This window comes from Pseudomonas sp. Irchel 3A7 (assembly GCF_900187565.1).
In the GTDB taxonomy this organism is placed as follows: domain Bacteria; phylum Pseudomonadota; class Gammaproteobacteria; order Pseudomonadales; family Pseudomonadaceae; genus Aquipseudomonas.
The window spans coordinates 341920-396936 of the sequence record NZ_FYED01000004.1 but is presented as its reverse complement, the minus strand read 5'-3'; the positions used below and the strand labels follow the sequence as shown (position 1 = coordinate 396936).

At 60.0% G+C, this 55017-nt stretch carries 61 protein-coding genes (2 of these 61 cut by a window edge); 33 read left to right on the top strand and 28 right to left on the bottom strand.

Annotation, left to right across the window (positions count from 1 at the left end):
- The 9 genes from CKW21_RS09125 to CKW21_RS09085 all read left to right on the top strand — a co-directional run.
- Positions 1-751, top strand: the 3' portion of a protein-coding gene (locus CKW21_RS09125) for an amidohydrolase (protein WP_095193639.1). Its footprint begins 209 nt before the window's first position; 751 of the gene's 960 nt are visible here — the last part of the coding sequence; the start codon falls outside the window, past its left edge; the stop codon is at positions 749-751.
- A 20-nt stretch (positions 752-771) separates the two neighbouring features.
- On the top strand, positions 772-2349 hold the full coding sequence (locus tag CKW21_RS09120; protein WP_095193638.1) for an aldehyde dehydrogenase (NADP(+)): 1578 nt from the start codon (positions 772-774) through the stop codon (positions 2347-2349).
- 132 nt (positions 2350-2481) lie between these two features.
- A complete protein-coding gene (locus tag CKW21_RS09115; protein ID WP_095193637.1) occupies positions 2482-3054 on the top strand; it encodes a PPC domain-containing DNA-binding protein in 573 nt (190 codons plus the stop codon).
- Positions 3055-3127: 73 nt separating this feature from the next.
- Positions 3128-4435 (top strand): OprD family porin, encoded by a 1308-nt coding sequence (locus CKW21_RS09110; protein WP_095193636.1) that lies wholly within the window; start codon positions 3128-3130, stop codon positions 4433-4435.
- A gap of 172 nt (positions 4436-4607) precedes the next feature.
- Positions 4608-4736 carry a hypothetical protein gene (locus CKW21_RS31735; protein ID WP_256590161.1) on the top strand — a complete coding sequence of 43 codons (129 nt, stop codon included), beginning with the start codon at positions 4608-4610 and terminating at the stop codon, positions 4734-4736.
- Between the two features lie 207 nt (positions 4737-4943).
- Entirely contained in the window at positions 4944-6257 is a 1314-nt protein-coding gene (locus tag CKW21_RS09100; protein WP_095193634.1) for a C4-dicarboxylate transporter DctA, read from the top strand.
- 54 nt (positions 6258-6311) lie between these two features.
- Entirely contained in the window at positions 6312-7016 is a 705-nt protein-coding gene (locus CKW21_RS09095; RefSeq protein ID WP_095193633.1) for a FadR/GntR family transcriptional regulator, read from the top strand.
- Positions 7017-7051: 35 nt separating this feature from the next.
- The gene (locus tag CKW21_RS09090; protein WP_095193632.1) at positions 7052-7741 is read left to right on the top strand and encodes a GntR family transcriptional regulator; all 690 of its coding nucleotides are present in this window, start codon (positions 7052-7054) and stop codon (positions 7739-7741) included.
- 383 nt (positions 7742-8124) lie between these two features.
- A complete protein-coding gene (locus CKW21_RS09085) occupies positions 8125-9750 on the top strand; it encodes a methyl-accepting chemotaxis protein (protein ID WP_095193631.1) in 1626 nt (541 codons plus the stop codon).
- A gap of 78 nt (positions 9751-9828) precedes the next feature.
- Here the strand turns inward: CKW21_RS09085 and CKW21_RS09080 are convergent, their stop codons facing one another.
- Both CKW21_RS09080 and CKW21_RS09075 read right to left on the bottom strand, forming a co-directional pair.
- On the bottom strand, positions 9829-10026 hold the full coding sequence (locus CKW21_RS09080; RefSeq protein WP_008051268.1) for a YbdD/YjiX family protein: 198 nt from the start codon (positions 10024-10026) through the stop codon (positions 9829-9831).
- A gap of 15 nt (positions 10027-10041) precedes the next feature.
- Positions 10042-12099, bottom strand: a complete 2058-nt coding sequence (locus CKW21_RS09075) for a carbon starvation CstA family protein (RefSeq protein WP_095193630.1) — start codon at positions 12097-12099, stop codon at positions 10042-10044.
- 368 nt (positions 12100-12467) lie between these two features.
- Here CKW21_RS09075 and CKW21_RS09065 point away from each other — a divergent pair, with 368 nt between their 5' ends.
- The 3 genes from CKW21_RS09065 to CKW21_RS09055 all read left to right on the top strand — a co-directional run bounded on the left by CKW21_RS09065 (position 12468) and on the right by CKW21_RS09055 (position 15084).
- Positions 12468-13811: a cache domain-containing protein gene (locus CKW21_RS09065; RefSeq protein WP_095193628.1), complete on the top strand. Its 1344-nt coding sequence runs from the start codon at positions 12468-12470 to the stop codon at positions 13809-13811.
- A 51-nt stretch (positions 13812-13862) separates the two neighbouring features.
- The gene (locus tag CKW21_RS09060) at positions 13863-14495 is read left to right on the top strand and encodes a response regulator transcription factor (RefSeq protein WP_095193627.1); all 633 of its coding nucleotides are present in this window, start codon (positions 13863-13865) and stop codon (positions 14493-14495) included.
- A 223-nt stretch (positions 14496-14718) separates the two neighbouring features.
- Positions 14719-15084, top strand: coding sequence for a hypothetical protein (locus CKW21_RS09055; protein WP_095193626.1), 366 nt, complete (start codon positions 14719-14721; stop codon positions 15082-15084).
- Between the two features lie 85 nt (positions 15085-15169).
- Here the strand turns inward: CKW21_RS09055 and CKW21_RS09050 are convergent, their stop codons facing one another.
- The 6 genes from CKW21_RS09050 to CKW21_RS09025 form a co-directional block, all read right to left on the bottom strand.
- On the bottom strand, positions 15170-16189 hold the full coding sequence (locus CKW21_RS09050) for an ABC transporter substrate-binding protein (protein ID WP_095193625.1): 1020 nt from the start codon (positions 16187-16189) through the stop codon (positions 15170-15172).
- A 105-nt stretch (positions 16190-16294) separates the two neighbouring features.
- Complete coding sequence (locus CKW21_RS09045; protein ID WP_007904463.1) at positions 16295-16510, bottom strand: molybdopterin-binding protein; 216 nt, start codon at positions 16508-16510, stop codon at positions 16295-16297.
- Between the two features lie 352 nt (positions 16511-16862).
- Positions 16863-18209 (bottom strand): glutamine synthetase family protein, encoded by a 1347-nt coding sequence (locus CKW21_RS09040; RefSeq protein ID WP_095193624.1) that lies wholly within the window; start codon positions 18207-18209, stop codon positions 16863-16865.
- Positions 18210-18232: 23 nt separating this feature from the next.
- Entirely contained in the window at positions 18233-18787 is a 555-nt protein-coding gene (locus CKW21_RS09035; protein ID WP_095193623.1) for a helix-turn-helix domain-containing protein, read from the bottom strand.
- Between the two features lie 25 nt (positions 18788-18812).
- Complete coding sequence (locus CKW21_RS09030) at positions 18813-20102, bottom strand: FAD-binding oxidoreductase (RefSeq protein ID WP_095193622.1); 1290 nt, start codon at positions 20100-20102, stop codon at positions 18813-18815.
- Positions 20103-20491: 389 nt separating this feature from the next.
- Positions 20492-21694, bottom strand: a complete 1203-nt coding sequence (locus CKW21_RS09025) for an NAD(P)/FAD-dependent oxidoreductase (protein WP_095193621.1) — start codon at positions 21692-21694, stop codon at positions 20492-20494.
- A gap of 298 nt (positions 21695-21992) precedes the next feature.
- Here CKW21_RS09025 and CKW21_RS09015 point away from each other — a divergent pair, with 298 nt between their 5' ends.
- Positions 21993-22562 (top strand): Rrf2 family transcriptional regulator, encoded by a 570-nt coding sequence (locus CKW21_RS09015; RefSeq protein WP_095193619.1) that lies wholly within the window; start codon positions 21993-21995, stop codon positions 22560-22562.
- A gap of 3 nt (positions 22563-22565) precedes the next feature.
- Here CKW21_RS09015 and CKW21_RS09010 read toward each other — a convergent pair whose 3' ends face one another.
- Positions 22566-22907: a hypothetical protein gene (locus CKW21_RS09010; RefSeq protein ID WP_095193618.1), complete on the bottom strand. Its 342-nt coding sequence runs from the start codon at positions 22905-22907 to the stop codon at positions 22566-22568.
- Positions 22908-22977: 70 nt separating this feature from the next.
- Positions 22978-23196 (bottom strand): hypothetical protein, encoded by a 219-nt coding sequence (locus CKW21_RS09005; RefSeq protein ID WP_095193617.1) that lies wholly within the window; start codon positions 23194-23196, stop codon positions 22978-22980.
- A 170-nt stretch (positions 23197-23366) separates the two neighbouring features.
- On the opposite strand from CKW21_RS09005, the gene CKW21_RS09000 reads away from it, so the two are divergent.
- On the top strand, positions 23367-23606 hold the full coding sequence (locus CKW21_RS09000) for a hypothetical protein (protein ID WP_095193616.1): 240 nt from the start codon (positions 23367-23369) through the stop codon (positions 23604-23606).
- 13 nt (positions 23607-23619) lie between these two features.
- A complete protein-coding gene (gene osmE / locus CKW21_RS08995) occupies positions 23620-23973 on the top strand; it encodes an osmotically-inducible lipoprotein OsmE (RefSeq protein ID WP_095193615.1) in 354 nt (117 codons plus the stop codon).
- A gap of 181 nt (positions 23974-24154) precedes the next feature.
- On the opposite strand, the gene CKW21_RS08990 is transcribed toward osmE, so the two are convergent.
- The gene (locus tag CKW21_RS08990; protein ID WP_095193614.1) at positions 24155-24346 is read right to left on the bottom strand and encodes an SPOR domain-containing protein; all 192 of its coding nucleotides are present in this window, start codon (positions 24344-24346) and stop codon (positions 24155-24157) included.
- A gap of 218 nt (positions 24347-24564) precedes the next feature.
- On the opposite strand from CKW21_RS08990, the gene CKW21_RS08985 reads away from it, so the two are divergent.
- Positions 24565-24927, top strand: coding sequence for an NUDIX hydrolase (locus CKW21_RS08985; RefSeq protein ID WP_095193613.1), 363 nt, complete (start codon positions 24565-24567; stop codon positions 24925-24927).
- Positions 24928-24933: 6 nt separating this feature from the next.
- Here the strand turns inward: CKW21_RS08985 and CKW21_RS08980 are convergent, their stop codons facing one another.
- The 9 genes from CKW21_RS08980 to CKW21_RS08935 all read right to left on the bottom strand — a co-directional run bounded on the left by CKW21_RS08980 (position 24934) and on the right by CKW21_RS08935 (position 33418).
- The gene (locus CKW21_RS08980; RefSeq protein WP_095193612.1) at positions 24934-25632 is read right to left on the bottom strand and encodes an alpha/beta hydrolase; all 699 of its coding nucleotides are present in this window, start codon (positions 25630-25632) and stop codon (positions 24934-24936) included.
- Between the two features lie 42 nt (positions 25633-25674).
- The gene (locus CKW21_RS08975) at positions 25675-26448 is read right to left on the bottom strand and encodes a 1,6-dihydroxycyclohexa-2,4-diene-1-carboxylate dehydrogenase (protein WP_095193611.1); all 774 of its coding nucleotides are present in this window, start codon (positions 26446-26448) and stop codon (positions 25675-25677) included.
- Positions 26449-26594: 146 nt separating this feature from the next.
- The gene (gene benC, locus CKW21_RS08970; RefSeq protein WP_095193610.1) at positions 26595-27608 is read right to left on the bottom strand and encodes a benzoate 1,2-dioxygenase electron transfer component BenC; all 1014 of its coding nucleotides are present in this window, start codon (positions 27606-27608) and stop codon (positions 26595-26597) included.
- A 10-nt stretch (positions 27609-27618) separates the two neighbouring features.
- Positions 27619-28107: a benzoate 1,2-dioxygenase small subunit gene (gene benB, locus CKW21_RS08965; RefSeq protein WP_095193609.1), complete on the bottom strand. Its 489-nt coding sequence runs from the start codon at positions 28105-28107 to the stop codon at positions 27619-27621.
- Complete coding sequence (gene benA / locus CKW21_RS08960) at positions 28104-29468, bottom strand: benzoate 1,2-dioxygenase large subunit (protein ID WP_095193608.1); 1365 nt, start codon at positions 29466-29468, stop codon at positions 28104-28106. Before benA ends, benB begins: the two co-directional genes overlap by 4 nt.
- A gap of 286 nt (positions 29469-29754) precedes the next feature.
- Positions 29755-30714, bottom strand: a complete 960-nt coding sequence (locus CKW21_RS08950) for an AraC family transcriptional regulator (RefSeq protein WP_095193606.1) — start codon at positions 30712-30714, stop codon at positions 29755-29757.
- A gap of 270 nt (positions 30715-30984) precedes the next feature.
- A complete protein-coding gene (catA, locus tag CKW21_RS08945) occupies positions 30985-31914 on the bottom strand; it encodes a catechol 1,2-dioxygenase (protein WP_095193605.1) in 930 nt (309 codons plus the stop codon).
- A gap of 54 nt (positions 31915-31968) precedes the next feature.
- A complete protein-coding gene (catC, locus tag CKW21_RS08940; RefSeq protein WP_008029082.1) occupies positions 31969-32259 on the bottom strand; it encodes a muconolactone Delta-isomerase in 291 nt (96 codons plus the stop codon).
- Positions 32260-32269: 10 nt separating this feature from the next.
- Positions 32270-33418, bottom strand: coding sequence for a muconate cycloisomerase family protein (locus tag CKW21_RS08935; protein WP_170948651.1), 1149 nt, complete (start codon positions 33416-33418; stop codon positions 32270-32272).
- Between the two features lie 127 nt (positions 33419-33545).
- Between CKW21_RS08935 and CKW21_RS08930 the strand changes: the two genes are divergently transcribed.
- The gene (locus tag CKW21_RS08930; RefSeq protein WP_095193603.1) at positions 33546-34427 is read left to right on the top strand and encodes a LysR family transcriptional regulator; all 882 of its coding nucleotides are present in this window, start codon (positions 33546-33548) and stop codon (positions 34425-34427) included.
- Positions 34428-34511: 84 nt separating this feature from the next.
- Here the strand turns inward: CKW21_RS08930 and CKW21_RS08925 are convergent, their stop codons facing one another.
- From CKW21_RS08925 to CKW21_RS08910, 3 genes are all read right to left on the bottom strand, one after another.
- Entirely contained in the window at positions 34512-34751 is a 240-nt protein-coding gene (locus CKW21_RS08925) for a DUF1652 domain-containing protein (RefSeq protein WP_095193602.1), read from the bottom strand.
- A gap of 101 nt (positions 34752-34852) precedes the next feature.
- Complete coding sequence (locus CKW21_RS08920; RefSeq protein ID WP_095193601.1) at positions 34853-35752, bottom strand: polysaccharide deacetylase family protein; 900 nt, start codon at positions 35750-35752, stop codon at positions 34853-34855.
- 152 nt (positions 35753-35904) lie between these two features.
- Complete coding sequence (locus CKW21_RS08910) at positions 35905-36852, bottom strand: ABC transporter substrate-binding protein (RefSeq protein ID WP_095193599.1); 948 nt, start codon at positions 36850-36852, stop codon at positions 35905-35907.
- Positions 36853-37148: 296 nt separating this feature from the next.
- On the opposite strand from CKW21_RS08910, the gene CKW21_RS08905 reads away from it, so the two are divergent.
- The 5 genes from CKW21_RS08905 (at position 37149) to CKW21_RS08885 (ending at position 41097) form a co-directional block, all read left to right on the top strand.
- Positions 37149-38135, top strand: coding sequence for an aliphatic sulfonate ABC transporter substrate-binding protein (locus tag CKW21_RS08905; protein WP_095193598.1), 987 nt, complete (start codon positions 37149-37151; stop codon positions 38133-38135).
- A 63-nt stretch (positions 38136-38198) separates the two neighbouring features.
- Positions 38199-39035 carry an ABC transporter permease gene (locus CKW21_RS08900; RefSeq protein ID WP_095193597.1) on the top strand — a complete coding sequence of 279 codons (837 nt, stop codon included), beginning with the start codon at positions 38199-38201 and terminating at the stop codon, positions 39033-39035.
- A 3-nt stretch (positions 39036-39038) separates the two neighbouring features.
- On the top strand, positions 39039-39752 hold the full coding sequence (locus tag CKW21_RS08895) for an ABC transporter ATP-binding protein (RefSeq protein ID WP_095193596.1): 714 nt from the start codon (positions 39039-39041) through the stop codon (positions 39750-39752).
- Between the two features lie 130 nt (positions 39753-39882).
- On the top strand, positions 39883-40563 hold the full coding sequence (locus CKW21_RS08890; RefSeq protein ID WP_095193595.1) for an SOS response-associated peptidase family protein: 681 nt from the start codon (positions 39883-39885) through the stop codon (positions 40561-40563).
- Positions 40564-40824: 261 nt separating this feature from the next.
- Positions 40825-41097 carry a hypothetical protein gene (locus tag CKW21_RS08885; protein ID WP_095193705.1) on the top strand — a complete coding sequence of 91 codons (273 nt, stop codon included), beginning with the start codon at positions 40825-40827 and terminating at the stop codon, positions 41095-41097.
- A 140-nt stretch (positions 41098-41237) separates the two neighbouring features.
- Here the strand turns inward: CKW21_RS08885 and CKW21_RS31480 are convergent, their stop codons facing one another.
- The 3 genes from CKW21_RS31480 to CKW21_RS08875 form a co-directional block, all read right to left on the bottom strand.
- A complete protein-coding gene (locus tag CKW21_RS31480) occupies positions 41238-41384 on the bottom strand; it encodes a hypothetical protein (RefSeq protein WP_170948650.1) in 147 nt (48 codons plus the stop codon).
- A 67-nt stretch (positions 41385-41451) separates the two neighbouring features.
- Positions 41452-41763, bottom strand: a complete 312-nt coding sequence (locus tag CKW21_RS08880) for an AzlD domain-containing protein (RefSeq protein WP_162130447.1) — start codon at positions 41761-41763, stop codon at positions 41452-41454.
- On the bottom strand, positions 41763-42461 hold the full coding sequence (locus tag CKW21_RS08875) for an AzlC family ABC transporter permease (RefSeq protein WP_095193594.1): 699 nt from the start codon (positions 42459-42461) through the stop codon (positions 41763-41765). The genes CKW21_RS08880 and CKW21_RS08875 overlap by 1 nt, the downstream gene beginning before the upstream one ends.
- A gap of 147 nt (positions 42462-42608) precedes the next feature.
- On the opposite strand from CKW21_RS08875, the gene CKW21_RS08870 reads away from it, so the two are divergent.
- The gene (locus tag CKW21_RS08870) at positions 42609-42965 is read left to right on the top strand and encodes a DUF2784 domain-containing protein (protein ID WP_095193593.1); all 357 of its coding nucleotides are present in this window, start codon (positions 42609-42611) and stop codon (positions 42963-42965) included.
- Positions 42966-43005: 40 nt separating this feature from the next.
- On the opposite strand, the gene CKW21_RS08865 is transcribed toward CKW21_RS08870, so the two are convergent.
- Positions 43006-44559, bottom strand: a complete 1554-nt coding sequence (locus tag CKW21_RS08865; RefSeq protein WP_095193592.1) for a sensor domain-containing diguanylate cyclase — start codon at positions 44557-44559, stop codon at positions 43006-43008.
- 40 nt (positions 44560-44599) lie between these two features.
- On the bottom strand, positions 44600-45127 hold the full coding sequence (locus CKW21_RS08860) for a DUF3087 family protein (protein ID WP_095193591.1): 528 nt from the start codon (positions 45125-45127) through the stop codon (positions 44600-44602).
- 215 nt (positions 45128-45342) lie between these two features.
- Between CKW21_RS08860 and ppnN the strand changes: the two genes are divergently transcribed.
- The 10 genes from ppnN to CKW21_RS08810 all read left to right on the top strand — a co-directional run.
- On the top strand, positions 45343-46716 hold the full coding sequence (ppnN, locus tag CKW21_RS08855) for a nucleotide 5'-monophosphate nucleosidase PpnN (protein WP_095193590.1): 1374 nt from the start codon (positions 45343-45345) through the stop codon (positions 46714-46716).
- Positions 46717-46860: 144 nt separating this feature from the next.
- Entirely contained in the window at positions 46861-47595 is a 735-nt protein-coding gene (locus tag CKW21_RS08850) for a response regulator (protein WP_095193589.1), read from the top strand.
- Between the two features lie 194 nt (positions 47596-47789).
- Positions 47790-48143 carry a hypothetical protein gene (locus tag CKW21_RS08845; RefSeq protein ID WP_095193588.1) on the top strand — a complete coding sequence of 118 codons (354 nt, stop codon included), beginning with the start codon at positions 47790-47792 and terminating at the stop codon, positions 48141-48143.
- A 251-nt stretch (positions 48144-48394) separates the two neighbouring features.
- Positions 48395-49129: an ABC transporter substrate-binding protein gene (locus tag CKW21_RS08840; RefSeq protein ID WP_095193587.1), complete on the top strand. Its 735-nt coding sequence runs from the start codon at positions 48395-48397 to the stop codon at positions 49127-49129.
- 107 nt (positions 49130-49236) lie between these two features.
- A complete protein-coding gene (locus CKW21_RS08835) occupies positions 49237-49461 on the top strand; it encodes a hypothetical protein (protein ID WP_095193586.1) in 225 nt (74 codons plus the stop codon).
- Positions 49462-49711: 250 nt separating this feature from the next.
- Positions 49712-50485, top strand: coding sequence for an alpha/beta hydrolase (locus tag CKW21_RS08830; RefSeq protein ID WP_095193585.1), 774 nt, complete (start codon positions 49712-49714; stop codon positions 50483-50485).
- A 125-nt stretch (positions 50486-50610) separates the two neighbouring features.
- The gene (locus tag CKW21_RS08825) at positions 50611-50868 is read left to right on the top strand and encodes a DUF2790 domain-containing protein (protein ID WP_095193584.1); all 258 of its coding nucleotides are present in this window, start codon (positions 50611-50613) and stop codon (positions 50866-50868) included.
- Positions 50869-50990: 122 nt separating this feature from the next.
- A complete protein-coding gene (locus tag CKW21_RS08820) occupies positions 50991-51662 on the top strand; it encodes a heavy metal response regulator transcription factor (RefSeq protein ID WP_095193583.1) in 672 nt (223 codons plus the stop codon).
- Positions 51659-53071 (top strand): heavy metal sensor histidine kinase, encoded by a 1413-nt coding sequence (locus CKW21_RS08815; protein WP_095193582.1) that lies wholly within the window; start codon positions 51659-51661, stop codon positions 53069-53071. The genes CKW21_RS08820 and CKW21_RS08815 overlap by 4 nt, the downstream gene beginning before the upstream one ends.
- Before the next feature lie 139 nt (positions 53072-53210).
- Positions 53211-55017, top strand: partial view of a DUF3772 domain-containing protein gene (locus tag CKW21_RS08810; protein ID WP_095193581.1) — the 5' portion only. Its footprint extends 581 nt past the window's final position; the window shows 1807 of its 2388 coding nt (coding positions 1-1807); the start codon lies at positions 53211-53213; its stop codon lies beyond the right edge, outside the window.

Genomic DNA, 55017 nt, shown 5'->3' with positions numbered 1-55017 from the left:
GACCGGCACGCACCGGATTGTCCAGACCGTGCTGATCGAGGGCGAGTGGGACCCGGCAACACCACTGGAGGAAGTGCGTTTTGTCGAGTCGCTGGCCGAGGAGGAACCGACCCTGGTCGCCATGGTGGCCCAGGCCTGGCTCGACCGCGAAGACGCCCCCGACCTGTTGCGTGAGTACGCCCGCCACCCGTTGGTGCGCGGCATACGCCACAAGCCGACGGTCACTCGCCGGGAGGACTGGCGTGAAGATTTCGCCGCGCCCGGTTCCCTGCGTGATCCACGTTGGCGGGACGGCTACGCCCTGTTGGCGGAGCATGGCCTGCACTTCGAATTGCAGGCGCCCTGGTGGCACCTGCCGGAAGCGGCCGAGCTGGCCAGGGACTTTCCCGACGTGACCATCGTGGTCAACCACACGGCGCTACCGTCCGACCGTTCCCGCGAAGGTCTGGCGGCTTGGCGTGAAAACCTGGCGCTGCTGGCCCGCGAACCGAACGTCGCGCTGAAGGTTTCCGGCATCTGCATCCCCGGCGAACCATGGCCCGTGGACGCGAACCGCGTGGTGGTCAACGACGCGATTTCGATCTTCGGTGTCAGCCGTTGCGCATTCGCCACCAATTACCCGGTCGATGGCGTGGTGAACGGCATGAGCGAGATTCTCGACGGCTTCAAGACCATCGTCCGCGACCGCCCTGTCACCGATCGGCTGGCGCTGTTCCACGACAACGCCCGACGCCTTTACCGACTTGTTTGAACAGCCCTTCAGGAGTTCCCATGTTTGAAGTTTCAGGCCACAACTATATTGCCGGCACCCGTTCGGCCAGCGGTACCGTCACCCTGCAAAGCTTTGATGCCGGCACTGGCGCTGCGCTGCCCTATCGCTTCCATTCGGCGACCGTGGAAGAAGTGAATGCCGCCGCCGAAGCGGCCGCCAGTGCCTACCCGACCTTCCGTCATCTGTCGGCCGAACGCCGCGCCGATTTTCTCGATGCAGTCGCCACTGAACTGGATGCGCTGGATGACAGCTTCATCGCCCTGGTCTGCCGCGAAACGGCCCTGCCCACCGGGCGCATTCAAGGCGAACGGGCGCGTACCAGCGGCCAGATGCGCCTGTTCGCCAGCACCCTGCGTCGCGGCGATTTTTACGGGGCGCGCATTGATCGGGCACTGCCAGAGCGTCAACCATTGCCGCGCCCGGACCTGCGTCAGTACCGCACCGGCCTGGGTCCGGTGGCCGTGTTCGGCGCCAGCAACTTCCCGCTGGCCTTCTCCACCGCCGGCGGCGATACCGCTGCCGCATTCGCCGCCGGTTGCCCGGTGGTGTTCAAGGCCCACAGCGGCCACATGGCCACCGCCGATTACGTCGCCGGCGCGATCCTGCGCGCCGCAGAAAAAACCGATATGCCCAGGGGCGTGTTCAACATGCTCTACGGCAGCGTCGGCGAGGCGCTGGTCAAGCATCCGGCGATTCACGCCGTGGGCTTCACCGGTTCGTTGCGCGGTGGCCGCGCACTGTGCGACATGGCAGCGGCCCGTCCACAGCCGATCCCGGTGTTCGCCGAGATGAGCAGCATCAACCCGGTGCTGCTGATGCCTGAAGCACTCAAGGCACGCGGTGACAAGATCGCCAGCGAGCTGGCCGCTTCCGTGGTGCTGGGCGCAGGCCAGTTCTGCACCAATCCGGGCTTGGTGCTGGGCATTCGTTCGCCGGAGTTCTCGGCGTTCCTCGAACGTTTTGCCGCCGTCATGGCCGAGCAACCGGCGCAGACCATGCTCAACAGCGGCGCGCTGAAAAGCTACTGCCATGGCCTGGAAAACCTCGGTGCTCACCCGGGCATGACGCGCCTGGCCGGCACAGAGCAACAGGGCAATCAGGCACGGCCGCAACTGTTCAAGGCCGATGTCAGCCTGCTGATCGAGGGTGACGAACTGCTGCAGGAAGAAGTCTTCGGCCCGACCACCATCGTCGTCGAAGTGGCGAGCCAGGCCGAGCTGATCCAGGCCCTGCACGGCTTGCGCGGCCAGTTAACCGCGACCCTGATGGTCGAGGACACGGAGCTCGACAACCTGGGCGATGTGCTGGCCCTGCTGGAACAGAAAGTCGGGCGCGTGCTGTTCAACGGCTACCCCACCGGGGTGGAAGTCTGCGACGCCATGGTCCACGGCGGCCCGTACCCGGCCACCTCCGATGCGCGCGGCACCTCGGTGGGAACCCTGGCGATCGATCGTTTCCTGCGCCCGGTGTGCTACCAGAATTGCCCCGACAGCCTGCTGCCGGACGCACTGAAAAACGCCAACCCGCTGGGCATCGCCCGGTTGCTGGACGGCGTCATGAGTCGCGAAGCGCTGTAAGCCCGCGAATCAACGCAACGCCCCTCGCCCACTGTTAGTTCCATGACAGCAGCGCCTGGTCCCCCCAGGCGCCGGGCATCGCTGTGCCTGAAAACGCTTCATCCCTACAAAAACAACAACAGAGGAAGTCCCATGCAAGTGCAACGTCAACCGAAACAACCCCTGTCGAAACTGCTGTTGGCGATCAGCGCCGCCATGCTGATCGGCTCAATCCTGTCCCCGTCGGCCATGGCCGAAACATCGACCACCGCGACGACCACGCCCATGCAATGTGCAACCGAAACCACCCCGCGCTACACCAAGACCGCCACCGGTTATCTGATGGTCCTGCGCATGGGCGACAACGCCTTCAAGGAACTGACCAAACTGGCCATCGCCGAAAAAATCCCCAGCGCCTCGATCAGCGGCATCGGTTTCGGCAACGTGAAATTCGGGTTCTGGAACAAGGATAAAAAGGACTTCGACGCCAAGACCTTCAGCAATGTCGAGATGGCCAGCATCACCGGCTCCGTGGCCTGGAAGAACGAACAACCTTCGATTCACATGCATGGCGTCGCCGGCGACAGCACGTTCCAGGCCTACGGCGGCCACATCCTCGACTTCGAAGTGACCACCGGCTCGATGGAAATCACCGTCATCGTGCACCCCCGTCGCCTGGAGCGCGGGATCGATCCGTGCATCGGCGCCAATGTCCTGGGTATCTGACCCCGACCGCCTGCCTCTCCCACCGCAACGGTGGGAGCTCCCCACTTCCAACGATAAAAAACGGGCGACATACATGAGCAGTAAATACATAGCGGCAACCCTGGCGCTGGGCGGCATCGTGCTCGGTAACCAGGCACAGGCGGATTTTTTGGGTGACAGCAAAGCCACCCTGGGCCTGAAGAATTTCTACTTCAACAACGACAACCGCGACGGCACCGCCGCCCCTTCGAAAACCGAAGAATGGGCGCAGGGTTTCCTGCTGGACTACAAGTCGGGTTACACCGACGGCCAGGTCGGTTTCGGCGTCGACGCGCTGGGACTGATGGGGGCGACCCTGGACAGTGGCAAGGGGCGCCACGTCGGCAGCAGCATGATTCCCTCGGACAGCGATAACAGCGCCGTCGACGAGTGGAGTCGCCTGGGCCTGACCGGCAAGGTCAAGGTCTCGAAAACCGAACTGCGCCTGGGCACGTTGATGCCGAAGCTGCCGATCCTGGTATCGAACGACGGTCGGCTGTTGCCGCAGACCTTTGAAGGCGGCCAGCTGATGTCGAGCGAGTTCAAGGACCTGACCTTGATCGGCGGACGCATCGAACACGCGACAGGCCGGGGTTCCAGCGATCAAACCGGACTGGCGGCCACGGGCGGTACGCGGGAGAGCAACCACTTCGACTTCGCCGGCGGCGACTGGAAAGTGACCAGGGACCTGACCGCACAGTATTACTACGCACACCTGGACGACTACTACACGCAGCAGTTTTTCGGCCTGATCCACACCCTGGCGATCGCCGACAATCAATCGCTGAAAACCGACCTGCGCTACTTCAATACCGATTCATCGGGTGAAAACAGCAGCGGGACGTCCGGCTACCGGATCAGCGGCTACACCCGGGGCAATGACGGCGAAATCGACAACCGCACCTGGAGCGCCGCGCTGATTTACACCCTGGGCGCCCACGCTTTCACCGCCGGTTATCAAAGCGTGTCCAGCGGCAGCGGCTTCACCCAGCTCAACCAGGGTGGCCTGCCGGACAAGGGTGCCGGCGGCGCCAGCCTGTACCTGTACACCGACCGTCTGATCCAGACCTTCACCCGCGCGGGCGAGCGCACCGCGTTCGGCCAATACGCCTACGACTTCGCGGCACTCGGCTTGCCGGGCCTGAAGGCCTCGGTCATCTACCTCAGCGGCGACAACATCAAGACTGCCAGCGGTTCGACTCAGAAGGAATGGGAGCGAGACATCAGCCTCGATTACACCTTGCAGTCCGGTCCGCTCAAGGGGGTTGGATTCGGCTGGCGCAATGGTGAGTCCCACAGCCAGGCGTCTCGGGATCAGGACCAGAATCGGCTGATCGTCAGCTACAGCATTCCCCTGCTCTGACTCGACCCGACAAGCAAGACCTGTGGGAGCGAGCCGGCTCCCACAGCACTCAGGCAGTTGAGCCATTAATCGCTTATTTCGGCATTGTCATAAAAGCGTACGATAATCAACTCGATTCATTGCTGGAGGGATGCCGGCTTCATGAAGACTGTTTGCAGCGTGAGGAAACGCCATGTCCCTGAATGCGCTGTTCATCTACTGGCCACTGCTGGCAATCGCCATCGCCACCACCCTGTGCCGCCTGATTCACCAGGCCAAGGCAGCTGATCGGGCACTGGGCATACAACGCCCGGAACGATAGCGCTCAGGTTTGCCCCCTAACCAGATAACGGTGTCGGCACCACTGGTCAGACCGGTCATGCCAATTTTCTCCTTTCCCCTTGTATTCGGCAAAAAACCTGGCCTAAACTGCGCCTGCACTGGACATACCGGTAAGACCACAATAATTAAGTCCTGAATCTGATGCGCCATGCGCACGGCAGCCAGGACACCGACCAGGATTCCTCCCATGCTCAGATGGTGCTCGCGTTCAATCTTCCTTCAAGTGGTTCTCGGACTGGTGCTCGGCATCATCTGCGGGCTGACCCTTCCCGAATACTCTGCACAACTCAAACCCCTCGGCGACGGTTTCATCAAACTGATCAAGATGCTCATCGGCCTGATCGTGTTCTGCGTGGTGGTCAGCGGCATCAGCGGCGCCGGCGACTTGAAGAAAGTCGGGCGCATCGGCCTCAAATCGGTGATCTACTTCGAAATACTGACCACCATTGCCCTGGTGATAGGCCTGGTGTTCGCCTTCACCACCGGTATCGGCAGCGGCGCCAATATTCATCTGGATCAGCTGTCCGCCGCCGATATGGGCGACATCGCCCAGCGCGGCCAGCACATGCACACCACCACGCAGTTCCTGATGGACCTGATCCCGACCTCGGTCATCGGTGCTTTCGCCGACAACAACATCCTGCAAGTGCTGCTGTTCTCGGTGCTGTTCGGCAGTGCCCTGAATCTGGTGGGCGAAGCGGCCTCGGGGATTTCCAGGCTGATCAACGAACTCAGCCACGTGATCTTCCGCATCATGGGCATGATCGTGCGCCTGGCGCCGATTGGTGTGTTCGGGGCGATCGCGTTCACCACCAGCAAATATGGCCTGGACTCGCTGCAGCATCTGGGCAGCCTGGTCGGCCTGTTTTACCTGACCTGCGTGGCGTTCGTGGCCTTGATTCTCGGTCTGGTGATGCGCCTGTCCGGCTTGAAGATGTGGCCCTTGCTCAAATACCTGCGCGAAGAATTGCTGATCGTCATGGGCACCGCCTCCTCCGACGCCGTACTGCCGCAAATCATGCGCAAGCTCGAACATCTGGGCATCGGCAGCTCCACGGTGGGCCTGGTCATTCCAACCGGCTACTCGTTCAACCTGGACGGCTTTTCGATCTACCTGACCCTGGCCATCGTCTTCATTGCCAATGCCACCGGCACACCACTGGCGATGACCGACCTGCTGACCATTCTGCTGGTGTCATTGATCACCTCCAAAGGTGCCCACGGGATTCCCGGTTCCGCACTGGTGATTCTGGCGGCAACGCTGACCGCGATTCCGGCCATTCCGGTGGTCGGTCTGGTGCTGGTGCTGGCGGTGGACTGGTTCATGGGCATCGGCCGGGCGCTGACCAACCTGATCGGCAACTGCGTCGCCACGGTGGCCATCGCCCGCTGGGAAAAAGACATCGATATCCAACGGGCAAACAAAGTGCTTTCCGGTCAGGTGGGGTATACCTTCCAGCCGAGAAAACCGGTTGTTCCCGGACATCAGCAGGAATTTTAAACCAACCGTGCCCGCCCCACGGGCGGGCACATTGATCGCGACCTGGAGCGAAATGTGATTACCTCGTCAACCGTCGTCAATTCAGTGGTAGAAAAACTTCGGGCCGCTCTGGCCCGTGGTCAATGGCGTTCCGGCGACATGTTGCCGGGCCAGCGTGAACTGGCCGAGCAACTGGGCATCAGCCGCCCGAGCCTGCGTGAAGCGGTGATCGTGCTGGAAACCCTCGGGCTGGTGCGTTCGATGCCGGGCAAGGGCGTGGTGGTACTGGATGCCCACCCGGAAGACAGTCAAAGCCATGACAGCGCGGTGGCCGGCGCGAGCCTCGAAGATGTGCTGCAACTGCGCTATACCCTTGAGCCCTTTATCGTTGGTCTGGTGGCGCAGTCGATCAGCAGCAAGGAAGTCGGGCAACTGCGCCTGACCTTGATGGACATGCGCGAAGCCCTGGAAGCCGGCGACAGCGAAGCCGGGGTCAACGCTTACATCGCGTTCCACGAAGAGTTGTTCACGCTGACCTCCAATCCGATTTTCCAGAGCGTGGTGCAGCAGACCAGCAATGCCCTCAAGCAAAGCGCCGACGTGCTGCGCAACTCGCCCGAGCACCTGGCCGAGCGCCTCGAAGAAAACGAAGCCGTGGTACGCGCCATCCGCAGCAAGAACAGCGCCCAGGCCAGTGCCGAGATGCGCCGGCACATCCTTCGCGAAGGTCAGCGGATGGGCATCGAATTGAACATTCCGGAAGACAACCTCAGCCGTTGAACCCCGAACCTGAAAATTGAAGCTGGAGACAGGCCATGAACAGCGTAGCCTCACCGCAAACTCTTGTTGACCTGCCCTTCCCCATGTCTGCGGGTGATCTCTATTCGCGGGTCTTCGACGCCATTCTTGAGCAGCGCCTCTTGCCCGGCAGTCGCTTTACCGAGGACAGCCTGGGACAGATGTTCGGCGTTCGACGCAGTGAGATTCGCAGCGTGCTGGCGCGCCTGGCCCATCAGCAAATCATCATCCTTCGCACCCATCACCGGCCGCGAGTCGCCGCGCCCGACGCAGAACAAACCCGGCAAACGCTGCACGCCCGACGGCTGGCCGAGATCACGCTGGTGCGGCTGGCCTGTCAGCGCCCCGCCCCCCAGGATTTAGACCGCTTGCGTGCAATCGTCGAACGTGAACGCCAATGCACCGAGCGCGGCCAGGCACTTCGACTATCCACAGACTTTCATCTGGCGTTGGCAGAGTTGGCGGGGAATGCACCCTTGGCGCACTTTCTTGAAGGCCTGGTGCCGCAGACATCGCTGGCGATTGCCCAGATGGATGCGCAGGTCGAGGATTGTTGCGATTGGCGAGCACACGAAGGGATTCTGGAGGCGGTTGAGCGTCGAGATGCGGTAATGGCCGCAACCCTGCTCAGTCGACACCTGGACTATCTCGAGGGGATGTTGCTGAACGCACCGGCAGCGCTGCGCCAAAAGCGCATTGCCCTGTAAACACAAAAAAACAACTGTAGGAGCGAGCTCTGCTCGCGATGCACGCAAGGGCAACGCGTGTATTCAGACAGTACGAGTTATCGTTGACGTCCATCGCGAGCAGAGCTCGCTCCTACAAATACTGCGATCAGTCCGAAATCCGGCTCAACAACACTTCTCCCCGCCTTCGACCGCGAACAGGTGCGGATCAGCACCTGCGGCAGCGGTCAGAAGACGCCGTCAGCTCATTCTGTCAGACGTCGCTAATTCGTAATTTCTCGCCGGTCAGGCCGCGACTTTTTTCGTCCGCTCAGTACATGATGTCAATGTGCCTTCCGCGCACGAAAAAAAACCCTCCCCCCTTCGATTACTAACTGAATTAGTTGACCCAGGAAGACCGGACTATGGAAAGCTGGAAAATCAGGACTCATCTTCTGCTGCTGACCAGTGCTTTACTGCTGGGACTACTCTGTGTCGGCGGCCTTGGACTCAAGGGCATGCAATCGGCCGTTCGCAGCCTGGAAACCGTCTACCTCGATCGAGTCGTCCCGTTGCGGGACCTGAAAAAAATCGCCGACCTGTATGCAGTGAACATCGTCGATGCCACTCACAAAGCACGCAATGGCAACTTCACCAAAACGGAATCGCTGAGCCGGATCGAGCAGGCCCAAAAGGAAATCGATCAGACGTGGCAGACCTACAAATCGACGCAACTGATTCCGGCAGAAACGCGGCTTATCGCGCAAATCGACCCACTGATGGACGCCACCCGCGGGCCACTGCAAACCTTGCAGGGCATGCTGCGCCAGAACGACGATGCAGCGCTCGCACGATTCGCCACTGATCAGCTGTATCCATTGATTGACCCCTTGTCAGATAAGTTTTCCGAGTTGATTGAAGTTCAACTGGTGGAAGCCAGAAACCAGTTCGAACTCAACCAGGTCGGCTACACCGCCAATCTTCAACTTTGCCTGCTGATTCTGGCCTTGGCACTGATAGCGGGTGCAGGCTATTCGCTGTTCTTCTCCAGGATGTTGAGTCGCCAGCTCGGCGCTGAACCGGCAGAACTGGCTTCGATCAGTTCGAACATTGCCCAAGGAAACCTGGCTCACACGCTCGGTGATCGACAACGAGCGTCGACGGGTGTGTTGCACTCCGTCCAGGCGATGCGCCACAGCCTGAGCGATATGATCGGCAAGATCAGCCAGGCCTCCGAACAAATCGAAGGGGCCACGCTGCAATTGTCTGCATCATCGGAACAGGGACTGAGCAGCGCCGCACTGCAAAGCGAGACCGCCTCTTCCATGGCAGCCACGGTAGAAGAGCTGTCCGTGAGCATCAATCACATCGCCGACAACGCTCGACAGGCCCAAAGCACTGCACAGAAAGCCGGCGAAATCACCGGTGAAGGCATGGCGGTCATGCACGCCTCCATCGAGGAGATGGGGCAGATTGCCGACCTGGTTGCGCAAAGCTCATCGGACATCGATCAGCTGGCGATTCAGTCAAACGATATCAGCCTGATTGTCGAAGTGATTCGTGGCATCGCTGAACAAACCAACCTCCTTGCCCTGAATGCCGCCATCGAGGCGGCACGCGCCGGTGAACAAGGCCGTGGCTTTGCCGTGGTCGCCGATGAAGTTCGCAGCCTGGCCGCACGCACCGCCCAATCCACCACGGAAATCGTCACCCTGGTCAATGCCATACAAAACGGGATGGTCAAAGCGAAGGACAGCATGTCCGCCGGCTGCGAGCGTGTGACCCATGGCCAGAAACTGGTCGAAAGCGCCGGACAATCCATGAGCAAGATCAAGGGCGCACTGGACGAATCCATTGCGGCCGTCAGTTTCATTTCGTTGTCGCTACAGGAACAACGCGCAGCCAGTGAACAAGTCGCCAGTAACGTCGAACGCGTGGCACAAAGCGTAGAAGAGAACGCTGCCGCCCAGGGCGGGATCGTGCGCACAACCCAGGAGCTCAAGGCCATGTCCGATGGGCTGGGAGGTATTCTGCAGAGGTTCAGCCTGTAACCGGCTCGCGCAGCGTAGAAGCGGACGGAATACAGGGATTAAAAAACCCGGCTTATTCAGCCGGGTTTTTTTATTGACTCAACAACACTTCGGCCCCGCCTTGCTGCCGTAACGGGCTTCCTGGCGTTCGCGGAAGAACGCCTCGTAGTCCATCACCGGCTTGTCCGGGTGCTTGCTTTGCATGTGCTCGACGTAGTTGTCGTAGTCGGGCATGCCGACCATCAGGCGCGCGGCCTGACCGAGGTATTTTCCGAGGCGACTGAGGTCATTGAACATGCTGCAAACCCTCGATCAAGCTTCTGGCAGTGCCTGGTATGGTGCTTCTTTATCCGTGCGTTCCTTGGTGCCCCAGGCGGCGATACCGACCTTGAGGGCAAAGAACAGGATGCTGAATACCACGAACAGGAACAGTGCGGTCAGTGTGGCGTTGGTGTAGGCGTTGAAGATCACATGCTGCATTTGATCGATATTCTTCGCCGGCGCCAGCACCTGACCGTTGGCCAGGGCATCGCTGTATTTCTTGGCCAGCGACAGGAAGCCGATCGCCGGGTTGGCGTCGAACAGCTTGATGAAGCCCGCAGTGCTGGTGCAGATCAGCAGCCAAACGGCTGGCAACAAGGTCACCCACACGTAACGCTGGCGCTTCATTTTGATCAGCACCACGGTGCCGAGCATCAGCGCGATACCGGCCAGCATCTGGTTGGAGATGCCGAACAGCGGCCACAGGGTGTTGATGCCACCCAGCGGATCGATCACGCCCTGGTACAACAGGTAACCCCACATGGCCACGCAACCGGCAGTGGCGATCAGGTTGGCGGTCCAGGATTCGGTGCGTTTGAGCGCCGGCACGAAGGAACCGAGCAAGTCCTGCAGCATGAAACGCCCGGCACGGGTACCGGCGTCGACCGCGGTGAGGATGAACAGTGCTTCGAACAGGATCGCGAAGTGGTACCAGAACGCCATGGTGTTTTCACCCGGCAGGACGTGGTGCAGGATTTGCGCGATACCCACCGCCAGGGTCGGTGCACCGCCGGCACGGGCCAGGATGGTGGTTTCACCGATGTCCTTGGCCACGGCTTGCAGCGCCTCCGGGGTAATCGCAAAGCCCCAGCTGCTGACAGTCTGGGCAACCGTAACAGCATCGGAACCCACAATGGCCGCAGGGCTGTTCATGGCGAAGTACACGCCCGGATCGATCACCGATGCAGCAACCATGGCCATGATCGCCACGAAAGACTCCATCAGCATGCCGCCGTAACCGATGTAACGGGCATGACCTTCGCTGGCCAGCAACTTCGGCGTGGTGCCGGAAGCGATCAGCGAGTGGAAACCCGATACCGCGCCACAGGCAATGGTGATGAACAGGAACGGGAACATACCGCCCTTCCACACCGGACCCGTGCCATCGATGAACTGGGTCAGTGCCGGCATTTTCAGCTCGGGCATGGTCACCAGAATGCCGATCGCCAGGGCGACGATGGTGCCGATTTTCAGGAAAGTCGAGAGGTAGTCACGCGGCGCCAGAATCAGCCACACCGGCAGTACCGCTGCGACGAAACCGTAACCGATCAACATCCAGGTGATCTGGATACCGGTGAAGGTAAAGGCTTTGGCCCACACCGGGTCAGCGGCAATCTGCCCGCCCAGCCAGATCGAGCCCAGCAGCAGGAACACACCGATGATGGAGATTTCACCGATGCGGCCCGGACGGATGTAGCGCATGTAAATGCCCATGAACATCGCGATCGGGACCGTCGCAATGACCGTGAACATGCCCCATGGGCTTTCGGCCAGGGCCTTGACCACGATCAGCGCCAGCACCGCGAGGATGATGATCATGATCAGGAAGCAGCCGAACAGCGCGATGGTGCCGGGGATGCGGCCCATTTCTTCGCGGACCATATCGCCCAGGGAGCGACCGTTGCGGCGGGTGGACATGAACAAGACCATGAAGTCCTGCACGGCACCGGCCAGCACCACCCCGGCGATCAACCACAGCGTACCGGGCAGGTAGCCCATCTGCGCCGCCAGGACCGGACCGACCAATGGCCCCGCGCCGGCGATGGCCGCGAAGTGGTGACCGAAGAGGACGTGTTTGTTGGTCGGTACGTAGTCCAGACCATCGTTGTTGAGCACAGCGGGGGTCGCTCGATTGGGGTCGAGCTGCATCACTTTATTGGCGATGAACAGACTGTAGTAGCGGTAGGCAACCAGGTAGATAGCAACGGCTGCGACGACGATCCAGAGGGCGTTGATCGCTTCGCCGCGGCGCAGGGCCACGACACTCAGCGCAATCGCTCCCAGGACGGCCACGGCAAACCAGGCGAGGTGTTTAGCCAGACGGGGCATAGAGGGTCTCCTGCCGACAGCTTGTGACTGCGGCGGTAATTTTTATAATTGTGTCCGCTGTGCGGAGCTGGCCCAATATCCGCGCATGCCGTCCACAAATAAATCCGCGTTACTACGTACGCGCTGTCTACGTAGTTCTACGTAGACGATGCATATATCCCTGTGGGAGCGAGTCTGCTCGCGAAGACGAGGGCACATTCAACATCGATGCTGACTGACCCACCGCTTTCGCGAGCAGGCTCGCTCCCACAGGTTTCGCATTGAAATTCCTCCCACCGGTCATTCCGTCCAGCAGCGCTACTGGGCGAGCCTATGTTTGGCATATGATGCCGGCCTTCGCCTCCTTCGGCCCGACAGGAGCCCAGCAGATGCAGCTCAAACACAAAATCGTCGCGCTCGGGATTCTGCCGCTGGTGTTGGCCATTGCCGTCATCTGCGCCCTGGTGATTTCCCTGAACCGGCAACTGGGTGATCAGCAGGCGCAACTGATCGAAGACAGCATTCTGGCGAGCAAACGCGCGGAACTGAAAAACTACGTGGAAATGGCGCAAAGCCTGATCGAGCCGCTGTACGACGACGGCCACGGTGACGCGCACGCCCAGAAACAAGTGCTGGAGGAACTGCGCAAACTCAGCTTCGGTATCAACGGTTACTTCTTCGTCTACGACCACGAAGGCCGCAGCCTGATGCACGCGCGGCAGTCGGAGCTGGTGGGCAAATACCTGTGGGACATGAAAGACCCGCACGGCCTGCCGGTGATCCAGGCGTTGCTGAAAAGTGCCCAGTCCGGCGAAGGTTTTCAACGGTACGCCTGGAACAAACCCTCCTCCGGCCAGGTGACCGACAAGCTCGCCTACGTGGTGATGCTGGATCGCTGGGGCTGGATGCTGGGTACCGGCATTTATCTTGAAGACGTTGAACGCGCAACCCAGCAGGCCCGTGACGAAGTGGCCATGGGCATCCGCAAGACCATGATGGCGATTGCCGTGGTCGCCCTCGTCGCGGTGCTGTTTGTGTTCGCCACCGGCATGACCCTGAACGTCAGCGAACATCGCCTGGCGGACAAGAAACTGCAGCGTCTGACCCAACGTATCGTCAGCCTGCAAGAGGAAGAACGGTCACGGGTTTCCCGCGAACTGCACGACGGCATCAGCCAGGTGCTGGTGTCGATCAAGTTTCAGTTCGAGCTGGCCAGCCACGTACTGGAGAATGGCCAGGACAAGGGCCTGGGCATATTACGGGACGCCACCGAACGCCTCGGCGAAGCGATTGGCGAGGTCCGCAGCCTGTCCCATGATTTGCGTTCATCGCTGCTCGACACCCTCGGGCTGCCGGCGGCCATCGGTCAACTGGCCGCGGAATTCGAGCAACGCAGCGGGCTGCGGGTGACCTACAACGATAATGAATTCGACTGCCATCTGGTCGAAGGCGCGGCGGTGTCATTGTTCCGCATCGTCCAGGAAGGCCTGACCAATATCGAACGGCATGCCCATGCCAGGAACGTTTGCATTACCCTGCACGGATCTGAAGACAACGTGCGCCTGACGCTGGTCGATGACGGTGTCGGTTTCAACGTCGCCCAGGTCGAACGTCGTCACGCGGGCATCGGCCTGCGTAATATCCGTGAACGCGTCGAACATTTTGGCGGCCGTTTCGACCTGATATCGGTACCTGGACGCAGTGAGCTGGATGTTTTGCTGCCAATGAAATGACCCGGCGGCAAACGCTGACGCCTCCCAAAACAACAAGAGTGAATGCCTGCGATGAACCTGCCCTCCCCGATCCGCGTCGCGTTGGTCGACGATCACTCCCTGGTCCGTGACGGAATCAAGGCGCTGCTGGCCGTCATGTCGCCCCTGGAAGTGGTGGGCGAAGCCGAAAACGGCGCCGAGGCGATCGAGATGGTCGGACGCTGCCAACCGGACCTGCTGCTGGTCGACATCAGCCTGCGGGACATGAACGGCCTGGAGCTGACCCGGGTGCTGCGCAGCCGGTATCCGTCGCTCAAGGTGTTGGTGCTGAGCATGTACGATAACTATGAGTACGTGAGTGAATCGGTGCGTTCCGGTGCCAGCGGCTATGTGCTCAAGAATGCGCCCTCACGGGAAATCATCGCGGCCATCGAAGCGATCACCAGCGGCGGCACCTTCTACAGCGCCGAAATCGCCCAGCGGCTGATCGCCGATAAAAGCACCGACAACGAGCTGACACCCCGGGAAAGCCAGGTGCTGTACAAAATGGCCCAAGGGCTCAACAACAAGGAAATGGCCCGGGAACTGGACATCAGCGTGCGCACGGTGGAAACCCATCGCCTGAGCATCCGTCGCAAGCTCAACATCGACAAGCCTGCGGCACTGGTCAAATACGCCATTGATCACGGGATCATTTCCCGTTAGAGCATTTAAACCTGTGGGAGCGAGCCTGCTCGCGAAGGCGATTTATCAATCAACATTGATGGTGACTGGCAGACCGCTTTCGCGAGCAGGCTCGCTCCCACAGGGATCATCGAACGACCATTGACTGCGTCAATAGTCACCATTAACTCAATGAAGTTCTCTTAAAAACTGTGCGGCGTAACATCTGCTCCATACCAACCAAATACCCCCGGAGCACACGATCATGAAACGCCAAACCATTCTCAGCATCGCTTTTTCGATCTTCGCAGTGAACGCTTTCGCCGCGACCTCTGCGCAACCTGTAGTCGCTGAAGGCGGCTCGGATCGTCTTATCGAAAGCCGTGTGGCTGAAGGTGGTTCGGATCGTCTGATCCAGAATCGTGTGGCTGAAGGTGGCGCTGATCGCCTGCTCGAAAAACGCGCTGTGGCTGCCGATGGTTCTGACCGCCTGAAAGGCAACACCATCGCCGCTGATGGTTCCGATCGCCTGAAAGGCAACACCGTCGCCGCTGATGGTTCCGATCGCCTGAAAGGCAACACCATTGCCGCCGATGGTTCCGATCGCCTGCACGGCAACACCGTCGCCTGAACAAATAGCTTCACCGAAGTCCCCAACGAAAAAACCCGGCCTGATCAGCCGGGTTTTTTCATGGTTTTTATCCGGCGATCAGGCTTCAACTGCCCGCGCCACCGTGTGCTTCTTCAAAAAAGTAGTCTTTCCAGCTGTCCGCCTTGTTTTTGAGTACGCCCAACGCCTGCAGTTTTTCGGCATAGACCGCCGTGCGTTGTGGCACGACGGTGAAGTCGATTTCGGGATCGTTGACGATTTTCTCGACCAGCGACAGCGGCAACTTCGATTGCTCGACCCGGATATAGGTCTGGGCGGCGGCGGACTTGTCGGCCTTGATGATTTTTTCGGCTTCGGCCAGGGCGTCATAGAACGCCTTGTAGGTTTTCGGGTTTTCGTCGTGGAATTTTTCAGTGGTGTACAGCACGTTGAACGTGGCCTGGCCACCCAACACGTCGTAGGAACTCAGCACTTTATGCACGTTGGGGCTCTGCAGTTCCTGATACTGGAATGGCGGGCTGGAGAAGTGCGAGCTGATTTCCGAGCCACCGGCGATCAGCGCCGCTGTCGCATCCGGGTGCGCAAGGCTGATCGAGATATCGTCGAATTTCTTGTACTGGTCATTGCCGAACTGTCTGGCGGTTTCAATCTGCAACGTGCGCGACTGGAACCCGACACCCGCCGCCGGTACTGCGATGCGGTCCTTTTCGGTGAAATCCTTGAGGCTCTTCACGTTCGGGTTGTTGGTCAGCAAATAGTTAGGCATCGACCCCAGCGAGGCGATGGCCTTGACGTTCTGTTTGCCCTTGGTCCGATCCCATATGGTCAGCATCGGCGGCACGCCCGCCGACACCACATCCAGTGCGCCCGCCAACAACGCTTCGTTCATCGCCGTGGCGCCGGAAATGCTGTTCCAGTCGACCTTGATGTCGAGGCCCCGGGCCTTGCCCTGTTTCTCGATGAGTTGCTGATCGCGCACCACATCCAGGATCAGATAGCCGATACCGAATTGCTGGGCAATGCTGATTTTACCTTCGGCCTGAGCACCGGGACTGAGCAATGCGCTGACCGCCGCCACGGAGGTCGCCAACAGGGTCAACGCTGGATGCTTGAAGCGAGTTGCCATGAAAACCTCATAAATTGAAATGCAGGGGACTGCTGCGCAGTCCAGCGGGAGCAAGCTCCCTCGCCACAGGTTGTTCATTGTCCCCAGTAACTGGACGGACAGGACTCAGAGCTTGGCAATCGAGACTTCGGTGGATTTCACGAAGGCAATGACTTCGCTGCCAACCTTCAATTCGAGGTCGCGCACCGAACGGGTGGTGATGACGGAGGTGACGATGCCGGAGGCGGTTTGTACGTCGATTTCCGAGACCACTTCGCCTTCCAGGATCTCCTTGATGACACCCTTGAACTGGTTACGGACGTTGATCGCTTTGATGGTCATGATGAGGCTTCCTGTCTGATGTCGAGTACATCCACCTGGATGTGCAGGCCTTCAAGGTGCACCGCCGGAATCAACACTAAAAGGAATATAAAATTATCAATTTATAATTATTGGATATATGCCAAATTTCAGGCAAAAAAAATCCCGGGCAGCTGATGGACGCCCGGGACTTAAAAATGCATAAACCGTGGTGGTGAACGCGGGGCGGATATTACGGAATATTTCCCGCTGTAACAAGATATTTTAGTTAACTGTTCGGTTACTAATTTCTCTAAGCCCTTAAATAACCTGATGTTTTTTATGGTTACCGTCGAAACCACCTGAACTGTGCCTGTAGGAGCGAAGCGTGCCTCTACAGATACCAGCGGTACTCCCGTGCATCGATGTCGTGCATGAAAGCCAAATGATCCTGGCGCTTGTTCTCGCAATACACATCGACAAACTCCGCCCCCAATCCTTCACGCAATTGCGGGTTGCCTTGCATGGACCGCACGGCTTCCAGCATCTCCAGCGGGAAATCGATACCGCTGCTGCGATCTTCATTAAGCGGGGCGATCGGTTCGCGGCCGTTTTCCAGGCCTTGCTCCAGTCCAACCAGTATCGCGGCGAGCACAAGGTAGGGATTGGCATCCGCACCGGCCAGGCGATGTTCGATGCGCAGGTTTTTCGCGTCCGACTCCGGTACCCGCAGGCAGGCATCGCGGTCTTCAAAGCCCCAACTGGCGCGGGATGCGACGTTCACGGTGGCGCTCAAGCGGCGCATGGCGTTGTGATTCGGAGCAAAGATGGGCATGCAATGAGGCAACACGTCCAGACACCCGGCCACGGCGTGGCGCAACGCTTGTTGCCCGTTCGCCGCCAGCAGGTTGTTGCCTGCTTCGTCGTAGAGGCTTACATGCACGTGCATGCCGCTGCCAGGATGCTGCAAGTAGGGTTTGGACATGAAACTGGCGCGATACCCATGCTTGAGCGCCACACCACGAGTGCTGCGGCAAAACAACGCCGCCCAGTCCGCCGCGCGCAATCCGTCATCCAGATGGCCGAAATTGATTTCGAACTGTCCGGGTCCGAGTTCGGCGGTGATCACCGTGGCATCGATGCCTTGCGTGCGCGCGGTCTGGACCATGTCATCGAGCACCGGGGCGAATCGCGAGAGGCGTTCGATGTGCATGTTCGGCTGATCATCGGCGTCACCGGTCAGTGGATCGCGCGCAAATTGTGGCAAGCCATCACGCAAGTGGCTATCGAACAGGTAAAACTCCAGTTCGAACGCCACCACCGGAAAAATGCCTTTGCGACGCAGGCGCTCCAGCACCTGCGCCAAGACTTCGCGCGGCTCGAAGACGATCGGTTTTTCGGTGCCGTCGGAGGTGATCAGCATCTGCCCCAACGGCTGTTGCTCCCAGCTCACCTTCTTGAGTGTGCCGGGCACCAGACGCCGTGGCGCATCCGGGTCACCGTCGTTGAAGCAGTAGTCGCCGATCTTGAACAGCCCGCCCTGGGTGCCGAGCAACACGCAGTTCTGCGGCAACTTGAGCGCGCTGCCGGCCGCCACTTTTTCCAGCATCTCGATCGGGTAGCGCTTGCCGTAGAAATGGCCTGGGATGTCCAGGGAAATCAGGTCGACGTAGCGCACTTCGGGGTAGCGCTGACGAAACCCGCGCACTTCGTCCAGCAGATCAGAGCACACAGCATCCATCGTCTTGTTCCTTGTTGTTTTTATCAGGTGTAAACCCACAGCACGCGGGTGAGTTGGTCCGAGAGATTGCCGTAGCGGCAATGGGCATGACTGGCCAGCTGGAAACTGTCGCCGGCGCACAAGGTGACCGGTTCGTTGTCATCGAGCCACAGCGTCAGCTGGCCTTCCAGGACATAGCCACCCTGCTCCGAACTGTCTTTCATGTGCCGGTCGCCGCTGCTGGCGCCGGGCTCCAGCTGGCTTTCGAGCATGGAAAACGACGCGCGCATTTTCGGCGAGACCAGGATGTCGGTGATCCCGTCGGCGTAATACAGCGTGCGACGCTCATCCGGCCGGGTCACCCAAGACAAGGCCATGGGTTTGGGCAGGCTGTAGAAATAAGTGGTCGGCACACCGAGGGTTTCGCTGATGGCGGTCAAGTCCGCCACCGTCGGCCGGGACAACCCGCGCTCAACCTGCGAAAGAAACCCCACGGAGCGACCGATTTTGTCCGCCAGTTCCTTCAGGGTGTATTTCTTGTGTTTGCGCAGGTCCTGGATGAGGATCGCCAACGCCGAAATCTCTTCTTGCATGTCCATCTAAAAGCTTCCAGAAAGTGCCGATTCAAATGCTGTCGCGCAGCCGGTACCAGGCTTTGCCGATGGCTTCCAGCGGTGCGGCCATGTACTTGCCGCCGGGAAAACTGTTGTTGGTCAAACCTTGGTACAACGCCAACTCGTCCGATTGGCCGAGTATCGCATTGGAAACGGCTTGCGCCCCGGCCAGGGTCGGCAGCACGCCGTGACCGGAATAGCCCTGCAGCCAGTACAGACCGCCGCGCCCGCCGATGTCGGGCGTGCGCTTGAGGGTCAGGTCGATGTGGCCGCCCCAGGCGAATTCCAGCTCGACCCCTTTCAGTTGCGGAAACACACGCTCCAGACAAGGCCGGGTGGCGCCGGCGATGTCCTTCGGCATGCCCCCCAGGTAAGTGCAACCGCCGCCGAACAACAAGCGGTTGTCGGGGGTGCGGCGGAAATAATCGAGCACGAACTGATTGTCGGTGACACACACATTGCTTGGCAGTAACGCAGTCGCCTGTGCCTCGGACAGTGGCGCCGTGGCCACCTGATAGGTCCCAACGGGCAACACGCAACTCGAGAGCTGCGGATCGAGCCGGTCGAGATAAGCATTGCAGGCCAGTACCAATACATCGGCGCGAATGCGACCGCGCTCAGTGGTCACCACATACCCGTCGCCCTCCTCGCGATAATTCAGCGCCTTGCTTTGTTCATGAATCACGCCACCGGCCCGCTCAATCGCCGCAGCCAGGCCGAGCGCCAGTTTCAGCGGATTCAAGTGCCCGCCTTCGGGATCGAACAGCCCGGCCTGGTAGCGCTCGCTGGCGACCCACTCCGGCAGCTGATGGCGTTCAATGAAACGCAAACCATCGTGGCCCCATTTGTGACTGGCCTCGTGCTGCCATTCGGTCAGCAAGCTGACCCGTCGTGGCATCACCGAGGTCCAGAGGTGGCCAGGCCGGTAGTCGCAATCAAATCCATGGCGTGCCGGCAGTTCTCGCAACTCCCGCGCCGCCCAGCGCATGCCTTCCCACAGGCGCCGCGCGCGCTCATACCCCAGCGCCGCTTCCAGCGGCGGCATGTCGCAGGACCAGCCAAGAATGGCCTGCCCGCCATTACGCCCCGACGCCGCCCACGCCACCCGGCTGGCTTCCAGCACAGTCACCCGCTTGCCGGCCAGGGCCAGGCGCAACGCGGTGTGCAACCCGCTGAAACCGGCGCCGATAACCAGCACTTCAGTGTCTTGCTCGCCTTCGAATGGCACACGGTTTTTCAGGTGATCGGTGCAGGTATGGGCGTAGTAGCTGGCGACGTGTTGGGTGGATTGCTGAAACATTGCCGGCTCCGTGAAATTTTATAGTTTTAATTTCATGAAAAAATACACGGAGAATTTCATATTGGCAATTTTTTGATGCTTTAGGATGGGGACAGCAGATCACCTGGAAAAGCCAGAGCGAGGTCGCCTGACAGCCGACCTGACTGTTGCGGATGTACCGAATCCCTGTGGGAGCGAGCCTGCTCGCGAAGGCGGTCTGGCATTCGCCATTGATGTCGACTGACATGGCCTCTTCGCGAGCAGGCTCGCTCCCACAGGGGGGACACGCCGCAAGAGCGAAACCATAAGCAGCCGTTACCGCAGCAATGGATATGTACCCAAACAAAAAAAATCCCACCCGGAAACACCCGGGCGGGATTCGCTGAAATGGCCAGCACTATGGGAAAGACTCAGGCAATCGGAATCAAAGGATCCGCCGCCGCCCAGGCAACATCACGATCCGCCACCGGCGGATAAATCCACACAGTATTGATCTGCGTCTTGAGTTCCTTGCCTTCCTGCTTGGTCAGCTTGACCTGGCGATCCCACCCTTCGGTGTACACCGCGCCCCAGGCGCCCAGATCCAGGCAGGTAACGTATTTCGGCTGGCGGTACGGCGTCGGGTCCACGCCGAGGATATGCGCGGCCACGTTGTTACCGGCATGACGACCCAACATGATGGCGTGCTGGCAAGTCATCAGTGCGTGGTTGCCGATGTCATCGGTGGCCGCGTAAGCGACGTCACCGGTGGCGTAGACGTCATCCTGGCCAATGACTTTCAGGTTTGCATCAACATGCAGGCGGCCGAGATGATCACGTTCGCCGGGGACCTGTTCGGTCAGCGAGCTGGCGCGTACGCCGGTGGTCCAGACAACGGTCTTGGCATCGATACGCTGGCCATCGGACAAGCTCACACCGTCTGCATCAACCGCAACAACCGAGGCGTTCAGATGCCAGGTCACGCCGGTTTCAATGCTGGCTTCAGCGATTTTTTCCGCAATTTCAGGGCCCATGGAACCACCGACCTTGTTACCGCGGTCAACGATGATCACCTTGATATCCGCACGATCGCCGAGGATGGCACGCAGGCGAGTCGGCATTTCAGTCGCCGTTTCAATCCCGGTGAAACCACCGCCGGCAACCACTACGGTGTTGCGTGCAGCGCTTTCTGGCTGGTTGACCAGATTCTTGAGGTGGTTTTCCAGGCGTACGGCTTGTTCGATCTGGTCGACGTCAAACGCATGCTCAGCCACGCCGGGGGTATCAGGCAGTGCCAGGCCGCTGCCGGTCGCCAGTACGAGTTTGTCGTAGATAACCACCTGTTTGTTGCCCGAAGCATCAATGTAGCCAACTCGTTTTTGCGCGACGTCGATGGTCTCGGCAGCGCCCTTGATGAACTTCACGCCGACCGCATCGAACAGCTTGCCAATCGGAGCGGCCAGTTGATGGGCGTTCGGCTCGTAAAAACGTGGGCGTATCCGCAACTCGGCCTGGGGAGCCAGCACCGTCACTTCGACGTTGTTGTGATCATGGATGTTGAACAGACGCGTCGCACTGATCGCTGTCCACATACCACCGAAACCCGCACCAACTACCAGGATGTGTTGTTTCATTTTTAACTCCAGTGAAGAACCAGGCATTGAATGTTGTTAAAGGACCAGGAGCTTGGCGCGAGTCTCTCTTGGAAAGCGCCGTTCACTGCCGATCTGACAACTGCGACTCTATTGATCCGAGTTACATCGCGCAACCTGTTTTTTGCGATGGTTTCCATCGACGATATCGATACAGGCCTGAAAGGAGCCATGCAGCGGGCTACAAAAGGATTTCCGCTTCAATGGAGCCACAATCCCATTCGTTGTCCCGTTAACGACCAGCTGATATCATTTGCGACAACACTAGTCGGAGATTGAAATGGCTCTTTACAGCGCAGGCGTCGAATACGGTCTTCACTGCCTGACTTTCCTGGTAGGCAATTGCGGCGATACCCGCGAAGCGAGTGTGCGTGACCTGGCCGAGCTGCAAGGTGTGCCACTGGACTATCTGGCAAAAATCTTCACCAAACTGGCCAAGGCAAAACTGGTGGTGGCGACCGAGGGTGTGCGTGGGGGGTTCAAGCTGGCTCGGCCGGCGGACGAAATCACGCTGCTGGATATCGTCAACGCCATCGACGGGCGCAAGGCTATTTTCGAATGCCGGGAAATTCGCGGTCGTTGCGCACTGTTTGAAGGTGAGACGCCGGAATGGGCGGTGGACGGACGCTGCTCGATCCATGCCGCGATGCTGACGGCGCAGAAGCGCATGGAAGAGGCCCTGGCCCAGCAGACGATCCTGGACATCGCCCGCAGGGTAGGACGCAAGGCCCCGGCGGAGTTCAACGCGAAGGTGGACAGCTGGATGAACGATCGCCGGGAAAAGAAAGGCACCGCCAGTGCCCAGACAAGCGACGATCAGCTCATCCAGGTCACCGCGATTTCCGACTGAATCCTACAGGCAATCACGCACTGCCTTGCGCAGTGCGCCGGACTTGGCCCAGGGCGGGCCCTGATACAGCGAGACCTGGCTGCCATCCTTCGACTTCACGATGTCCAGAACTTCATCGGCCGTGATGATGCTGGGCGCGGTAATCCGGTAGCCGTTGGATATCGACGTTTGCGTGGTGCTGGACACCTCTTTCTGCCACGGAGGCAACACGCACGCGGCCAGCTCTTTCGGTGGTTTTTCACTGTACTTGCTGACATTCGGCTCGCCCGGTACCACTGACGCCGGCAACGAACATCCCGACAGCAACGCCAATACCACTCCCCCCATCAACATCCGACTCTGCATGAAACGTCCTTAATCCTGAAAAAATAAAATGTAGTCTGTCGCCGTCCGGACTGCCATGGATGACCGAACCTCAGCGACTGGCGTTGTTGTCGCCAGGCCCCGGGTAGGACCGCTCGTTCAAATAGGTCATCCATCGCTCATAGGCTTCATGTTGCCACTGGCTGACCCGCTCCCACTCCGGCCCGCTGAGCTGGTGTTCGGAGATGAGCTTCATCATTTCGCTGGTGGCCGCATCCAGATCGGCAATCAGCTCATGGGCACGCGCTCTGAAATCATCGGTTGCGGTCATTTTGAACGTCCCCCGCCCTTGCCGAAAAATCGGTACTTCACTACGACAGCGAATTTTGCCGATCGCGCAAACTTCCCGACCAAAGGAAGCGCCCCGGGATCGGACGAATACAACGCTCTGCCGCTGGAATGGGTCTAAAATTTCAAGGCGCAGAGTTGCAGGAGGTCATCATGTGGCTTAACGAATCGGAACAAGAACTTCGACGCGATCTGCAAGGGCTTGCATCGGATCTGCGATGGTCGGCGGTCGAACTTTTGCGCATCGCAGAGCAGTTGCGCCTGACCGGCAATGATGTCGATGCAGAGGCTGTCAGGAGGCTGTGCGATCTGTTCCAGGGTGATGAGCAACGCTTGGCGGGCTATGCCGAGGAAGTGAAGGCCAAATTCATCACCCGCAACAAACCCCAATAGCGGACACGCTGTGATGAAAAGCGCTCTCTTGATGTTCGCCGCCTTGCTCACGGCATTGCCAGGCTGCAGCAGCAACTCGCAAATCTACCGGGACCAGCCGCTGGTGGCCAAGGTCGAGACCGGCATGAGCAAGGAGCAAGTCGAGCAAATCGGCGGCCCACCGTTATCGGTCACGAACCGTAGCGTCGAGCCGGGCACTTGCTTTGATTACAAGCTGACCCAACCCGGTCATCAGCACCCGTTCAATGTCAGTTTCGATGATCGGGGCAAGGTCGATCACAAGAGCTTCATGACCTGTGCCGAATGGAGCAACACCCAGCAAAAGGCCAGGGAATCACGCTCTGGTGGTGGAGGTGGCGGCTACTAGCCCCGGCAATAAATCTCCACGTGGGTGGAAAAATGTGGCGAGGGGATTTATCCCCGTTCGGCTGCGAAGCAGTCGTAAAATCCGGACAACTTGTATTTGTCTGAAGTAACGCTCGGGGCCGCTTCGCAGCCCAACGGGGATAAATCCCCTCGCCACAATAACCGCGCGCCACTGGATCGGGTTACTGGCTGCGCGCCTGTTTGCTCGGCCGCGACTTGTAGCCAGGAAGAGACGCCGCAAACGCCAGCGCTTCCTCTCGGCTGCCAAACGACCCGAGTCGATCACCTTTGGTGCAGACCCGCCATGGGCCGTTGTTCACGCTGACCAGGTCATAACCGTTCATGTGCATCTTGTTCAGCATCGGAACACTCATGGTCACCTCCATCTTCGCAATGATATCCAAAGCTAACGTGCCTACCTTACACCCACCCTTTGCCGAAAGGCCGACCAGACGTCGTGTCAGTATTCCGTCATTGGATTGCACTTTCAGGCGTGACAACCGCTCTAAACAGGCAAATTCCGGCAAAACGAATCCGGCGCGAATATTGCAGTTTTATGACAAATTTATGTCAAAGAGCTATCAGGCAATACATGAAAGTACGCGCAACCGTCATTTGCGAGCAGGACCGTCACATTCTCCTGGTGCGCAAACCGAGGAGTCGCTGGATGTTGCCCGGCGGCAAAGTCGAGCCCGGTGAAACGGTGGCGGGCGCAGCCATGCGCGAACTACAGGAAGAAACCGGGCTTGATGTCGATGACATGCTGTACCTGATGGAACTGGAAACCGGCAGCACCCGGCACCACGTTTTCGAGGCCTCCGTGATCAATCTGGATCAGGCGCGGCCACGAAATGAAATCTTCGACTGCATCTGGTTTCCGCTGGATGCGGTACAAAACCTGAGCACCAGCGACGCCACGCTCAGTATCGTCAGAGCGTTTCAACGTCGCCTGTAAGTTTCTCTACGCCGTGGCCAATGCCGTCGCGGCCCTGTCGATAAACGCGGCAATCTCGGCTGGTTGTGAAGCCAGGGATGCATGGCTGGCGTTCAAGGTCAGGATCTCCCTGGCGTTCAGCCGCCCCGCCATCCATTGCTGGTTCTGCGGCGCGATCATCCGGTCATCGGCCGACACCTGATACCAAGACGGTTTGTTCTTCCACGCCACGGTGCTGATCGTGTCGCCAAAGGTGCTGGCCAAGGGGGCTTTCTGGGTGATGCCCATGACCAGTCCTTCGGTCGCCGGCAAGTCCTGGCAGAAGCTCTCATGGTAGAGCTCAGGCTTGACCCACAGATAACCGTCGCTGTCGGGGGCCAGGTTGGCTGCTGCCGCCGGCAGATGCCGTTGCGTAATGCCGCCGGGGCTTTCACCGGTGTCCGGCGCGAACGCAGCGATATAAACCAGGCCCACGACATTCGGTTGATCGCCCGCCTCTGTTATCACCGCACCGCCATAGGAATGCCCCACCAACAGCACGGGGCCGGCCACTTGCGCGACCATTTTACGGGTGCGTTCAGCGTCATCGGCCAATGAAGTCAGGGGTATTTCCACTGCCTGGATGCGGGTGTAGCCCTTGCCCAGCAGTTTGACGATGACTTTGTTCCAATGGGCGGCACCGCCCCAGAAACCATGGACCAGCACAATCGTGGGTTTTTCGCTCATGACCTTGACTCCATTGTTCGATGAAGTTGTTGGCGCGTCGTGTCAGCCCTGATCGCCGCCGCCCACGGGCATGACCATACCGGTGATATAGGACGCATCGTCGCTGGCCAGAAACAGAATAGCCCCGGCTTGCTCATCCAGCGTGCCGTAGCGCTTCATCAGACTGCTGTCGAGGGTCTGGTCGACGATCTGCTGATACCAGACTTTCTCTTGCGCGCTTTGCTCGGCGCTGTTGCGTGGAATCACCCGCGGCGGCGCTTCGGTGCCACCGGGTGCCGTGGCGTTGACCCGAACCCCGCGCCCGGCGGTTTCAAACGCCAGGCAAGCGGTCAGCGCATTGACCCCGCCCTTCGCCGCGCCGTAGGGCACACGATTGACACTGCGGGTGGCGATGGACGACACGTTGACGATCGCCCCACTGCCCTGCTCCAGCATGAAGGGCAACGCGGCGTGACAGCACCATAAGGTCGGGAACAACGAACGGCGGACCTCGGCCTCGATCTGCGATGCCTCGTAATGCTCGAACGGCTTGGCCCAGATCGTACCGCCGACGTTATTGATCAACACATCGAGACGACCAAAGCGCTCGACGGCCGTTTGCATCACCCGGCTGCATTCCTCGTACTGCTCCAGGTCGGCGGTCAGGGCCAGCACCTGGCTGTCTTTCGCCAAGTGTTGCTGAACCTCGAACACCAGCTCGGAGCGATCGACCAGGATCAGCTTCGCCCCTTCCGCCGCCATCCGCTCTGCAACGCGCCGACCGATGCCCTGGGCAGCCCCGGTGATCAGCGCGACTTTTTCTTGAAATCTGTTCATGCGTTCCCCACAAACTTTCAAAGACACAACAATCCCTGTGGGAGCGGGCTTGCCCGCGATGGCTGTGTGTCAGATAACAGATATGTTGACTGACACTCCCTCATCGCTGGCAAGCCAGCTCCCACAGGAGGTGTGTCGTCACAGTTTTATGCCGCGCTGGCGGCAAATTTTTCGTAGTAGAAGTTCGCAGGCTTGATGCCTTGCTCGCCGATGTACTTGCTGACCGCCTCGACCATCGGCGGTGGACCGCACAGATAGACATCGACATCACCATCGTTCAGGTGCTTTGGCTCGATGTGCTGGGTCACGTAGCCCTTGAGCGGGTGCTGGCTATCGGGGCTGGCCACGCAAGCGCTGTAGCTGAAGTTGGGAATGCGCGCGGCGAAAGCTTCCAGCCGATCCATTTCCACCAGGTCGAAATCCTGGGTCACGCCGTAGATCAAGTGCAACGGATGATCACTGCCCTGCTCGGCGATTTTCTCCAGCATCGCGGTGAACGGCGCCAGCCCGGTGCCACCGGCCAGCAGCAACAACGGCCGGCGGATGTCGCGCAGATAGAAACTGCCCAGGGGACCTGCCAGGCTCATGCTGTCGCCGGCCTTGGCCATGCCGGTGAGGAAACTGCTCATCAAGCCGCCAGGCACGTTGCGAATCAGGAAGCTGACTTCGCCGTCTCGTTGCAACGAGCTGAAGGAGTACGCGCGGGTCTGCTCGCTGCCGGGAATGCCCAGGTTCACGTACTGCCCCGGCAGGAACGCCAGTTTGCTCAACGCCTCGCCCTTGATCGACAGCGCGATGGTGCTGTCGGACAACTGGCGCACCGCACTGATGGTTGCCTCGTAGCTGGCCTGGCGGGTACGGCAGACTTGCGACGACGTCGGCACGCGTACCACGCAATCGCTCTGGGCACGCATCTGGCAGGTCAGGACGAAACCCTGCTCGGCCTCTTCCGGGCTGAGGGCATCTTCGATGTACTCCTCGCCCAGATCATAGGTGCCGGCCTCGGCAAAACACTTGCAGGTGCCGCAGGCGCCGTCGCGGCAGTCCAGCGGGATATTGATGCCCTGGCGGTACGCGGCATCGGCCACGGTTTCACCGGCATTGGCGTCGATGAACCGGGTGACGCCGTCTTCGAAATTGAACGCAATGGAATGGGTCATGACGGCCGCCTCACAAGTGGTAAACATCGATGACCTGGCGAACGTAATCGTTCTTCAGGATCACTTTCTTGGCTTTGATCAGCGGGTTTTCACCGCGCACATCAAGGGTGTAGAAACTGCTGCCGAAGTAGCTGTCGACGGTCTTGTAGCGAAAGCTCAGGGTGTGCCAGTTGAAGCGCACCTTGCACAAGCCGTCGGCCTGTTCCAGCAGCTCGATGTTGCTGATGTTGTGGGACGTGCGGGTGTCCGGAACGCTTGCGCTGGAGCGCTCGGTCTTGATGCGGAAGATGCGGTCTTCCAGGCCGGTGCGGTTGCCGTACCAGATCAGCGAGATTTCCCGCTGCGGGTCTTCGGTCAACTCGTCATTGTCATCCCACGACGGCATCCAGAAAGTGGCGTCCGGGGCGTACAGCTCCAGCCACTCATCCCACTGCCGGTCATCGAGGTAACGCGCTTCGCGGTAGAGAAAGTCGCGCACGGTATCAAAGGAAATGGTCATTGCACGTCCTCCACGGCGATCAACTTCGACTGCTCGGCGGCCAGGGCCTTGAGCATGGTCTGCTGCCAGTATTTGTGTTGCAGCACGAACAGGCCTTCGTCTTCGGTGCGCACGCCGCTGAGCAGCGGAAGCAGGTCGATTTCCTTGGCCGCGTCATCGGCGCCTTCGATCCAGTGCTCGGCGCCACGGGACATGTCGTTCCAGGTCGTCACGCTGCCCTGGTAGCTGGTCTGGCAGGAGCGGAACTCTTCCAGATCGTCAGGCGTGGCCATGCCGCTGACGTTGAAGAAATCCTCGTACTGGCGAATACGGCTGGAACGCGCGTGGTCGCTTTCGCCTTTGGGGGCGATGCAGTAGATGGTGATTTCCGTGCGGTCGACCGAGATCGGCCGGGCGATGCGGATTTGCGAGCTGAACTGGTCCATCAGGTACACGTTCGGGTACAGGCACAGGTTGCGCGAGTTCTCGATCATCCAGTCGGCGCGGGCCTTGCCGAAGTCCTGGGCCAGCTCGTCGCGTCGTTCGTACAGCGGACGGTCTTCCGGGTTGGCCCAACGGGTCCAGAGCAGCATGTGGCCCTTGTCGAAGGAATAGAAACCGCCGCCCTGCTTGGCCCAGCTGCCGGCGCTCATGGTCGGATTTTCGTCACCGGCCTCGCGTTGCTTGCGCTGGTTCTGGGTGGCCGCGTAGTTCCAGTGCACCGAGCTGACGTGGTAGCCATCGGCGCCGTTTTCCGCGGTGAGTTTCCAGTTGCCTTCGTAGATGTAGCTGGACGAACCGCGCAGCACTTCCAGGCCATCGGCGGACTGATCGACGATCATGTCGATGATCTTCGCCGACTCGCCCAGGTGCTCGACCAAAGGCAGTACATCAGCGTTCAGGCTGCCGAACAGGAAGCCGCGATAAGACTCGAAACGCGCCACTTTGGTCAGGTCGTGGGAGCCTTCGCAGTTGAAGCTCGAGGGGTAGCCGGCGTTCGCCGGGTCTTTGACTTTGAGCAGCTTGCCGGAGTTGTTGAAGGTCCAGCCGTGGAACGGGCAGGTGTAGGAACTCTTGTTGCCGGACTTGTGCCGGCACAGGGTCGCGCCGCGATGACTGCAGGCGTTGATGAAGGCGTTGAGCACACCGTCCTTGTTGCGCGCGATGAAGATCGACTGGCGCCCCATGGTGGTGGTGTAGAAGTCGTTGACGTTGGGGATCTGGCTCTCATGGGCCAGATACAACCAGTTGCCTTCGAAGATGTGTTTCATCTCAAGGTCGAACAGGCGTGGATCGGTGAACATCTCGCGCTTGCAGCGATAGATGCCTTGGGCAGGGTCGTCTTCAAGCAAGGAGTGAAGGTATTCGGGTCGCAGGGTCATGGCCGCCGCCTCCATTGTTATTGTTCAGGCAAGGCTCATGCTAGGACGGGGCAATGGAGCGGACTATCCGCGGGGTGCAGACCTTTATCCGTTTTGTGCAGGATGGTTTTTTATCGGAGCGAAGCTACCGAGATAGATGTCTGCCAAGACTCGAAACCTGTGGGAGCGGGCTTGCCCGCGATGGCAGTGTGTCAGACAACATCACTGTTGAATGTGCCGACTCCATCGCGGGCAAGCCCGCTCCCACAGGGTTTTGTGGTGTATTCAGACTTGCGCTTACAACAAATCAATGGCGCCGCTTGAGGGTATCGGACGGCAATTCGCCGAATTGCTTGCGATAGCTGTCGGAGAACCGTCCCAGATGCAGGAAACCATAATCCATGGCCACCTCTGTGACATTGCGCACATTGCAGGTCGGGTCGCTCAGGCAGGCGTTGATGCGCTCCAGGCGTTTTTGGCGGATGTAGTTTTTCGGGGTGGTGTCGGCGTTGCGTTCGAACAGGCCGTACAACGAGCGCAAACTCATGTGCGCCTGGCGCGCCAGTTCTTCGCTGTCGATGTTCTGCTTGAGATTGCGGGCGATGTAGTCGGCAATCGCTTCGAAAGTGGCGGTCTGCGAGCCGAGTTCGAGTCGGCTGACGTTGGTTTTCATCAGGCTGAGCATCTTGCTGACGATGATCTGCGCGTAGTGCTCCTGCACCTTGGGGATCTGCTCGGTGGCTTCGGCTTCCTGGCAGATCATCGCCAGCAGGCCGACGAAACCTTCGAGTTCATTGAGCTGATAACGGTTCTCCAGAAACCGTACGCCCTGCCCCGGATAGCGCCAACGCTGCTCATCGCAGACGGACTCAAGCAGCGTCGTGGGGACTTTGAGGATGAATTTTTCGCAATCGTCGGAGTACGTCAGGTCGACCGGATCGTCGGGGTTGATCAGCAGTAATTCACCGGGGGCGAAGTAGTGCTCCTGCCCGTGTCCGCGCCACAGGCAATTGCCCTGCAGCAACACTTGCAAGTGATAGATGCTTTCCAGCGCGCCCGAAGTGACGCGAACGCTGCCGCCGTAGCTGATGCGGCACAGGTCCAGGCTGGCAAATTTGCGGTGGTTGAGACTGGCCAGCGGCCGCCCGGCGCGGGGCATGAGGATGCAATGGTTGCCGACATGCTGATTGACGTAGCCCGACACCGCGTAGGGGTCGGCATGGTCGAATACAGTGCTGCGCTGACTCAACAGTTGCACTTGCATCATCAGGTCACTCTCGTTGTTCTTATGGGGTGCATCAGGTCATTCTAGGGCAGTACGGGTGGCGGTGTGTCAGTAGACCGACCTGTGGGCTTTTCCGGCTCCTTCGCGAGCAGGCTCGCTCCCACATTTGACCGCATTTACCCTGAGGAAACGCGATCGAATGTGGGAGCGAGCCTGCTCGCGAAAGCGGTGTGCCAGTCAACATCGATGTTGAAGCTGACTCCCCCTTCGCGAGCAGGCTCGCTCCCACCAAGGTTGCGCAGTTAGAGGCGATCAGTCCTCCAGTGCACGAACCCGCTCGTGGCGCTGCTGCTCTTCAGGCTGGGCCGACGACTGCAGGGTGAAGTCGAAGTCGATTTCGGCAAAGCGACCGCTGACACCGTGCGCCGCTGCACGCGCCTGGTCTTCGCTGAAGGTGATTTTCGCAATCAGTTCATCGCGGGTGGCGTAGGCGAAATCGTCGTGCAGGTACTGATCACCATCCAGGTTGATCTGGGTGGTCAGGTGGCGATGGTCCGGCGCGGAAATGAAGAAGTGGATGTGCGCCGGGCGCTGGCCGTGACGGCCCAGTTGATCGAGCAGTTGCTGGGTCGGACCGTCCGGCGGGCAGCCGTAGCCCGACGGCACGATGCTGCGGAAACGGTAGCGGCCTTCGGCATCGGTGACGATACGGCGGCGCAGGTTGAATTCCGATTGCGTGGTATCGAAGTACGAATAGGTGCCACCGGTGTTGGCGTGCCAGACATCCACCACGGCGCCGGCCAAGGGTTCGCCAGCGGTGTTGAATACGCGGCCTTGCATGAACAGGGTCACACCCGGATCGACGCCATCGTCCAGACGCGCTTCACCTTGGGACAGCGGCGCACCGGCCACGTACAGCGGGCCTTCAATGGTGCGCGGGGTACCGCCGGATTTGCCGGCCTGTTCGTCTTCGGCATCCATCAGCAGGTCGAGGTAATGTTCCAGGCCCAGCCCGGCCACTACCAGCCCGGCCTCCTGGCGTGCACCCAGCACGTTGAGGTAGTTGACCGCTTTCCAGAACTCTTCCGGGGTCACGGCGAGGTCTTCGATGATGTTCACCGAATCACGCAGGATGCGGTAGACCAGCGCTTTGGTCCGTGGATCGCCGGCATCGTTCAGCAGGCCGCTGGCTTCTTCGAGAAATTTCTGGACTTCGGCAGTGTGGGAAATCTTGACGTTCATTTTATCGGTTCCTCATCTTGTAATTATTGGCATAGCGAACTGAACAGGCTGGGTTCAGCGGTCATCCTCGCGAATGGACGAAGGATGCCGGCACATCGCGGTGACTTCGATCGCCATGTACGGATACAGCGGCAATTGCATGAGCAAATCGTGCAGTTCCTGGACGCTGTCGACATCGAACACGCTGTAATTGGCGTACAGGCCGGCGATACGCCACAGGTGACGCCACTTGCCTTGGTCCTGCAGGCGCTGGGCCAGGGCTTTTTCGTCGGCCTTGAGCTGCGCGGCGCGTTCGGGGTTCATGTCGACCGGCAAATTCACGGTCATCTTTACGTGGAACAGCATAATGCTCTCCTCAGGCTTGATGAATGGCAGTGGATGTCTTGTCGCGGCGGAAAAACGCCAGGCGTTCTTCATCCAGGCTCAGGCCCAGCCCCGGGGCTTTCGGCACATGCAGCTCGAAATCGCGATACACCAGCGGTTCGCCGAGAATGTCTTCGGTCAGCAGCAGCGGGCCGAACAGTTCGGTGTCCCACGCCAGTTTGTTCAGGGTCACAAAGGCATGGGCCGAGGCCATGGTGCCAATGCCGCCTTCGAGCATGGTCCCGCCATACAGGCCGATGCCGGCCGCTTCGGCGATAGCGGCAGTACGCAGCACAGCGCGTGGGCCACCGTTCTTGGCAATCTTCAGGGCGAACACCGATGCCGCGCCTTCGCGGGCCAGGTTGAACGCATCTTCCACGCACTCGATGGACTCGTCGGCCATGATCGGCGCCGGGCTCATGGCATTCAGGCGCGCCATGCCGGCGCGGTTATTGCGCGAAATCGGCTGTTCGATCAGATCGATGCCATTGGTGCCAAGTATCCGGCAGGCTCGCAGCGCCACCGCTTCGTCCCAGGCCTGATTGACATCGACCCGTACGCTGGCGCGATCGCCCAGGGCTTTCTTGATGGCAATGACGTGGGCCAGGTCGCGGTTGACCTCGCCGGCACCGATTTTCAGTTTGAAGATGCGGTGGCGGCGCAGGTCGAGCATTTTTTCCGCTTCGGCGATGTCCTTCTGGGTATCGCCACTGGCCAGGGTCCAGGCCACCGGCAACGCATCGCGAACACGGCCGCCGAGCAACTCGCTGACCGGCACACCAAGGCGCTTGCCCTGGGCGTCGAGCAGCGCGGTTTCGATACCGGACTTGGCGAAGGTGTTGCCACGGATGCTGCGTTCCAGGCGCAGCATCGCCGCGTTGACATTGCCGCTGTCCTGGCCGATCAACAGCGGCGCGAAGTGTGTGTCGATGTTGGTCTTGATGCTGTCAGGGCTTTCATTGCCGTAAGCCAGGCCACCGATGGTGGTGGACTCGCCGATACCTTCGATGCCATCGGCGCACCGCACGCGAATGATCACCAGGGTCTGGTTCTGCATGGTGTGCATCGCCAGCTTGTGCGGGCGGATGGTTGGCAGATCGACGATGATCGTCTCGATCGATTCAATGGCAGTTGCAAGCATTTCGATACCCATCAGGTTCTTGGAGTTCTGGAATCGATTCTCGTACGGCTTTTTTCTCGATGCCAATATAGAATTGGTCTGACTTGATACCTTTAAGGTATGCAATCGATCTACGACTGGAGGCTCCATGGAACTGCGTCACCTGCGTTACTTCCAGGTATTGGCTCAAACCCTCAACTTCACTCGCGCCGCTGAGTTGTTGCATATCGCCCAGCCGCCCCTGAGCCGGCAGATCCAGCAACTGGAGGACGAGTTGGGGGTGATGTTGCTTGAGCGTGGACGGCCGCTGAAGCTGACGGATGCCGGGCGGTTTTTCCATGAACACTCCACGGCCCTGCTCGAACAACTGAACAAGGTTTGCGACAACACGCGGCGCATCGGCCTGGGGGAAAAGACCTGGCTGGGCATCGGTTTCGCACCGTCGACGCTGTACGGCGTGCTACCGGAACTGATCCGCCGCTTGCGCAGCGGCGAGCCGCTGGAGCTTGAGCTGGGGCTGTCGGAAATGACCACCTTGCAACAGGTACAAGCGCTCAAGGCCGGCCGCATCGATATCGGCTTCGGCCGGATCCGCATCGACGACCCTGCGATTGTCCAGACGGTACTGACCGAAGATCGCCTGGTCGCCGCCCTGCCCGCCGGACACCCTCTGCTGGCCGGGCCCATCAGCCTGCGCGACCTGGCCAGAGAACCCTTCGTGCTCTACCCCGGCAATCCACGCCCCAGCTATGCAGACCATGTGATCGCCCTGTTCGAATCCTATGGCGTGAGCATCCACGTGGCGCAATGGACCAATGAGCTGCAAACGGCGATCGGTCTGGTGGGGGCCGGGATCGGGGTCACGCTGGTGCCGGCCTCGGTGCAATTGCTGCACCGCGACGACATCGGCTTCACGCCACTGCTGGAAGACAACGCGACCTCGCCGATCATTCTCAGCCGACGGGTGGGCGATGTTTCGCCGGGGTTGAACCATTGTTTGCGGATGATTGAAGAGCTACAGCCACAGTAATCGAATACCATGGGCAATGAATACCTGTGGCGAGGGAGCTTGCTCCCTCGCCACAGGTTCAGTGTTTATCTCGGACCTGGGGCGTCAGCCCGCAAACGCCCGGCGCCCCGCACTCATCTCGGTGCGCAACTCGCCGATCAGGTCGGAGATAGCCCGCACGCTGGTCAACTGCTCGGTCGATACGCCGCTGATCAGCAGTTCAACCCGGCCGCTGACGGGGTCGTAAACCTCGATGCGCAGCAAGCCTGCGCTTTCCGTGCATTCGCAGGACAGAGGGGTAAATCCGGACTCCACAATGTTGCACAAGACAGAGATGGGAAGCATGGCCGATCCCTCGGACGGATTGGAACCCAATGAGAATAGCCGCGCTTTGCCATTTCTGCGCCAGAAAAAAGCGTTATCCGGTTCTCATTTCAAACACTTTTTCACTCGGAATTTTTCTTCCAGATCCAGTTCCAGAATCCCGGTAGTTGCACCGGTTGCGAACCATCGCGCACGGTGCGCGCCATCGCCGCCCGTTGCAGCGCGGCGGTGTCGTCGTAAAACGGCTGTTGTGCAACTTTCACTCCCGTCGCCCGGGCACTGTCGAGCAGGATCTGCAGGTACTCGCGGGTATGCCGGGCTGTGTAGCGGTTGAGGTCGTGGAAGGTCACCACCACCGGAATCACCCCATCGACCACCGGCAGTTCACCCAGGGCAATGCGCTCGCGCACTTCGGACATCGAGCGCAAGAAGTGAGCCCGCCGCCGGGGGCTGGCGTTGAAGCCCCAGATCTTACCGTCGTTGGCGCTCAGGTCCGTCAACAGCACATGCAGGCCATGTTGCTGATACGCGGAGAAGGTGCGTTTGTCGTAGTTCCAGAATGGCGGGCGCAGCAGGGTCGGTGGCACACCGGTGATCGCGGCAATGTCGGCGCTGCCGTCGGTGAGTGCCTGTTCGAGTTCCTGTGGGTCGAGGGAACGATGATTGGTGTGCGAAGGCGTCGCGGTGTGGAAGCCGAGAATGTGCCCGGCATCGCGCTCGCGGTGCATGATTGCGCGCCCGATCTCGCTGCCGCCGGCCCGCGAGGCACGGGTCTGCACGAAGAACACGGCCTTGATGTCCGCTTGCAGGGGATTGCGCGCCAGACTGTCGAGCACGGTTTCGGTGGGGTTCCAGAAACCCGATGCGCTGGGGCCGTCATCGTAGGTCAGCAGGAAGCGGATCGGCGGTTGGGTTTGCAGACGTTGTTCGGTCTGCGGCGACATTTCGATGGGAGCGGCGATACAGCCCAGCAGACTGACTGCCATGGCACACGCCGAGAGAACCTTGAGCCACTGTTTCATGTTTTGCCTTAAGCCAGACCTCTACGAGGCTGTCATCTTACCTGTAGGAGCGAGCTCGCTCGCGATGGTCGTCAACGATTACGCTGACAGCCTGGCACCCCGCGGTGCCCTGTCGTGCATCGCGAGCATGCTCGCTCCTACATTGGTTCCGCTTACTTCGCCAGTGCCTGCTGGAACGAGCTATCGATGATCGGTGCGGTCGCCAGTGCAGTCGGCAGCGCCTTGACCTTGAACAGGAAGTCCGCGGTGCTTTGCAGATCCTTGGCGGCCTGTGCATCCACCGGGCCGACGGTCATGTGCGCCTGGCGCAACCAGTGGCGCGAGACGTTCTGATCGAGGTTGGCCTTCTTCGCCCACAAATCCGCGTATTCGTCGGTGTTGCTGTCGACCCAGGCCCGGGCCTTTTTCAAGCGCCCGAGAAAATCGGCGATGGCTTCACGCTTGCTGTCTATCGAAGGGGTCGAGGCGGCGATGGCGCTCAGGCCGGGCATCAGGTTCTTGGCGGTGAGAATCGGCCGCGCACCGGAGAACAGGATCTGCTGGGAAATGTACGGTTCCCACACCGGGAACGCGTCGATACTGCCCTGAGGCAACGCAGCGGCGGCATCGATCGGCATCAACTTGATGAAGTCGACATAGTCTTCCGGCAAATCGGCTTGCTCCAGGGCGCGCAAGGTCAGTTGCTGGCTCCAGGCGCCGGGCCAGTAGGCAACTTTCTTGCCCTTGAGATCAGCGATGGTTTTCACCGGCGAATCCTTGGGCACCAGCAAGGCGATGGTGTCCGGGTTCTGCCGCGACACGCCGATCAGCTTGACAGGCGCTTGCTTGGCGGCGAGGAACAGAAAACCCGAGTCACCGAGAAAACCCAGGTCCAGCGCACCGGTGTTCAGCGCTTCGGCCAACGGCGCGGCGGCCTGGAAGTGCTTCCAATCGACGGTGTAAGGCGCGTCCTTGAGCACACCCGAGGCTTCCACCGACGCGCGAATGTTGTAGTAATTCTGGTCACCGACGTGCAGCACGACAGGTTCGGCGGCGTAAGCGATGGGCGTAGCAAACAAGGCGCTGGTCAGCAGACCGCGCACGAATCGGGACAGGTTCATCGGGGGCTCCTTGGGGGTGATTGCCATAGACCATAACGCTCTTACAAATTGAATTTTAAATTCTATTTTTGCATAAGCTAAGCACCCTTCATGGGCTGCTGTTGGCCCAGCAACAGCGCGTCAACACACTGCTTTGTGTCGAACACCTCACTTCCCTGCTGAACGCGGCAAAGCCCTGAAAAGCGTGAGTTCGAAAACATGGCACAGAGCCTGCAATATTCTTTTTATGCAGGATGCAGTCACTCTAACTAATTTTTTGGACATAAGAATCTCGCCGCCTTGCCCGGAGCCGCCCCATGAAGCCCACCTTTCGTTTTTCGACTTTCAGGTACCTGCTCAGCGCCTGCGCCCTGGCCCTGAGCCTGCAACCTTCGGCTCAGGCGGCCGAAGCGCCGCCAGCGGAAGTGCATCTGGACTACGCCTACTATTCGCCGGTCAGCCTGGTGCTCAAGCATTTCGGTTTTCTGGAGAAAGCACTGCCACAGACCAAGGTCGGCTGGGTCCTGAGCCAGGGCAGTAACCGTTCGCTGGAGTACCTCAACAGCGGCGGCGTCGACTTTGCTTCGTCCGCCAGCCTCGCGGCGGTACTCAGCCGAGCCAATGGCAGCCCGATCAAATCGGTCTACGTCTACAGCCGCGCCGAATGGACCGCGCTGGTGGTACGCAAGGATTCGCCGTTCAAAACCGTGGCCGACCTCAAGGGCAAGAAAATCGCCGCCACCAAGGGCACTGACCCGTACCTCTTCACCCTGCGCAGCCTGCAGCAGGCCGGTCTGAGCAAGGACGATGTAGAGCTGGTGCACCTGCAGCACCCGGACGGTCGCACCGCACTGGAAAAAGGTGATGTCGACGCCTGGGCGGGGCTCGATCCGCACATGGCTGCCAGCGAGGTCCAGGCCGGATCGCGCCTGCTGTACCGCAACACCGGTTTCAACAGCTATGGCGTGGTCAGCGTCACCGATACCTTTGCCAAGGAACACCCGCAAACCATCGACACTGTCCTGAAAGCCTACGAGCAGGCCCGGGAATGGGCGGTCAAAAATCCTGATGAGTTGGCGAAGCTGCTGGCCACGGAATCCGGCCTGCCGCTGGACGTGGCCAAGCTGCAACTGTCGCGCACTGACCTGAGCAATCCGCAACTGACCACCCGGGATGTGATCGCGTCCAAGGCCGCTGCGCCGATCCTGGTTTCCGAAGAGCTGGTACGGCGTGGGGTGAATGTCGATCAGGTGATCGATCAACTGATCGATACCGGGTTCAAGGAAACCGTGGCCCGCCAGTAAATGCCCGTTAACGGACAGACTGAATCCGCGCCTGCCGCGGATTCGTCGTCGCCGGAGAGTCCAATGTCCAGCAAAAGCAAAACCCTCCCCCCACACCTGGTATTGCCTGCACCGCATCGCCTGAACACCGCCTGGCGCCTGCGCCTCAAGGGCCTGGCGCTGCCGGTGCTGATGCTTCTGGTACTGGAGTTGGTCGTGCGCATCGGCTGGCTGCCGTCCTACCAGATGCCGGCCCCCAGCGAAATCGCCCTCACTCTGCGAGACCTCGCCGAAGGCGCGCTGTGGAAACACATCAGCGCCAGCCTGTTGCGGGTGCTGCTGGGGTTCGCCATCGGCGCCAGCCTGGCCCTGGTGTTCGCCGCCTGGGTCGGTTTGAGCCGTGAAGCCGAAGCCTGGCTGGAACCGACATTCGCCGGCCTGCGTTCGATCCCGAGCCTGGCCTGGGTGCCGCTGCTCTTGCTCTGGCTGGGCATCGACGAGACCTCGAAAGTCGTCCTGATTGCCATCGGCGCCTTCTTTCCGGTGTACCTCAATGGCGTCGCAGCGATCCGCAACATCGACCGCAAACTGGTGGAGGTCGGGCAAATGTACGGTTTCAGCCGCTTTCGCCTGGTGCGACGGATTCTGCTGCCCGCCGCCCTGCCCGGCCTGTTCACCGGGTTGCGCAGCGGCATGAGCCTGGCCTGGATGTTTCTGGTGGCCGCCGAACTGATCGCGGCGACCAAAGGCCTGGGCTATCTGCTCAGTGACGGTCGCGAAACCTCGCGTCCGGACATCGTGCTGGCGGCAATCATCGTGCTGGCGCTGCTGGGCAAACTCAGCGACGGCCTGCTCGCCGGCCTGGAGAAACGCTTCCTGGCCTGGCGCGACACCTTCAACGGCCACCACGCGGGGGATTGAGCCATGACCGAACACCTGCTGGACATCCACGTCGAACGCAAGACCTTCGCCGCGACAACGGTCCTCAACAACATCCACTTGCAGTTGCAGCCCCGGGAAACCGTCAGCCTGCTCGGCCCCAGCGGTTGCGGCAAAAGCACCTTGCTGCGGATCGTCGCCGGACTGGAAAAGGACTTCCAGGGCACCCTGCGCAACCGCGCCGGCGAGGTCGCGTTCGTGTTCCAGGAACCCCGGTTGATGCCTTGGCTGACGGTGGAACAAAACATCGGCTTCAGCGCAGACAACCAGTACGACAAGGCCTGGGTTGCGCAATTGATCGAGGAAGTCGGCCTCGGCGGTTTCGCCAATGCCTTGCCCAAAGCGCTGTCCGGCGGCATGGCACAACGGGTGGCGATCGCTCGCGGCCTCTACTCGCGCCCGCAGGTGCTGCTGCTCGACGAACCGTTCAGCGCGGTGGATGCCTTTACCCGCATGAAGCTGCAAGACCTGCTGCTGCAACTGGCCGAACGCCACGCCATCGCCCTGCTGCTGGTGACCCACGATGTCGATGAAGCGCTGTACCTCAGTGATCGGGTGCTGGTGATGGACAACCGCCCCAGCAGCATCCGTCAGGAACTGGCGGTGACGCTGACGCACCCGCGGGATCGCCGCGACCCTTTGCTGGCCCGGCTCAAGGCCTTGTCGTTGACCGAGTTGCAGCGGGCGCACGTGATTTAAGGGTATTCGCTATTCTGTAGGAGCGAGCATGCTCGCGATGGTCGTCAACGATGGCGATGGAAACCTGACACCCCGCGCAGCACTCAGGTTCATCGCGAGCATGCTCGCTCCTACAATGGAGGATTCGGCCATGTGCGGACGCCTGTCGCAATACCGGGGCATCCACGATTTCGTGGCGGTGCTGAGCATCCCCGACGCGTTGATCAATCACGTCGGCGACCAGCCGTTGGCCCACTACAACGCCCCGCCCACCACGCAACTGGCACTGCTGCATCAGGAGGACGACGGCTTGCATGCCGATTTGCAGCGCTGGAGCTGGCGACCGCACTGGGCGACCGATCGCGCGGCACCGATCAATGCGCGGGTCGAGAAAGTCGCCCACGGTCCGTTCTTCCGGGCGATCTGGCCACACCGCGCGATCTGCCCGATCGACAACTGGTTTGAATGGACCGATGCCGGAGACGGCACACGACAACCCTGGCTGATCCGCCGTCGCGACCGGAAGCCGGTTTTATGTGCGGCAATCGGACAGTTCCCCATCGGCACGGCAGCACCTCGGGACGATGACGGTTTTGTCATCATCACTGCCGACAGCGCAGGAGGGTTGGTGGATATTCATGACCGCCGACCGGTGGTGTTGTCACCCGAGTTGGCGCTGGAATGGCTGGACCCGGCCACGCCCAAGGAGCGGGCCGAGCAAATGGTACTTTTGCAAGGGGAAGACAGTGATGTATTCGAGTGGTACAGGGTCGATAAAGCGCTTAACAATGCCAGAAACCAAGGGGCCGAATTAATTGCAAAGAGCACTTGAACTGTCAGTATCGACAGAACCGCAGGCATAAGTAACAAGTCATTGTCAGGCACTGTTACAACGACTGTTTCAACTCATTAACACTTATGAAAGCACATGCGTTTTGTGAATGAACCGCTTGTCCGACAATCCTTTGGTCATACATACATTTTCAATAAGTACGGCTAGCATTCGCGCCGCATTTCCAGTGCCACAGCCAGTTGACCAAAGAGTCAGCAACTCAGGACATCCCGAAAACAACAAGCCTTGCAGAGAACCAAATTGCGCGACGATTTTACAAATAATCAAGTCGTGAGTCTGGCGTGTGTCTATCTCACAAAGACTGAACACTACCAACTCGACTCTTTTATCGGGCAATACATACAAACCCGAAATCTAGGATCAGTCCCCAATATCGACAACCTTCTGAGTTCGACACTTGAAGGCTATCCAGGCAGGCCGCCGGTGATGGTCAACGAGTTGAATGCCTGGATCGACAGGACGCTGGGCTATCGGGCCACTCATCCCGATTTTCTGTCGCTGGAAGACATTTGAACCCCTTTTGAGTACTTGTGGGAGCGAGCCTGCTCGCGAAAGCGTTGGGTCAGACAATTTATTCGTTGACTGACACACTGCCTTCGCGAGCAGGCTCGCTCCCACAAAAAATCTCCCTTGCTCAGGGTTCCAAAAATATCTCAGAATTTGCGGTCAGGCTCCGACAGTTCCGTGCCATCGTCAGGGTGCTTCCAGTCCGGCACCGAACGCTTCTGCTGCTCAATCTCTTCTTCCGTCGGCTCATCCACATCTTCTTCGGGATCCAGACGCTTGGGTTCATTGGCCATGCTCACCTCTCTTCCTGAAGGGATCGTTCATCAACCTTAAGCGTAGAACAATTTCCCACGCCCCGACTTACAGCCACCAACGCAGCAAAAAGAAAAACCCCATGCTCAACAACATGCTGAGCAGGGTATTGCGGGTGTACAGCACCAGGCCGACGGCCACCAGCGAGCTGATCAGGTAGGGGTTATCCCATTGCAGATTCAGCTGTTTCTCGGGCATGAACACGATCGGCCCGCAGATCGCGGTCAACATCCCCGGCACGGCGAAACCGAGAAACTGCCGGGCATTGCTGCTCAGGCGCACCGGCAGCCGCGGCTCCAGAAAGACATAGCGGTTGAGGAACACCAACACGCCCATGCCGATAATCACCGCCCAGACCATCATGTGCGCGCTCCCCAGAATTTGTTGCAGATAAACCCGGCGGTCATCCCCGCCAACCCCGACAGCACCAGCGCCGAGCCCCATTGCCAGTAGCTGAACAGCACCGAGCAGAACAACGACACCGCGACGCAGACCACGGTCGGCACATTGCGTACCACCGGGGTGATCAGGGCGATGAAGGTGGCGGCGATGGAGAAGTCCAGACCCAGGTGCTCAAGCCCCGGAATGCTGCTGCCGAGCACGATCCCGGCCAGGGTGAAGAGGTTCCAGGCGATATAGAACGTCAGGCCCACGCCAAGGGCATACCAGCGGTCGAACTGTTGTTTGTCGTGCTGGCTGGTCAGTGCGAACAATTCATCGGTGAGCAGAAATCCCAGGCCCACCCGCCAGCGTCCCGGCAATGGCGAGATCACCGAACGCATGCTCATCCCGTAGAGCAAATGCTGGGACGTCAGCAACAAAGTGGTCAGCAGGATCGAAAAGATCCCGGCCCCGCCCTTGAGCATGCCGATGGCCACCAGTTGCGCAGCGCCGGCAAACACGATGCTCGACAGGCCCTGGCCTTGCAGGGGCGTCAGATTGGCTTCGATCGCCATGGAACCTGCCAGCAAGCCCCAGGGCGCGGTCGCCAGGGACAGCGGCATGATCGCCGCAGCACCGCGCAGGAACGCCGTGCGCGGCAAGTGTGAATTGGACATAACGCTCTACAACCAGGGAAAAGACCTCAGACTGTGCCAGCAGTCGCGGCCAATGGCTTGAACAATCTTGCGCATCTTGCCACTCATCGGCTGCCCGCTTGCTTCGAGTACCATGGAGCCATTCACCTGACGCCTGCGGGAGTCGACATGCTCTACCGAATCGCCGCCGATGGACTGGTGCTGTTTCACCTTTCGTTCATTCTGTTTGTCGTGTTCGGCGGGCTGCTGGTGCTCAAATGGCGCCGCTTGATGCGGTGGCACCTGCCCGCTGCCGCCTGGGGTGTGGCCGTGGAACTGTTCCACCTGCCCTGCCCGTTGACTCGCTGGGAAAACCTGATGCGACACGCTGCCGGGCAAAGCGGTTACGGCGCCGGTTTCATCGAACACTATGTGTGGCCGGTGATTTATCCGACCGGCCTGACTCCGACTATTCAGCTTTGGCTGGCCGGTGCGGTGCTGGTGATCAACGCAGTGGTCTATCTTCGAGTGTTCAGGGCGCTTTAAAAGATCGCAGTCTGTTGCGACCCGGTTCGGCAAGTCGCCGTCAGTTGGCAATGACGCTCATGTTGCGCCCGCTGGCCTTGGCCACGTACAGCGCCTTGTCGGCGGCACCGATCAAATCCTCGGTGCTGGTTTGTGATGCCGGATCGTAGCCGCACACACCGACGCTCACCGTGATCACGGCTTCCGGGCTTTCACTGTGCGCAAGACCTGCCGTCTGCACCGCGCGGCGGACTTTCTCCGCTACCAGAAACGCTCCCACGTAATCGGTGCCGGGCAGCACCACGGCGAACTCTTCGCCACCAAAACGCGCGGCCAGGTCACCGGGGCGCTTGATGTGCTCGATGATGATGGCCGCGATATTGCGCAAACACTGATCACCGGCCAAATGGCCGTAGTGATCGTTGAACGCCTTGAAATGATCGACATCGATCATCAGCAGTGCCAGACCGGTCAGGTTGCGCCGGGCGCGCCCCGTTTCCGCCTGAATGAACAGATCGAACTGGCGCCGGTTGGCCAATCCGGTGAGTGCATCTTCCAGGGCCAGCAATTCCAGGTTTCGATTGAGTTCGAGGAGCTTGTCCTGGGACCCGAGCAACTCGACCTGGATGCGGTTCTGTTGCTTCATCAACTGCATCAGGCGATAACCGAGTACCCCGAGAAACCCGAGCAACAACGATACGATCACCGCACTGAGCATTGACTCCTTGCGCCAGCCGGCCAGCACTTCGTCCTTGTTCAACGCGACAAAGATAATCAATGGATACCCCTCGACCCGGCGATAACCCACCACTCGCTCGACGCCATCGATGATCGACTTGATCGTCGCCGTGCCCGAACCGGCCTGGGGCAGCAACTGGGTGAACAGCGGGCTCCTGGCCAGGCTGGTGCCGATGTCCGCCTCGCTGAACGGACGACGCACAATGATGGAGGCATTGTCGGCGATCAGGTTGATCACACCGTTACTGCCCATGTCGATACTGTCGTAGAGCTGCAGGAAGTGCGTGAGGTAAATCGTCGCCAGCGCAACGCCGGCGAAACTGCCATCGGGGTGATTGACCCGCCGCGACACCGTCATGATCCATTCGCCGCTGGAACGGCTCTTGATTGACGGACCGATATGCGGACCGCGGTCCGGGTGATCGCGATGGTAGATGAAGTACTCGCGGTCGGAATTGTTGGCGACGCCGACCTCGGCACCATTGGAATTGGCGATCCACTTCCCGGTTTCGTCATATACGAACAAGCCATGGAGCTGGCTCAGCTCACTTCGCTGGGCACTGAGCAAGCGTTGCAGGCGATTGAGCCGGCCTTCTTCAATGCCGTCGTTTTCCAGGCGATCGACCAGGCTGAACAGCAAGGTATCGGCCTGCTTGATCGACGCCTGAGCCTGGGAGGCCAGGGTCTGCGCAAGGTTGGACATCGCCACTTCCTTGTCCTGCAGATGATACTGCCGCGCGCTCCAGACTTCCCAGCTGACAATCAGCGCCATCGACAGGCACACCGCAACCAATAGCGTCACCGCCGCGCGAACCTTGAGCCTGGCAACGCCGGGCCGGTTTTTTTCGATGCGGTCGTAGATTGATGGGTGCCCCATGACGTTCGCTCCTTGAATCGTGTTGACAGACGCCTGCGGTTTACCGCGACGCCTGCTTCACAGCCTCGATCCAGACCGGGTCCAGCCGCGTCTGTTCAGTGTCGATACCCAGCGCTTGCATCCGCGCCTTGTGCTGATCCATTTCCCGGATCAATTGCCCATGATCGCTGGAGTTACCGTCCAGCTGGTGCATTTGGTTCAAACCCAGATGATAGAACCGTAGCAGCTTCATTGCGCTCGGATCACCTGCATCAACCGCCGCCGTGAGGTGATGCATGACGTTGGTGACGCTCATCAGACTGCGCTTGAGCTGCCAGCTGTAGACCGCCGGCGCCATCCATGCCTGAGTCCAGAACACCTTGCGCATCAGCGCTGCCATCACCAGCACGGCGGCAAACACGCCGCCGATGTTGAAGCGCAGATTGTCCCCGCCAGGCGTACCGAACAACGCCACCGCCGTGGTGGACAGCACCATCGCCAGTGCCAGGAAAATCAGCGCGATGATCAGCGTGCTGCGTCGCGTCTGTTGCCGATAGGTTTCGGCGTTCATCGGCTGGATTTCGAACATTACGTCGGTTTTCCTTCAATCACGGACAAAAAGAGTGCAGGCATTATCGCCTCTGCGAGGGATTTAGCTATGCTGGGGCTCCTTTTCATCTTTTCATCGTCAAACGGGGGACGTGGCGAGACCGCGCAGTTCGTGCCATCTTCTTTCATGGATACACACTATTCGGATGCCATTCGTTATTTCTGTGGGAATGACATCGTTTTAAGGATCATTGAATGACCCAACGACAAGTAATCAACGCTTCGGTCAGCCCGAAAGGCAGCCTGGAAACACTCTCCCAACGGGAAGTCCAGCAACTGAGCGAAGCCGGATCCGGCAGCACCTACGACATCTTCCGCCAATGCGCCCTGGCCATCCTCAATACCGGCGCCCACGTCGATAACGCCAAGACCATCCTCGAAGCCTACAAGGACTTCGAAATCCGCATCCACCAACAAGACCGAGGCGTACGCCTGGAACTGCTGAACGCCCCGGCCGACGCTTTCGTCGACGGCGAAATGATCGCCAGCACCCGTGAAATGCTGTTCAGCGCCCTGCGCGACATCGTCTATACCGAAAACGAACTCGACAGCCAACGCATCGACCTGAGCACCTCCCAGGGCATCAGCGACTACGTGTTCCACCTGCTGCGCAATGCCCGCACCCTGCGTCCCGGCGTCGAGCCGAAGATCGTGGTGTGCTGGGGCGGTCACTCGATCAATACCGAAGAATACAAATACACCAAGAAAGTCGGCCATGAACTGGGCCTGCGCAGCCTGGACGTCTGCACCGGTTGCGGCCCCGGCGTGATGAAAGGCCCGATGAAAGGCGCCACCATCGCCCACGCCAAACAGCGCATCCACGGCGGCCGTTACCTGGGCCTGACCGAACCCGGGATCATCGCTGCCGAGGCGCCGAACCCGATCGTCAACGAACTGGTGATCCTGCCAGACATCGAAAAACGCCTGGAAGCCTTCGTGCGCGTCGGCCACGGTATCATCATCTTCCCGGGGGGCGCCGGTACGGCCGAAGAGTTCCTGTACCTGCTGGGCATCCTGATGCACCCGGGCAACGAAGGCCTGCCCTTCCCGGTCATCCTCACCGGCCCGAAACACGCCGCACCGTACCTGGAACAACTCGACGCCTTCGTCGGCGCCACCCTGGGCGAAGGGGCCAAGAAGCATTACCAGATCATCATCGACGATCCGGCGGAAGTCGCCCGGCAAATGACCCTGGGCCTCAAGGCGGTCAAACAGTTCCGCCGCGAGCGCAACGATGCGTTCCATTTCAACTGGCTGCTGAAAATCGACGAAGGTTTCCAGCGCCCGTTCGACCCGACCCACGAAAACATGGCCAACCTGAAACTGAGCCGCGACCTGCCCGCCCACGAACTGGCCGCCAACCTGCGCCGCGCGTTCTCCGGCATCGTCGCCGGCAACGTCAAGGACAAGGGCATCCGCCTGATCGAAAAACACGGGCCTTACCAGATCCGTGGCGATGCGGCAGTGATGCAGCCGCTGGACCAACTGCTCAAGGCCTTCGTCGCCCAGCACCGGATGAAACTGCCCGGTGGCGCGGCGTATGTGCCGTGTTATCGAGTGGTTGCCTGATTGCTTTTCTGTAGGAGCGAGCTCGCTCGCGATGGACGTGAACGATAACGCGTGTTTCCTGATTAAACGCGTCGCCTTCAAACCCATCGCGAGCAAGCTCGCTCCTGCACAGGGTGCACAACAACGAATACAAGGGATCGACCGATGGACCACGTCAACCACATCCTGATCGTCGACGACGATCGCGAAATTCGCGAACTGGTCGGCAATTACCTGAAGAAAAACGGCCTGCGCACCACGGTGGTTGCCGACGGCCGGCAAATGCGCAGCTTTCTGGAAGCCAATCAGGTAGACCTGATCGTGCTCGACATCATGTTGCCCGGCGACGACGGTCTGGTGCTGTGCCGCGAGTTGCGTTCAGGCAAACACAAAGCCACGCCGATCCTGATGCTCACCGCGCGCAACGACGAAACCGACCGCATCCTGGGCCTGGAAATGGGCGCCGACGACTATCTGACCAAGCCCTTCGCCGCCCGTGAACTGCTGGCGCGGATCAACGCCGTGCTGCGCCGCACCCGCATGCTGCCGCCCAACCTGTTGGTCACCGAAAGCGGCCGCATGCTGGCCTTCGGCCGCTGGCGCCTGGACACCACCGCTCGCCACCTGCTCGATGAAGACGACACGCTGGTTGCCCTCAGTGGCGCCGAATACCGACTGCTGCGGGTGTTCCTCGATCACCCGCAACGGGTATTGAGCCGCGACCAGTTACTCAACCTGACCCAGGGCCGCGACGCCGACCTGTTCGATCGCTCCATCGACTTGTTGGTGAGTCGGCTGCGTCAACGGTTGAAGGATGACTCACGGGAGGCGACCTACATCAAGACCGTGCGCAGTGAAGGCTATGTTTTCTCCTACCCGGTGGAAATGCTCGAAGCGTAGAAATGCGCGAAACGCAGGAATCAACATTTTTCCAGGGGTTTGTATCCTTCTGTATATGAACCCCGCCCGGATACGCAAAAACCGATTTCGCGCTGTTCAAGCACACATCAGCGATACACCCCGGCGTTTAACTGTGACCACCAGCTAGCACGAGCTACTGACCACTCACTTATTAAGCGCACGGAGAATCAACCATGTTCAACTTCTCGAAAGTTTCGTCCCTGGCACTCGGCCTGGCACTGGTGGGCGGTCTTGGCCTGTCGAACCTGGCATCGGCCAACACCTCGAGTGTCGCCTCCCAAAGCACCATCAAGGTCTTGGTGGCCGAAGGCGGCTCGGACCGCTTGCAACAAAATCGCGTGGCTGAAGGCGGTGCCGATCGGTTGCAAGAGTTGCGTGAACGGGTCGCTGAAGGTGGTTCCGATCGCCTGATCCAGAATCGTGTTGCCGAGGGTGGCGCCGATCGCTTGCAGGATCTGCGTGAGCGCGGCGCTGTAACCGTCGCGGAAAACCGCGCCGAGTTCGGTTCGAAATACCAGCGCTACTGATCGCGCTCTCAAAAACAATACAGATCAATTGTGGGAGCGAGCCTGCTCGCGAATGCGGTCGACCAGTCGATGATGATGTCGTCTGGCTCGCCGCCTTCGCGAGCAGGCTCGCTCCCACAGTTTTTTTGCGACAAACCTCGGCAGCCATCCCCATAAATCCTCATCTCTGACACAAAAGCCCCGGAGATAGTCCGGGACAGTGGCACTGTGCCCGTACTAAGATTCGCGCTTCATTACATCAAGGACGATTCATGAAGCGCTTTGCCGGTTGGCTGTTGGGTTTCCTGACGCTCAATACACTCGCGGCCGATCTGACCCTGCTCACCGACAACCATCCCCCCCTGCACTTCGAGCAAGGCGGCCAATTGGTGGGATTCGGTGTGGATGTGGTACTGGCCCTGGCCGAACGCACCGGCGATCAGGTGAGCCTGCAGCAAGTGCCGTTGCTGCGCGCCTTGCACGTGGCCAGTACTGAACCGGCCACCGGGGTCTTTACCGTACTGCGCACTGCCGAGCGCGATGACCGGTACCAATGGGTCGGGCCGTTGCTGGAAGTGGAAACCGCGCTGTACTCCGCCGACAGCGTCCGGCCACCGGTACACAGTTTGCTGGAAGCCGGCAACCTGGGGCGGATTGTCGTGCCGCGCAAATGGTTGGTCTACAGCTACTTGCAGAAGCAGGGCCTGACCAACTTGTACGGTGTCGCCTCGCCCGAACAAATGATGCGCCTGGCGCGCATGGGCCGAACCGACTTCGTGGTGGCCGATACCCTCTCCATCGCCACCATGGCCCGCGAAGAAGGGTTGGCACCCAGCCAGTTGCACTATCAGATGCCGCTGATGCAGCAAGGCAGCTACATCGCGTTTTCCCTGCAGACCGATGTGCATCAGGTCGAACGCTGGCAACAGGCGCTGGATGAGATGAACCGCGATGGCCGCCTGGAACAGATAAAACAGCGCTGGCTCAGCGACAGCACGCCCCGCTGACAAAGGATCACCGTTCTCGATAACAACTATGCGTAAGGGTGTTTTCTCATCGCAACGCTCCAGTACTACAGTGGCCACATCTTCTCCCCACGCTCTGGAGCAACATCATGAAAAGCATCATTGGTCTTGGTTTCGCCCTTTCGGTTCTTGGTGCCACTTCCGCCATCGCCGCGCCACATGCCACTCAGGCGGTCGTTGCAGCAGCCACTGTCAGCCAGCCGGCCACCCTGAATGTGAACACGGTTGGCATCGACCGTCAGGACAGCCAGAAAGCAAAACTCTACGTCGCGGAAAACCGCCCTGAGTTCGGTTCGAAATATCAGCGCTATTGATCAACGGCCTTGAGCTGGTTGATACAGGAAACCCCGGGGAGATCAGGTCTGTCCGGGGTTTCTTTTTTATTGTGCACATACATCTCGATATAGGTTGTCCGCTCTCACAATGGATCAGGTACAACCAGGCTTCATTACAAACTTGTCATTGAGTTGTCAGCGTACCCAACCCCCTCGCTCCCTACAGTGAAGTCGTCAGTCACCCAGCCGGGTGACACGCCTCCCACTGATGATGACAAGGGTCCACACCATGAAACCATTGAGCAAACTCTGCCTGATCGCCGCCAGCCTGTTCATGCTCGGCACCGGTTCCGCCATGGCCGCCACCACGACCGCACCGGTCAAGGCCAACAACGTCGTGCTGGTGCACGGTTCCTGGGCCGATGGTTCCAGCTGGGCGGACGTGATCACCCGCTTGCAAGCCGCCGGCCTGCACGTCACCGCCGTGCAGAATCCGCTGACTTCGGTGGCCGATGACGTGGCCGCCACCAAACGGGTTATTGATCAGCAGGACGGACCGACCGTGCTGGTGGGCCACTCCTACGCCGGTACCGTGGTCAGTGAAGCCGGGGTCGATCCGAAGGTCAGTTCGCTGGTGTACGTCGCCGCGCGCGCACCGGATGCCGGAGAAGACTTCGTCGCTCTCTCAGCCAAATACCCGACCATGCCAGTGCGCGCCGGCACCGAAGAACACGACGGTTTCGTCAGCCTCAAGCAAGACGCCTTCCTCAATTACTTCGCCAGCGACGTGCCTCACGACAAGGCCATGCAGTTGTTCGCCGTGCAACAACCGATCGCCAAGACCCTGTTCACCGACCGCACCACGGCCGCCGCCTGGCACACCAAGCCGTCGTGGTATGCGGTCTCAAGCCTCGACCAGACCATCAACCCGGACCTGGAACGCTTCCTCGCCAAGCGCATGGGGGCGACCACCATCGAGCTGCCGTCGAGTCACTTGTCGCTGGTGTCCCACTCCAAGGAAATCGCCGACCTGATCCTCGCCGCCGCTGGTCGCCAGCCGTAACCCTCACCCCTTTCATTACAACTTTGTCATCGAGCTGTTGGTCGGCTGTCCGGATCGCCTGGTTAACCTGAATTCACTGTCAGGCACCGCCGACAGCCCCCAAACGCTGAAGAGAGAACGCCATCATGAAACTATTCATCCTCGGATTCGCCGCCCTCCTCGCTACCGGTTCGGCCTTTGCCGATACCCAGAGCAGCGCCCCCGTCATCCATGACAAGGACGCGGCCTTCGTCCACCTCGACGTGGCCAAGGTCGTGGGCCAAACCGACATTTCGCAACAATGCGGCATCGTTCCCGCCCAATTGAACTACCTCGATCACCAGGGTCGTCAGCATGAACTGGACTACCTGGTCCAGGGCAGCGGTTGCACCAATGATCATTGATCGTCATCCCGGCGTACCGGCGTACCGGCGCAGGATCGGGGCTACACTGGCGGCACCGGCTTGCCGCTGCAGCCCGCCCGCGCAGACCTGAATATTGCTGACCCCGAACCAGGCAGATCCCCATGAACATTCTCGTCGTCGAAGATGAACCCAAGGCCGGTAATTACCTGCTCAACGGCCTGCAGGAACTCGGCTATACCGTGAGCCTGGCGCGTGACGGTGTCGACGGTTTGCACCTGGCCCTGGAACACGATTTCGATGTGATCGTGCTGGACGTGATGATGCCGAAAATGGATGGCTGGGAAGTGGTGCGCCGCCTGCGCAAGGAAGCCGACACCCCGGTGCTGTTCCTCACCGCCCGCGACGACATCGCCGACCGCATCAAGGGGCTGGAGCTAGGCGCCGACGACTACCTGATCAAGCCGTTTTCCTTCGCCGAACTGGTGGCGCGTCTGCGCACATTGACCCGCCGTGGCCCGACCCGGGAAGAGGAACAGTTGCAGATCGAAGACTTGCAAATCGATGTGCTCAAGCGTCGCGTTACCCGTGCCGGGACGCGCATCACCCTGACCAACAAGGAATTCGCCCTGCTGCACCTGTTCGCCAGCCATCAGGGTGAAGTCTTGTCGCGCTCGATGATCGCGTCACGGGTCTGGGACATGAATTTCGACAGCGACACCAACGTGGTGGATGTCGCGGTACGCCGCCTGCGGCTGAAGATCGACGACCCGTTCCAGCTCAAGTTGATCCACAGCGTGCGCGGTATCGGCTACCGTTTCGATACCCAGCCATGAAGGGCTTGTCTGATTTTCGCCACTCCCTGACGCTGCGCCTGGCGCTGGTGTTTGCGTTCCTGGCGTTTGTCTCGCTGACGGCGCTCGGCGTGGCGCTGTACCACGATCTGGAGCGCGAGCTGATCCGCCGTGACGACGCGGCCCTGGTGACGCGCATCGATCAACTGCGCACCTTCCTCAACGACAGCAACACCCTGGAGTTGATCCGCACCAAACCGGCGTTGTTCCAGAACATGCTCGGCAACCGCGAAGCGCTGCTGACCATCGGCGCCCCCGGGCAACCGCCGTTGCTGGTGGTCAATCCGGGCAACCTGAGCATGCCCACGTTGTCACCGATGCCCCTGAACCACCCTCTGACCCTCGGCGACGTGCATCATTTGCCCGCCGTAAACGGTGTACCGTTTTCGGCCTTGGCGGCGACCATTGATTCGGGTGATCAGGGCAGCTTGCAAGTGGTCACCGGGCGCCTGATGACCGAGCGCACCGCCGTGCTCGCCAGCTACCGGTTCAACGTCTACCTGTTCGCCAGTGTGGCGGCGGCTCTGCTGGCGTTGTCCGGCTATGTGCTGGTCGATCGCGGCCTGCTGCCCGTGCGACATCTGGCTCGGCATGCCCGGGGCATCGGTGTCGGCAACCTCAACGAGCGTCTCGACAGCCAGGATGCACCCCGGGAGTTGTTGCCGATGATCGAGGCCTTCAACGCCATGCTCGACCGCCTGGGCAAAGGCTTCGTGCAACTGGGCCAAGTGTCGACCGACATGGCCCATGAGCTGCGCACGCCGATCAACAACCTGCTCGGCGAAACCCAGGTCGCCTTGCAGCAGAACCGCAGTATCGAGGCCTATCAACAGCTGCTCGCCTCCAATGTCGAGGAGCTGGAACGCCTGGCGCGGATGCTCGACAACATGCTGTTCCTGGCCCGCACCGACCCGGCCAGCGCCCTGCGCCAACGCCAGGAGCTGGACGCCGCCGAGGAAATGGAGCGCATGGCCGACTATTTCGAAGGGCTCGCGGCAGACGTCGGCATCCGCATCGATGCCCGGGGCAGCGGGTGGATCTGGGCCGAACCGATGCTGCTGCGCCGCGCCATGGCCAACCTGTGTGCCAACGCGATCAAGTACGGTGCGCCCGACTCCGAGCTTTACCTCCGTGCCACACCCGCGGCCGACGGCATCCGTCTGCAGGTTCGTAACCACGGCCAGACCATCCCCGCCGAACACCTGCCCAGGCTATTCGAACGCTTCTACCGCGTCGACGAATCCCGCGAACGCTCGGCGCAATCCAATGGCCTGGGACTGTCGATTGTGGCGACGATCATGCAGTTGCATAACGGTGCGTGCAGCGTCAGCAGTGCCGATGGCGTGACCTGCTTCGAACTGTTTTTCCCGGCACGACGACAGGGTGAATGATCCAGCAAACAACCAAATCCTGTGGCGAGGGACGAGAGAGGGGACCCAATGAATGCACATCCGACCAATAATCCCTCACAGACGCGAGTCATGACCTAACCTCATAGGCTGGGTGACTAACAACCTGTCGGGCACGCCTATGCGCAATGCATTGAAGTGGATGATTGTTGTGGCTCTCTCGCTGTTCGGGCCGAGCGGCGTAATGCTGTCGGCGGCGCCGGTGCCGGATGCCCCTGCCGCCAGCGCAACGACCGCCTCGGTCAGCGTTTCCGGCAGCGATCTGCAGGAACTGCAACTTCGGCTCAACAGCCTCAAACAGCAGGTTTCCCAGGCCAGTAATTACAGCCAGCTGGAAGCCCCGCAGGATCTGGTCCAGGCCCTGATCCAGGAAATCACCCGACTGTCGGCACTGCTGCTGCCCGAACAGGCTCAATTGCAGTCGCAACTGAGCGTCCTGGGACCCGCACCCGTTGGCGAGGCCACGCTGGAGAAGTCCGACATTACCCGTCAACGGGTCGTCCTCACCGAGCAAAAAAATCAGGTCGATAACACACTTAAAACACTGGAAACGCTCAAATCCAGCGCCGCTGAACTGCTGGCCCAGATTGCCGTCATCCGCCGCAGCCTGCTGGAAACCGAAGTGACCCAGCAAACCCACAGCATCCTCAACCCCTGGTTCTGGGCTCCCATGCTCAATCCACCCGAGGACGACCGGCAACGCCTGAGCGCCTTCCTCCAGCAAATGGGCGCCACCCTCGACGCCGCCTGGCAACCGGGCCATCGCTTCTACACCAGCGTACTGCTCCTACTGGCCCTCGCCTTGTGGTTTGTCGGTCACAGGCTGACCGATCGAGGGTTGACCTGGCTGTGCATTCATCGCATGCCTGAAGGCCGGCTGCGGCGCAGCGCCCTCGCACTGTCTTCGGTACTCGCCACCGTGCTGGCGGCGTGGTTTGCCTTGCAGTTGCTGTTTTATGCCCTGACCCGCCAACTGCCGTTGACGCCGCAACTGGCGGGGTTTTCCCAGGATTTCGAGAAAATTGTTTACACCTGCGTGCTGATCACCGGCCTGAGCCGCGCCCTGCTGTCCACCAAACACCCGTCCTGGCGGCTGCCGGCCATTGCCGACCCGGTGGCACTGGCGATCAAACCCTTCCCCATCCGCCTGGCCTGGGTGCTGCTGATTCTGGTGGCGGTGGCGCAGATGACCAATGCCACCGGCATGAGCTCCCCGGTGGTGATCTCGGTCCGAGGCTTCGTCGCGCTGATCATTTCAGGGATGATCGGTGCACTGCTGTTGCGCGTCAGCAAAACCCGCCGGGCCCTGGTCGCCTCCGGCGAGGTCCCCGAGGCGGGCACGACACTGGCCGGGGTGATTTATGCCTTCGCCAGCATCGCCGTGGTGATCTCCATGCTCGCCTTGCTGGTTGGCTACGTGTCTTTATCGCGTTTCATCACCTACGAACTGGTCTGGCTGTTCATCATTTTTTCCGGCTTCTACTTGCTGATCCAGTTGCTCAAGGACGGTTGCGAATACCTGTTTTCACCCCGGCACTCCACCGGCAAGGCCCTGAAACAGCTGCTGGGCATCGGCGATGCGCGCCTGGAGCAAATTTCCATCATCTTGTCCGGCGCCGGCCGGGCCGCACTGTTGCTGATCGGATTTATCACGCTGGTGGTCGGCGGGGTCGGATCGACGCTCGGGCAACTGTCCACCAACATCCTGGCCATTCTCGGCGGCGATGGTCTGCGTAAACTCAACATCGTCCCGGGCAACCTGCTGCATGGCGTACTCGCCCTGATCATTGGCATCTACCTGGTCCGCACATTGCGCCGCTGGCTGGACAACGAATTCCTGCCGAAAACCGAAATGGATCCTGGCATGTGTGCCTCACTCAGCACACTCTTCTCCAACATCGGCTACGCGCTGGTCCTCCTGCTCGCGC

Coding starts and splice junctions, on each gene's coding strand:
- CKW21_RS08825 (WP_095193584.1), top strand. CDS start 50,611: ATGAAACTATTCATCCTCGGATTCGCCGCCCTCCTCGCTACCGGTTCG.
- CKW21_RS09035 (WP_095193623.1), bottom strand. CDS start 18,787: ATGGACATGCAAGAAGAGATTTCGGCGTTGGCGATCCTCATCCAGGAC.
- CKW21_RS09110 (WP_095193636.1), top strand. CDS start 3,128: ATGAGCAGTAAATACATAGCGGCAACCCTGGCGCTGGGCGGCATCGTG.
- catA (WP_095193605.1), bottom strand. CDS start 31,914: ATGAACGTCAAGATTTCCCACACTGCCGAAGTCCAGAAATTTCTCGAA.
- CKW21_RS09100 (WP_095193634.1), top strand. CDS start 4,944: ATGCTCAGATGGTGCTCGCGTTCAATCTTCCTTCAAGTGGTTCTCGGA.
- CKW21_RS08895 (WP_095193596.1), top strand. CDS start 39,039: ATGACCGAACACCTGCTGGACATCCACGTCGAACGCAAGACCTTCGCC.
- CKW21_RS08880 (WP_162130447.1), bottom strand. CDS start 41,763: ATGGTCTGGGCGGTGATTATCGGCATGGGCGTGTTGGTGTTCCTCAAC.
- CKW21_RS08815 (WP_095193582.1), top strand. CDS start 51,659: ATGAAGGGCTTGTCTGATTTTCGCCACTCCCTGACGCTGCGCCTGGCG.
- CKW21_RS08935 (WP_170948651.1), bottom strand. CDS start 33,418: ATGCTTGCAACTGCCATTGAATCGATCGAGACGATCATCGTCGATCTG.
- CKW21_RS08905 (WP_095193598.1), top strand. CDS start 37,149: ATGAAGCCCACCTTTCGTTTTTCGACTTTCAGGTACCTGCTCAGCGCC.
- CKW21_RS09010 (WP_095193618.1), bottom strand. CDS start 22,907: ATGCAGAGTCGGATGTTGATGGGGGGAGTGGTATTGGCGTTGCTGTCG.
- CKW21_RS09075 (WP_095193630.1), bottom strand. CDS start 12,099: ATGCCCCGTCTGGCTAAACACCTCGCCTGGTTTGCCGTGGCCGTCCTG.
- CKW21_RS08980 (WP_095193612.1), bottom strand. CDS start 25,632: ATGAGCGAAAAACCCACGATTGTGCTGGTCCATGGTTTCTGGGGCGGT.
- CKW21_RS09060 (WP_095193627.1), top strand. CDS start 13,863: ATGAACCTGCCCTCCCCGATCCGCGTCGCGTTGGTCGACGATCACTCC.
- CKW21_RS08875 (WP_095193594.1), bottom strand. CDS start 42,461: ATGTCCAATTCACACTTGCCGCGCACGGCGTTCCTGCGCGGTGCTGCG.
- CKW21_RS08830 (WP_095193585.1), top strand. CDS start 49,712: ATGAAACCATTGAGCAAACTCTGCCTGATCGCCGCCAGCCTGTTCATG.
- CKW21_RS08860 (WP_095193591.1), bottom strand. CDS start 45,127: ATGTTCGAAATCCAGCCGATGAACGCCGAAACCTATCGGCAACAGACG.
- benB (WP_095193609.1), bottom strand. CDS start 28,107: ATGACCATTTCCTTTGATACCGTGCGCGACTTTCTCTACCGCGAAGCG.
- CKW21_RS08925 (WP_095193602.1), bottom strand. CDS start 34,751: ATGCTTCCCATCTCTGTCTTGTGCAACATTGTGGAGTCCGGATTTACC.
- CKW21_RS09090 (WP_095193632.1), top strand. CDS start 7,052: ATGAACAGCGTAGCCTCACCGCAAACTCTTGTTGACCTGCCCTTCCCC.
- CKW21_RS08835 (WP_095193586.1), top strand. CDS start 49,237: ATGAAAAGCATCATTGGTCTTGGTTTCGCCCTTTCGGTTCTTGGTGCC.
- CKW21_RS08920 (WP_095193601.1), bottom strand. CDS start 35,752: ATGAAACAGTGGCTCAAGGTTCTCTCGGCGTGTGCCATGGCAGTCAGT.
- CKW21_RS09055 (WP_095193626.1), top strand. CDS start 14,719: ATGAAACGCCAAACCATTCTCAGCATCGCTTTTTCGATCTTCGCAGTG.
- CKW21_RS31735 (WP_256590161.1), top strand. CDS start 4,608: ATGTCCCTGAATGCGCTGTTCATCTACTGGCCACTGCTGGCAATCGCC.
- ppnN (WP_095193590.1), top strand. CDS start 45,343: ATGACCCAACGACAAGTAATCAACGCTTCGGTCAGCCCGAAAGGCAGC.
- CKW21_RS08900 (WP_095193597.1), top strand. CDS start 38,199: ATGTCCAGCAAAAGCAAAACCCTCCCCCCACACCTGGTATTGCCTGCA.
- CKW21_RS08930 (WP_095193603.1), top strand. CDS start 33,546: ATGGAACTGCGTCACCTGCGTTACTTCCAGGTATTGGCTCAAACCCTC.
- CKW21_RS09005 (WP_095193617.1), bottom strand. CDS start 23,196: ATGACCGCAACCGATGATTTCAGAGCGCGTGCCCATGAGCTGATTGCC.
- catC (WP_008029082.1), bottom strand. CDS start 32,259: ATGCTGTTCCACGTAAAGATGACCGTGAATTTGCCGGTCGACATGAAC.
- CKW21_RS09065 (WP_095193628.1), top strand. CDS start 12,468: ATGCAGCTCAAACACAAAATCGTCGCGCTCGGGATTCTGCCGCTGGTG.
- CKW21_RS09030 (WP_095193622.1), bottom strand. CDS start 20,102: ATGTTTCAGCAATCCACCCAACACGTCGCCAGCTACTACGCCCATACC.
- CKW21_RS08820 (WP_095193583.1), top strand. CDS start 50,991: ATGAACATTCTCGTCGTCGAAGATGAACCCAAGGCCGGTAATTACCTG.
- benA (WP_095193608.1), bottom strand. CDS start 29,468: ATGACCCTGCGACCCGAATACCTTCACTCCTTGCTTGAAGACGACCCT.
- CKW21_RS08975 (WP_095193611.1), bottom strand. CDS start 26,448: ATGAACAGATTTCAAGAAAAAGTCGCGCTGATCACCGGGGCTGCCCAG.
- CKW21_RS08865 (WP_095193592.1), bottom strand. CDS start 44,559: ATGGGGCACCCATCAATCTACGACCGCATCGAAAAAAACCGGCCCGGC.
- CKW21_RS08950 (WP_095193606.1), bottom strand. CDS start 30,714: ATGATGCAAGTGCAACTGTTGAGTCAGCGCAGCACTGTATTCGACCAT.
- CKW21_RS09015 (WP_095193619.1), top strand. CDS start 21,993: ATGGCTCTTTACAGCGCAGGCGTCGAATACGGTCTTCACTGCCTGACT.
- benC (WP_095193610.1), bottom strand. CDS start 27,608: ATGACCCATTCCATTGCGTTCAATTTCGAAGACGGCGTCACCCGGTTC.
- CKW21_RS31480 (WP_170948650.1), bottom strand. CDS start 41,384: ATGGCCAATGAACCCAAGCGTCTGGATCCCGAAGAAGATGTGGATGAG.
- CKW21_RS09080 (WP_008051268.1), bottom strand. CDS start 10,026: ATGTTCAATGACCTCAGTCGCCTCGGAAAATACCTCGGTCAGGCCGCG.
- CKW21_RS08910 (WP_095193599.1), bottom strand. CDS start 36,852: ATGAACCTGTCCCGATTCGTGCGCGGTCTGCTGACCAGCGCCTTGTTT.
- osmE (WP_095193615.1), top strand. CDS start 23,620: ATGAAAAGCGCTCTCTTGATGTTCGCCGCCTTGCTCACGGCATTGCCA.
- CKW21_RS09050 (WP_095193625.1), bottom strand. CDS start 16,189: ATGGCAACTCGCTTCAAGCATCCAGCGTTGACCCTGTTGGCGACCTCC.
- CKW21_RS09040 (WP_095193624.1), bottom strand. CDS start 18,209: ATGGATGCTGTGTGCTCTGATCTGCTGGACGAAGTGCGCGGGTTTCGT.
- CKW21_RS08990 (WP_095193614.1), bottom strand. CDS start 24,346: ATGAGTGTTCCGATGCTGAACAAGATGCACATGAACGGTTATGACCTG.
- CKW21_RS09025 (WP_095193621.1), bottom strand. CDS start 21,694: ATGAAACAACACATCCTGGTAGTTGGTGCGGGTTTCGGTGGTATGTGG.
- CKW21_RS09045 (WP_007904463.1), bottom strand. CDS start 16,510: ATGACCATCAAAGCGATCAACGTCCGTAACCAGTTCAAGGGTGTCATC.
- CKW21_RS09115 (WP_095193637.1), top strand. CDS start 2,482: ATGCAAGTGCAACGTCAACCGAAACAACCCCTGTCGAAACTGCTGTTG.
- CKW21_RS08985 (WP_095193613.1), top strand. CDS start 24,565: ATGAAAGTACGCGCAACCGTCATTTGCGAGCAGGACCGTCACATTCTC.
- CKW21_RS09120 (WP_095193638.1), top strand. CDS start 772: ATGTTTGAAGTTTCAGGCCACAACTATATTGCCGGCACCCGTTCGGCC.
- CKW21_RS08850 (WP_095193589.1), top strand. CDS start 46,861: ATGGACCACGTCAACCACATCCTGATCGTCGACGACGATCGCGAAATT.
- CKW21_RS09000 (WP_095193616.1), top strand. CDS start 23,367: ATGTGGCTTAACGAATCGGAACAAGAACTTCGACGCGATCTGCAAGGG.
- CKW21_RS09085 (WP_095193631.1), top strand. CDS start 8,125: ATGGAAAGCTGGAAAATCAGGACTCATCTTCTGCTGCTGACCAGTGCT.
- CKW21_RS08840 (WP_095193587.1), top strand. CDS start 48,395: ATGAAGCGCTTTGCCGGTTGGCTGTTGGGTTTCCTGACGCTCAATACA.
- CKW21_RS08845 (WP_095193588.1), top strand. CDS start 47,790: ATGTTCAACTTCTCGAAAGTTTCGTCCCTGGCACTCGGCCTGGCACTG.
- CKW21_RS08870 (WP_095193593.1), top strand. CDS start 42,609: ATGCTCTACCGAATCGCCGCCGATGGACTGGTGCTGTTTCACCTTTCG.
- CKW21_RS08890 (WP_095193595.1), top strand. CDS start 39,883: ATGTGCGGACGCCTGTCGCAATACCGGGGCATCCACGATTTCGTGGCG.